This window comes from Streptomyces sp. NPDC048612 (genome assembly GCF_043199295.1).
Classification (GTDB): domain Bacteria; phylum Actinomycetota; class Actinomycetes; order Streptomycetales; family Streptomycetaceae; genus Streptomyces.
This window is the reverse complement of sequence record NZ_JBICVV010000009.1, coordinates 112,657-158,913: the sequence shown is the minus strand read 5'-3', so window position 1 is coordinate 158,913 and position 46,257 is coordinate 112,657. Positions and strand designations below refer to the sequence as shown.

At 70.6% G+C, this 46,257-nt stretch carries 41 protein-coding genes and 1 pseudogene (1 of these 42 only partly in view); 30 read left to right on the top strand and 12 right to left on the bottom strand.

Going from position 1 to position 46,257, the window contains the following annotated elements; translation table 11 throughout:
* Nucleotides 1-61: 61 nt before the first annotated feature.
* A complete protein-coding gene (locus tag ACGFN2_RS16485) occupies nt 62-1,174 on the bottom strand; it encodes a PAC2 family protein (protein WP_393360759.1) in 1,113 nt (370 codons plus the stop codon).
* Nucleotides 1,175-1,435: 261 nt separating this feature from the next.
* Here ACGFN2_RS16485 and ACGFN2_RS16480 point away from each other — a divergent pair.
* The 4 genes and pseudogenes from ACGFN2_RS16480 to ACGFN2_RS16465 all read left to right on the top strand — a co-directional run.
* A pseudogene (locus ACGFN2_RS16480) lies at nt 1,436-1,644 on the top strand (fuconate dehydratase); the annotation flags it as partial.
* Entirely contained in the window at nt 1,599-2,099 is a 501-nt protein-coding gene (locus tag ACGFN2_RS16475) for an aldo/keto reductase (RefSeq protein WP_393360913.1), read from the top strand. The pseudogene ACGFN2_RS16480 and the gene ACGFN2_RS16475, both read left to right, overlap by 46 nt.
* 28 nt (nt 2,100-2,127) lie before the next feature.
* Nucleotides 2,128-2,985: an amidohydrolase family protein gene (locus ACGFN2_RS16470; RefSeq protein ID WP_393360757.1), complete on the top strand. Its 858-nt coding sequence runs from the start codon at nt 2,128-2,130 to the stop codon at nt 2,983-2,985.
* 166 nt (nt 2,986-3,151) lie between these two features.
* Complete coding sequence (locus ACGFN2_RS16465) at nt 3,152-3,970, top strand: SDR family oxidoreductase (RefSeq protein WP_393360910.1); 819 nt, start codon at nt 3,152-3,154, stop codon at nt 3,968-3,970.
* Between the two features lie 30 nt (nt 3,971-4,000).
* Here ACGFN2_RS16465 and ACGFN2_RS16460 read toward each other — a convergent pair whose 3' ends face one another.
* The 5 genes from ACGFN2_RS16460 to ACGFN2_RS16440 all read right to left on the bottom strand — a co-directional run bounded on the left by ACGFN2_RS16460 (nt 4,001) and on the right by ACGFN2_RS16440 (nt 9,903).
* On the bottom strand, nt 4,001-4,672 hold the full coding sequence (locus tag ACGFN2_RS16460; protein ID WP_393360755.1) for a FadR/GntR family transcriptional regulator: 672 nt from the start codon (nt 4,670-4,672) through the stop codon (nt 4,001-4,003).
* A 250-nt stretch (nt 4,673-4,922) separates the two neighbouring features.
* Entirely contained in the window at nt 4,923-6,527 is a 1,605-nt protein-coding gene (locus tag ACGFN2_RS16455) for an FAD-dependent oxidoreductase (RefSeq protein WP_393360753.1), read from the bottom strand.
* 2 nt (nt 6,528-6,529) lie between these two features.
* Entirely contained in the window at nt 6,530-8,071 is a 1,542-nt protein-coding gene (gene glpK / locus ACGFN2_RS16450; RefSeq protein ID WP_362607962.1) for a glycerol kinase GlpK, read from the bottom strand.
* 49 nt (nt 8,072-8,120) lie between these two features.
* The gene (locus ACGFN2_RS16445) at nt 8,121-8,909 is read right to left on the bottom strand and encodes an MIP/aquaporin family protein (protein WP_362607964.1); all 789 of its coding nucleotides are present in this window, start codon (nt 8,907-8,909) and stop codon (nt 8,121-8,123) included.
* A 229-nt stretch (nt 8,910-9,138) separates the two neighbouring features.
* Nucleotides 9,139-9,903 carry an IclR family transcriptional regulator gene (locus tag ACGFN2_RS16440; RefSeq protein WP_393360751.1) on the bottom strand — a complete coding sequence of 255 codons (765 nt, stop codon included), beginning with the start codon at nt 9,901-9,903 and terminating at the stop codon, nt 9,139-9,141.
* 261 nt (nt 9,904-10,164) lie between these two features.
* Here ACGFN2_RS16440 and metH point away from each other — a divergent pair, with 261 nt between their 5' ends.
* From metH to ACGFN2_RS16420, 4 genes are all read left to right on the top strand, one after another.
* Nucleotides 10,165-13,674: a methionine synthase gene (metH, locus tag ACGFN2_RS16435; RefSeq protein ID WP_393360749.1), complete on the top strand. Its 3,510-nt coding sequence runs from the start codon at nt 10,165-10,167 to the stop codon at nt 13,672-13,674.
* Between the two features lie 255 nt (nt 13,675-13,929).
* Nucleotides 13,930-14,643 carry an HAD family hydrolase gene (locus ACGFN2_RS16430; RefSeq protein ID WP_393360747.1) on the top strand — a complete coding sequence of 238 codons (714 nt, stop codon included), beginning with the start codon at nt 13,930-13,932 and terminating at the stop codon, nt 14,641-14,643.
* A 362-nt stretch (nt 14,644-15,005) separates the two neighbouring features.
* On the top strand, nt 15,006-16,613 hold the full coding sequence (locus ACGFN2_RS16425) for an ABC transporter substrate-binding protein (RefSeq protein WP_362607972.1): 1,608 nt from the start codon (nt 15,006-15,008) through the stop codon (nt 16,611-16,613).
* A 92-nt stretch (nt 16,614-16,705) separates the two neighbouring features.
* Complete coding sequence (locus ACGFN2_RS16420; protein WP_393360745.1) at nt 16,706-18,304, top strand: ABC transporter substrate-binding protein; 1,599 nt, start codon at nt 16,706-16,708, stop codon at nt 18,302-18,304.
* 86 nt (nt 18,305-18,390) lie between these two features.
* Here ACGFN2_RS16420 and ACGFN2_RS16415 read toward each other — a convergent pair whose 3' ends face one another.
* Nucleotides 18,391-19,062, bottom strand: coding sequence for a response regulator transcription factor (locus ACGFN2_RS16415; RefSeq protein ID WP_018087782.1), 672 nt, complete (start codon nt 19,060-19,062; stop codon nt 18,391-18,393).
* A 13-nt stretch (nt 19,063-19,075) separates the two neighbouring features.
* Complete coding sequence (locus tag ACGFN2_RS16410) at nt 19,076-20,032, bottom strand: RecB family exonuclease (RefSeq protein ID WP_362607976.1); 957 nt, start codon at nt 20,030-20,032, stop codon at nt 19,076-19,078.
* 175 nt (nt 20,033-20,207) lie between these two features.
* Here ACGFN2_RS16410 and ACGFN2_RS16405 point away from each other — a divergent pair, with 175 nt between their 5' ends.
* The 3 genes from ACGFN2_RS16405 to ACGFN2_RS16395 all read left to right on the top strand — a co-directional run bounded on the left by ACGFN2_RS16405 (nt 20,208) and on the right by ACGFN2_RS16395 (nt 23,228).
* Nucleotides 20,208-21,461, top strand: coding sequence for a site-2 protease family protein (locus ACGFN2_RS16405; protein WP_393360742.1), 1,254 nt, complete (start codon nt 20,208-20,210; stop codon nt 21,459-21,461).
* 62 nt (nt 21,462-21,523) lie between these two features.
* The gene (locus tag ACGFN2_RS16400; protein WP_362607980.1) at nt 21,524-22,450 is read left to right on the top strand and encodes a tRNA (adenine-N1)-methyltransferase; all 927 of its coding nucleotides are present in this window, start codon (nt 21,524-21,526) and stop codon (nt 22,448-22,450) included.
* A 202-nt stretch (nt 22,451-22,652) separates the two neighbouring features.
* A complete protein-coding gene (locus tag ACGFN2_RS16395) occupies nt 22,653-23,228 on the top strand; it encodes a hypothetical protein (RefSeq protein WP_362608063.1) in 576 nt (191 codons plus the stop codon).
* A gap of 45 nt (nt 23,229-23,273) precedes the next feature.
* On the opposite strand, the gene ACGFN2_RS16390 is transcribed toward ACGFN2_RS16395, so the two are convergent.
* Nucleotides 23,274-23,567: a ferredoxin gene (locus tag ACGFN2_RS16390; protein WP_088796882.1), complete on the bottom strand. Its 294-nt coding sequence runs from the start codon at nt 23,565-23,567 to the stop codon at nt 23,274-23,276.
* A gap of 249 nt (nt 23,568-23,816) precedes the next feature.
* Here ACGFN2_RS16390 and arc point away from each other — a divergent pair, with 249 nt between their 5' ends.
* The 6 genes from arc (at nt 23,817) to prcA (ending at nt 29,964) form a co-directional block, all read left to right on the top strand.
* Nucleotides 23,817-25,583, top strand: coding sequence for a proteasome ATPase (gene arc, locus ACGFN2_RS16385; protein ID WP_362607982.1), 1,767 nt, complete (start codon nt 23,817-23,819; stop codon nt 25,581-25,583).
* Nucleotides 25,584-25,859: 276 nt separating this feature from the next.
* Nucleotides 25,860-27,371: a depupylase/deamidase Dop gene (gene dop / locus ACGFN2_RS16380; RefSeq protein ID WP_362607984.1), complete on the top strand. Its 1,512-nt coding sequence runs from the start codon at nt 25,860-25,862 to the stop codon at nt 27,369-27,371.
* Nucleotides 27,372-27,560: 189 nt separating this feature from the next.
* Nucleotides 27,561-27,779, top strand: coding sequence for a ubiquitin-like protein Pup (locus tag ACGFN2_RS16375; protein WP_362607986.1), 219 nt, complete (start codon nt 27,561-27,563; stop codon nt 27,777-27,779).
* A complete protein-coding gene (locus ACGFN2_RS16370; RefSeq protein WP_393360739.1) occupies nt 27,718-28,245 on the top strand; it encodes an endonuclease domain-containing protein in 528 nt (175 codons plus the stop codon). The genes ACGFN2_RS16375 and ACGFN2_RS16370 overlap by 62 nt, the downstream gene beginning before the upstream one ends.
* Nucleotides 28,197-29,042: a proteasome subunit beta gene (gene prcB, locus ACGFN2_RS16365; RefSeq protein WP_362607988.1), complete on the top strand. Its 846-nt coding sequence runs from the start codon at nt 28,197-28,199 to the stop codon at nt 29,040-29,042. The genes ACGFN2_RS16370 and prcB overlap by 49 nt, the downstream gene beginning before the upstream one ends.
* A 91-nt stretch (nt 29,043-29,133) precedes the next feature.
* Nucleotides 29,134-29,964 carry a proteasome subunit alpha gene (gene prcA, locus ACGFN2_RS16360; protein WP_393360737.1) on the top strand — a complete coding sequence of 277 codons (831 nt, stop codon included), beginning with the start codon at nt 29,134-29,136 and terminating at the stop codon, nt 29,962-29,964.
* A gap of 48 nt (nt 29,965-30,012) precedes the next feature.
* Here prcA and ACGFN2_RS16355 read toward each other — a convergent pair whose 3' ends face one another.
* Nucleotides 30,013-31,131 carry a LacI family DNA-binding transcriptional regulator gene (locus ACGFN2_RS16355; RefSeq protein ID WP_393360735.1) on the bottom strand — a complete coding sequence of 373 codons (1,119 nt, stop codon included), beginning with the start codon at nt 31,129-31,131 and terminating at the stop codon, nt 30,013-30,015.
* A 120-nt stretch (nt 31,132-31,251) separates the two neighbouring features.
* Here ACGFN2_RS16355 and ACGFN2_RS16350 point away from each other — a divergent pair, with 120 nt between their 5' ends.
* The 13 genes from ACGFN2_RS16350 (at nt 31,252) to ACGFN2_RS16290 (ending at nt 44,677) form a co-directional block, all read left to right on the top strand.
* Nucleotides 31,252-32,511 carry an MFS transporter gene (locus ACGFN2_RS16350; RefSeq protein ID WP_393360733.1) on the top strand — a complete coding sequence of 420 codons (1,260 nt, stop codon included), beginning with the start codon at nt 31,252-31,254 and terminating at the stop codon, nt 32,509-32,511.
* A gap of 9 nt (nt 32,512-32,520) precedes the next feature.
* Nucleotides 32,521-33,882, top strand: coding sequence for a Pup--protein ligase (gene pafA / locus ACGFN2_RS16345; protein ID WP_362607996.1), 1,362 nt, complete (start codon nt 32,521-32,523; stop codon nt 33,880-33,882).
* 136 nt (nt 33,883-34,018) lie between these two features.
* Nucleotides 34,019-35,005: an FKBP-type peptidyl-prolyl cis-trans isomerase gene (locus ACGFN2_RS16340; RefSeq protein WP_362607998.1), complete on the top strand. Its 987-nt coding sequence runs from the start codon at nt 34,019-34,021 to the stop codon at nt 35,003-35,005.
* Nucleotides 35,006-35,073: 68 nt separating this feature from the next.
* A complete protein-coding gene (locus ACGFN2_RS16335; protein WP_018087767.1) occupies nt 35,074-35,448 on the top strand; it encodes an FKBP-type peptidyl-prolyl cis-trans isomerase in 375 nt (124 codons plus the stop codon).
* A gap of 207 nt (nt 35,449-35,655) precedes the next feature.
* On the top strand, nt 35,656-36,624 hold the full coding sequence (locus tag ACGFN2_RS16330; RefSeq protein WP_362608000.1) for a WYL domain-containing protein: 969 nt from the start codon (nt 35,656-35,658) through the stop codon (nt 36,622-36,624).
* A gap of 16 nt (nt 36,625-36,640) precedes the next feature.
* Nucleotides 36,641-37,591, top strand: a complete 951-nt coding sequence (locus ACGFN2_RS16325) for a helix-turn-helix transcriptional regulator (RefSeq protein ID WP_386432036.1) — start codon at nt 36,641-36,643, stop codon at nt 37,589-37,591.
* 55 nt (nt 37,592-37,646) lie between these two features.
* Nucleotides 37,647-37,901 (top strand): hypothetical protein, encoded by a 255-nt coding sequence (locus ACGFN2_RS16320; RefSeq protein ID WP_362608004.1) that lies wholly within the window; start codon nt 37,647-37,649, stop codon nt 37,899-37,901.
* A gap of 17 nt (nt 37,902-37,918) precedes the next feature.
* Nucleotides 37,919-38,122: a hypothetical protein gene (locus ACGFN2_RS16315; RefSeq protein ID WP_362608006.1), complete on the top strand. Its 204-nt coding sequence runs from the start codon at nt 37,919-37,921 to the stop codon at nt 38,120-38,122.
* Between the two features lie 221 nt (nt 38,123-38,343).
* Nucleotides 38,344-38,637 (top strand): Sec-independent protein translocase subunit TatA, encoded by a 294-nt coding sequence (gene tatA / locus ACGFN2_RS16310; protein ID WP_362608008.1) that lies wholly within the window; start codon nt 38,344-38,346, stop codon nt 38,635-38,637.
* Nucleotides 38,638-38,700: 63 nt separating this feature from the next.
* Entirely contained in the window at nt 38,701-39,660 is a 960-nt protein-coding gene (gene tatC / locus ACGFN2_RS16305) for a twin-arginine translocase subunit TatC (protein ID WP_393360730.1), read from the top strand.
* A gap of 648 nt (nt 39,661-40,308) precedes the next feature.
* Complete coding sequence (locus ACGFN2_RS16300; protein WP_393360728.1) at nt 40,309-43,125, top strand: DEAD/DEAH box helicase; 2,817 nt, start codon at nt 40,309-40,311, stop codon at nt 43,123-43,125.
* A gap of 351 nt (nt 43,126-43,476) precedes the next feature.
* Nucleotides 43,477-43,842, top strand: a complete 366-nt coding sequence (locus ACGFN2_RS16295; RefSeq protein ID WP_362608014.1) for a VOC family protein — start codon at nt 43,477-43,479, stop codon at nt 43,840-43,842.
* Between the two features lie 199 nt (nt 43,843-44,041).
* Nucleotides 44,042-44,677: a MerR family transcriptional regulator gene (locus tag ACGFN2_RS16290; protein WP_362608016.1), complete on the top strand. Its 636-nt coding sequence runs from the start codon at nt 44,042-44,044 to the stop codon at nt 44,675-44,677.
* Nucleotides 44,678-44,827: 150 nt separating this feature from the next.
* Here ACGFN2_RS16290 and ACGFN2_RS16285 read toward each other — a convergent pair whose 3' ends face one another.
* Together ACGFN2_RS16285 and ACGFN2_RS16280 are read right to left on the bottom strand one after the other, a co-directional pair.
* Nucleotides 44,828-45,685 carry a siderophore-interacting protein gene (locus tag ACGFN2_RS16285; protein ID WP_393360725.1) on the bottom strand — a complete coding sequence of 286 codons (858 nt, stop codon included), beginning with the start codon at nt 45,683-45,685 and terminating at the stop codon, nt 44,828-44,830.
* Between the two features lie 49 nt (nt 45,686-45,734).
* Nucleotides 45,735-46,257: the 3' portion of a 5'-3' exonuclease gene (locus ACGFN2_RS16280; protein WP_362608067.1), read on the bottom strand. Its footprint extends 392 nt past the window's final position; only the last 523 of its 915 coding nucleotides appear in the window; the start codon falls outside the window, past its right edge; the stop codon is at nt 45,735-45,737.

The following is a 46,257-nucleotide window of genomic DNA, read 5'->3' as shown; positions in this document are numbered from 1 at the left end:
CCGCACCGGCTCGACGGCCGGTGCGGCGCCCCTGGCGTACCGGGGAGAGCGGTCCCCGGTCTCAGCTCTCGCCGCTCTCCGGGCCGTCCTCCGGTCCCGGGGAGCCGGCGGAGTCCGGGCCGTCCGGCGCGTCCTCCGCGGGGCCGTGGTCCTGGGCCGTGTCCTTCGGCCCGGCCGCCGTGTCGTCGCCGGTCCGCGGCTCGCGGGACTCCTGGGACACCGGGCGGGGCGGACGGGTGCGGCCACTGGCGGTGTCGCGGAGGTAGGAGCTGTCGCGGCCCTCGGTGAGCCCGCCCTCGGTCGCCACGCCGGGACCGGACTGCGGGTCGCGGCGGCGCAGATAGCGCTCGAACTCGCGGGCGATGGCCTCGCCGGAGGCCTCCGGCAGGTCCGCGGTGTCCCGCGCCTCCTCCAGCGACTGCACGTACTCGGCGACCTCGCTGTCCTCGGCCGCGAGTTGGTCCACGCCCAGCTGCCAGGCGCGGGCGTCCTCGCTCAGCTCGCCCAGCGGGATGCTGATGCCGAGGAGGTCCTCCAGGCGGTTCAGCAGTGCCAGGCTGGCCTTCGGGTTGGGCGGCTGGGAGACGTAGTGCGGCACCGCGGCCCACAGGCTCACCGCGGGGACACCGGCATGGGTGCACGCCTCCTGGAGGATGCCGACGATGCCCGTGGGGCCTTCGTAGCGGGACTCCTCCAGGTCGAGCCGGGTGGCGAGATCCGCGTCCGAGGTGACCCCGCTGACCGGCACCGGGCGGGTGTGCGGGGTATCGCCGAGCAGCGAGCCCAGGACCACCAGCATCTCCACGCCCAACTCATGGGCGAAGCCGAGGATTTCGTTGCAGAACGAGCGCCAGCGCATGCTGGGCTCGATACCGCGGACCAGGACGAGGTCGCGCTTGCGGCCCTTGCCGTCCGCGTCGCCGACACGGACGACGGAGAGCCGGGTCGTCGGCCAGGTGATCTTGCGTACCCCGTTGTCCAGGAAGACGGTGGGGCGGTTCACCTGGAAGTCGTAGTAGTCCTCCGCGTCCAGCGCGGCGAAGACCTCTCCCTTCCATTCCCGGTCGAGATGGGCGACCGCGGCGGAGGCTGCGTCGCCGGCGTCGTTCCAGCCTTCGAACGCGGCCACCATGACCGGGTCGATCAGCTCGGGTACCCCCTCGAGCTCGATCACCCAGCGCCTCCTTCCGACCGGTCCGGCCGCCTGGGGCGGCCGCCGGCAGCAGTTCCATTGCGTGCGTCCCCAAGACTACGGCTTCCGCCGTGCCGGTCCGTAGCCCCTTTGCGGGAAGGGGTAGCGATTCATCCGACCTGTCCCGGGCCGGCCTGGCTCAACTTCCGTACACGGTCTGGACGGGTTCTTGCACGCGGGTCTATACATCGGATGTCCGGGAAAGGTCCGATGTTCTTCCGCAACATCCCTGGGGGCGTGCGCATGGCCGCGACCGACACCGACACCGTCACCGAGCGCGAGGTCCACGACGTCCGCTTCCCCACCTCGGAGCGGCGGCACGGCTCGGACGCGATGAACCCGGACCCCGACTCCTCCGCCGCCTACGTGGTGCTGCACACCGGCGGCGGACCCCAGGGCACGGCTTCTGCTTCACCATCGGGCGCGGCAACGAGGCCATGGCCGCCGCGATTCCCGGGACGGCATCCGTGCCAGGCTCGAAGGCTCCCTGACCCGGCTCGGGGTGGACGCCGTCGACATCGTCCTGCTGCATGATGTCGAGGGCCGGCTGCGCGAGGTGTACGAGACCGGCTTCCCTGCCCTGGCCGAGCTGCGTGCGCAGGGCGTCGTACGGGCCATCGGCTTCGGGATGAACCACAGCGGTCCGCCGGCCCGCCCGGTCGCCGGCCTCGACGTCGACGTGGTGCTCGACCGGTCGCCTCATCTCGCCGCGGTCTGCGCCGAGTTCGCGGTGCCGCTCAAAGCGGCGGCGCTCCGCTTCCCGTTCGGGCACCGGGCCGTCGCCGGCGCCGCCGCGCCGGAGGAAATGGCCGAGAACGCCCGGCTGTTCACCCACGACATCCCGGACTCGCTCTGGCATACGCTCGTCGCCGCGGCCTGCTCGACCCCGATCTGCCGCTGCCCCTGAACGAGCCCGATCCCGGAGCGCGCCCCTGATGCGAATCGACGCCCATCACCACCTGTGGGACCTCAGCCGGCGCGAGCAGCCCTGGATGGACGGGCCCTGGGCCGATCCGATCCGCCGCAGCTATGCGCTGGCCGACCTCGCCCCGCATCTGACCGCGCACGGCGTCGACGGCACGCTCCTCGTCCAGTCGTCGTCCTCGTACGAGGAGACCGCCGAACTCCTCACCCTCGCGGCGGGCGAGGGACCGGTCACCGGCGTCGTCGGCTGGGCCGACCTGTGCGACCCGGCGCTCGCCGAGGTCCTCGCGGCGCTGCCCGCCGGGCTGGTCGGCATCCGCCACCAGGTGCCGGACGAGCCGGACCCCGGCTGGCTCACCCGCCCGGACGTACTGTGCGGCCTGGCCGTCCTGGCCGACGCCGGACTGGTCTACGACCTGCTGGTCACCCCGCGCGAACTGCCCGCCGCGCACGCCGCGGCACGCGCCCTGCCCCAGCTGCCGTTCGTGCTGGACCACGCCGGCAGACCGCCGGTGGTCACGGGGGAGTGGCAGCCGTGGGCGGACGCCGTCACCGCCCTCGCCGCGCTGCCCCACGTCAGCTGCAAGCTGTCCGGGCTGGTCACCGAGGCCGACCGGGACGCCTGGCGGCCGCAGCAGATCCTGCCCTACGCCCGGCACGTCCTGGACGCCTTCGGCACCGGCCGGGTGATGTTCGGCTCCGACTGGCCGGTGTGCACCCTGGCCGCCGGCTACGAGGACGTGGTGGCGCTCGCCGAGGCGGCCACGGGTCAACTCACCGAAGCGGAACGGGCGGACGTCTTCGGGGGAACGGCCGGGCGGGTCTACGGCGTCGCCGCGCCCGCGGAACCGGAGCCCACCGGCCGCTGACACGGCGTCCGGATTCCGCCAGACCTCGGCCCCGCCACGCCGGAGGATCGAGTCGTGCCGCGGAACACACTCCGCGGCGCGGCGCCGCCGGCCCCGGAATCCGTGGATGTGGCACGGCTGCGCCGACCACGGACGACCGAGGACGAGGGTGACGGCGATGACGGCGATGACGGCGACGGTGCCGACGGCGGCCGGGACGAGGGCGGTTGGGACGGCGGTCGGGACGATGGCCGCGGGGGACGGGCCCCGGCCGCTCGCCGGGAAGGCGGCGCTGGTGACCGGCGGCAGCCGGGGCATCGGCCGGGCGATCGCATTGCGGCTGGCCGCCGACGGCGCGGCGGTGGCCCTGACCTACCGGGCCGGGCAGGACCGGGCCGGGCAGGTCGTCGGGGAGATCGAGCGGGCCGGCGGGCAGGCCTGGGCGGTACGGGCCGACAGCGGTGACGCGGAGGCGGTGCGGTCCTCGGTGGCCGGCGCCGCCGACCGGTTCGGGCGGCTGGACATCCTGGTGAACAACGCGGGCGTCGGGGTGCTCGGACCGTTCGAGAGCCTCTCCCTCGACGACATCGACCGCGTGCTGTGGACCAACGTCCGAGCGCCGTTCCTGGCGGCGCAGGCCGCCGCGGCGCATCTGGCCGAGGGCGGGCGGATCATCTCCATCGGCAGCTGCATGGCCGAGCGGGTCGCCTTCCCCGGCGGCACCCTCTACGCCACCAGCAAGGCCGCCCTCACCGGCCTGACCAAGACCCTGGCCAGGGAGCTGGGGCCGCGCGGCATCACCGCCAACCTCGTGCACCCGGGCCCCATCGACACCGACATGAACCCCGCCGACGGCGAGAGCGCGGCGATGCAGGCCGGGTTCACCGCGCTGGGGGCGTACGGCCGGGCCTCGGACGTGGCGGCGACCGTGGCCCACCTGGCGGGCGACGGCGGGCGGTACATCACGGGCGCCTCGATCGCGGTGGACGGCGGCTTCGCGGCCTGACCCGGCCGCGGCGGCGGGCGCCGGCCGGCCTCACCGCGAGGCGCGCAGCCACTGCTCCACGCTCGCGATGTGCACGGTCGCCCAGGCCCGCGCCGCCTCCGCGTCCCGGTCGCGCAGCGCGCCGAGGATCGCCCGGTGCTCGGTGAGGGTGCGGCTCACCGCGTCCTTCTGCGTCAGACCCCGCCAGACCCTGGCCCGGGTGGTCGGTCCGGACAGTCCGTCCAGCAGCGAGCAGAGCACGGAGTTGCCGGACGCCGCGACGATCCCGCGGTGGAAGTCCAGATCGCAGGCGACCAGCTCCTCGACCGAGGGGCTCGGTCCCAGCGCCGCCAACAGGTCCTCCAGGGCGTCCAGTTCCGCCGGTCCGATCCGTCCGGCCGCCATCGCCGTGGCGGCCGGCTCCAGTATCCGGCGGACGGCGAGGAACTCCAGCACCGTGTCGTCGCGGTGGAAGTCCACCACGAAACTCATGGCCTCCAGCAGGAGTTGCGGATCGAGGCTGGTGACGTAGGTGCCGTCGCCCTGGCGCACGTCCAGGATGCGGATGAGGGAGAGCGCGCGCACCGCCTCACGCAGGGAGTTGCGGGACAGCCCCAGCTCGGCCGCCAGCTCGCTCTCCTTCGGCAGCCGGTCTCCCGGGCGCAGCGCCCCGGAGACGATCATGCCTTTGATCTTCCCGATGGCCTCGTCGGTGACCGCCATGCCGACCTCCCCGCCGCACCCGCCCGGATTCCGCCACAGACGTCCGATGTCTGGGCTCATTATGACCGGTCACTCCGCCCCAGCCGCTCCCGTACGCGGACCGGTCCTCCTCCGTGGCGGCGGAGCCGGCCCACGGCGCGGTGCGCGCACGCCCCCGGAAACGGCGATGGGGCGGCCCCGTGGACCGCCCCATCGTCACTCACCGCACGCCGTGCGGTGCCGCGGCCGTGCGTCGCACGGCTCGCCGGCGTCAGCCCGCCAGCATGTCCTTGACCCTGGCCCGGACGTCCTCCGTGTCGAGGCCCCGGATCGTCAGGGTGGTCCGGCGGCGCAGCACGTCGTCGACCGTCTCGGCCCACTCGTGGTCACGGGCGTAGGCGACCTGCGCCCAGATCTCCGGCGCGTCCGGGTGGATGCGCTCGGCCAGCGCCGGGTTCTCGTTCGCCAGCCGGGCGATGTCGAAGGACAGCGAGCCGTAGTGGGTGGCGAGGTGGCGCGCGGTCTCCGGGGCCATCCGGGGACCGGGCGTACCGCCGTCGACGAGCAGCCGGTGCGCGACCGCGTTCGGGTTGGCGATACCGGGCAGCGGGAGCTTCTTCGGCAGGTGCGCGATCGGCTCCATGTCTTCGGCCAGCGGGTGGCCGGGCAGCGCCGCGAGCTTGCTCATGACCGTACGGCCGATGTGCCGGAAGGTCGTCCACTTGCCGCCGGCGACCGACAGCATGCCGCCGCTGCCCTCGGTGACGACCGTCTCGCGCTTGGCCTTGGAGGTGTCGCCGGGGCCGCCGGGCAGCACCCGCAGACCCGCGAAGGAGTAGGTGATCAGATCGCGCGACAGTTGCTGGTCGCGGACGGAGAAGGCCGCCTCGTCCAGGATCTGGGCGGTGTCCTTCTCGGTGACCGAGACGTCCGCCGGGTCGCCCTCGAACTCCTCGTCCGTGGTGCCCAGCAGCAGCATGTCCTCCCAGGGGAGGGCGAAGGTGATGCGGTACTTGTCGATCGGGGTGGCCAGCGCGGCCTTCCAGGGCGCGGTCCGCTTGAGGACCAGGTGGGCGCCCTTCGACAGCCGGATGGAGGGGGCCGCGTTCGCGTCCTCCATCTTGCGCAGGTGGTCCACCCACGGGCCGGTGGCGTTCAGCACCAGGCGGGCGTTGACGCCGAACTCCTCGCCCTCCACCCGGTCCTTGAGCTCCGCACCGGTGACCCGGCCCTGGGTGAAGCGCAGTCCGGTGACCTCGGCGTGGTTGAGGACCGTGGCGCCGGCCGCGGCCGCTGCACGGACGGTCATCAGGGCCATCCGGGAGTCGTTCATCTGGTCGTCGCCGTACACGGCCACGGCCTTGAGGTTGTCCGTCCGCAGCTCCGGCACGTCGCGCTGCGCCTTGGCCGGGGATATGACATGGCCGACGCCGTCGCCGAACGCGGACAGCGCCGAGTAGGCGAAGACACCCGCGCCCAGCTTGGCGGCGCCGTGCGGGCCGCCCTTGTAGACGGGCAGGTAGAAGGTCAGGGGGTTGGCGAGGTGCGGTGCGACCTGGCGGGACACCGCACGCCGCTCGAAGTGGTTCTCCGCCACCAGCTTGACCGCGCCGGTCTGCAGGTAGCGCAGACCGCCGTGCAGCAGCTTGGAGGAGGCGGAGGAGGTGGCGCCGGCGAAGTCACCGGCGTCCACCAGGGCCACCCGCAGCCCGGCCTGTGCGGCGTGCCAGGCGGTGGAGATGCCCAGGATGCCGCCGCCGATCACCAGGAGGTCGTACGTCGCCTTGGAAAGCTGCTCCCGAGTCTCGGCGCGGCTCGCGTGCGAACCACTGGCCGGGTGCGTCCCGAGTGCCGGGACGCTCTGCAGGGTGCTCATGTTTACTCCTCGTCCTCGATCCAGCCCATGGTCCGCTCGACGGCCTTGAGCCAGCTCTTGTACTCGCGGTCACGGGTGGCCGCATCCATCCGGGGGGTCCATTCGGCGGCCCGGCGCCAGTTGGCGCGCAGCTCGTCGGTGCTGGACCAGAAGCCGACGGCCAGTCCGGCCGCGTAGGCAGCGCCGAGGCAGGTGGTCTCGGCGACCATCGGGCGCACCACGGGGGCGTCCAGGAAGTCCGAGATGGTCTGCATCAGCAGGTTGTTGGAGGTCATACCGCCGTCGACCTTGAGTGCGGTCAGCTCGACGCCGGAGTCCTTGGTCATGGCGTCGGTGATCTCACGGGTCTGCCAGGCGGTGGCCTCAAGTACGGCGCGTGCGATGTGCGCCTTGGTGACGTAGCGGGTCAGGCCCGCGATGACACCGCGCGCGTCCGAGCGCCAGTACGGGGCGAACAGGCCGGAGAAGGCCGGCACGAAGTACGCGCCGCCGTTGTCCTCGACCGTGCTGGCCAGGGTCTCGATCTCGGCCGCGCTGTTGATGAGGCCCATCTGGTCGCGCATCCACTGGACGAGCGAGCCGGTGACGGCGATGGAGCCTTCCAGGGCGTAGACCGGCTGCTCGTCGCCGATGCGGTAGCCGACCGTGGTCAGCAGACCGTTGTAGGAGTTCACCGGCTCGTGGCCGGTGTTCATCAGCATGAAGGTGCCGGTGCCGTACGTGGACTTGGCCTCGCCCTGCTCGAAGCAGGTCTGGCCGAACAGCGCGGCCTGCTGGTCACCGAGCGCCGAGGCGACCGGCACACCGGCCAGCACACCGCCGGTGGCGTGGCCGTAGACCTCGGCGGACGACTTGATCTCCGGCAGCACGGCCGCCGGGATCTCCATCGACGTGAGGATCTTCGGGTCCCACTCCAGGCGGTGGAGGTTCATCAGCATGGTGCGCGAGGCGTTGGTGACGTCGGTGACGTGCACGCCGCCGTCGACACCGCCGGTCAGGTTCCAGATGACCCAGGAGTCCATGGTGCCGAAGAGGATGTCGCCGCGCTCGGCGCGCTCCCGCAGGCCCTCGACGTTGTCGAGCAGCCAGCGGATCTTCGGGCCCGCGAAGTACGAGGCCAGGGGCAGACCGGTCTCGCGGCGGAAGCGGTCCTGGCCGACGTTGCGGCCGAGCTCCTTGCAGAGCCCGTCGGTGCGGGTGTCCTGCCAGACGATGGCGTTGTGGACCGGCTCACCGGTGTTCTTGTCCCACAGGACGGTGGTCTCGCGCTGGTTGGTGATGCCGATCGCCTTGACGTCGGCGGCGGTGAGGCCGGCCTTCTCAACGGCGCTGTCGACGACCTGCTGGACGTTGTTCCAGATCTCGGTGGCGTCGTGCTCCACCCAGCCCGGCTTCGGGAAGATCTGCTCGTGCTCCTTCTGGTCGACCGAGACGATCCGGCCGTCCTTGTCGAAGACGATGCAGCGGCTCGACGTGGTGCCCTGGTCGATGGCCGCGATGAACGGGCCGTTGCCGTGCGAGGAGGTGCTGGGGGTGTCGCTCATGGGTTTGCTCCAAGAAGTCTGTGCGGGCGGAGTCGGGCGGACCGGCGGCTCAGGCGAACGCCACCTGGTAGATGCCTCCGGCGAGGGCTCCGCCGATGAGCGGGCCGACGACCGGAATCCAGGCGTAGCCCCAGTCTGAACCGCCCTTGTTCCGCAGCGGCAGCATCGCGTGCACGAGGCGCGGACCGAGGTCGCGGACCGGGTTGATGGCGTACCCGGTCGGACCGCCCAGCGACAGACCGATACCGGTGACGACCAGCGCGACCAGCAGGGTGCCGATGACGCCGACGCCCTTGCCGTTGTCGCTCAGTCCGAGCGTGAGGATCGACAGCACCAGCACGACGGTGGCGATGATCTCGGTGAGCAGGTTCTGCGCCACGTTCCGGATCTCCGGACCGGTGGAGAAGATGCCGAGGACCGGTCCCGCCTTCGGCGCGGCCGAGGGGTCGACCATGCCTTCCTCGCTCGTGTGGTCGGCCAGGACCTCGGGGTCGCTCAGATGGGCCTGGAACTGCCCGAGGTAGGTGACCCACACGAGCACCGCGCCGATCATGGCGCCGAGCATCTCGCCGGCGAAGTAGACCGGCACCTGGTTCCACTCGATGCCGCCCTTGATGGCGACGCCGATGGTGACCGCGGGGTTGAGGTGTGCGCCGGACTTCGCGGCGATGTAGGCACCCGTGAGGACGGCGAAGCCCCACCCGAAGGCGATGGCGACCCATCCGGCGTTGAACGCCTTGGAGCGCTTGAATGTGACGGCGGCGCAGACGCCACCGCCGAGCAAGATCAGAACAGCGGTACCGATGGTCTCGCTGATGAAGATGTCGGAGCTGGACACCCGCGACTCCTTTGTCCTTCGTCCAGGGGAAGGCGGACCCCGGGTCCCGTCCGGTGGTCCGCGCCCTCCTAGAGGGCGGTGGTCGGCCCGCGGCAATGCCCCACCATAGCGAATATTGCCGTTAGGTGTTCGACAATGCCGACCGACGAACGGCAGTTTTGTTCACCGGTAGAACCCCGTCAAGGGTTCCGTGGCGAAAAACTTAGGTGAACTTATGGGGTGAATCCGGTCAGAATCGCCCTGCGCCAAGATCACGGGACACCGCCCGTGCGCAATCCCTCACAGCGGCGATGATTTCCGGCCGCAGCTCGCCCTCCTGGCAGACCCGCTCCACCGCTCCCGTGACCCCCACCGCACCCACCGGCATCCGCCGCCGGTCGTGGATCGGCGCGGCCACCGAGGCCACCCCCTCCCAGGTCTCCTCCACGTCCGCCGACCAGCCGTGCGCCCGGGTCAGGTCCAGCAGCCCCTCGATCTCCCCCAGCCCGGTCACCGTGCGCGGGGTGAACGCCTCCCGCTCCGCCTCGACGACCTCGCTGTGCGCCACCGGGTCGTACGCCGAGAGCACCTTGCCCAGCGCCGTGCTGTGCAGCGGCTGCATCGCGCCCACCTCCAGCACCTGCCGGCTGTCGTCCGGCCGGAAGACATGGTGGACGATCAGCACGCCCTGCTGGTGCAGCACGCCCAGATAGACCGCCTCCCCGCTGGAGCGGGCCAGGTCGTCGGTCCATACGAGGGCGCGGGCGCGCAGCTCGTGCACGTCCAGGTAGCTGTTGCCCAGCCGCAGCAGCTCCGCGCCCAGCTGGTAGCGGCCGGAGGCGCTGTCCTGCTCGACGAAGCCCTCCTGCTGCAGCGTGCGCAGGATGCCGTGGGCGGTGCCCTTGGCCAGTCCCAGTGAGGAGGAGATGTCGGAGAGCCCCAGCCGCCGTTCCCCTCCTGCGAGCAGCCGCAGCATCGCTGCGGCGCGCTCCAGCGACTGGATGGTGCGTGCCATCGGGCAACCTCCGGAAGTATGCGGTTCGACAATGCTGAACGATATCGGCCCATGCCGACTCTCGTCAGCGATCTGGCGACACTTGATAAACGCACCGGAGTCTGTCAACGATCATGGGCCGTGCAGGCAGGGGGGTGGTGCGGTGCTGTCCACGGCGTGAAACGGGGAACACGTGTACCGGACCGGCAGCTACGCTGGCCGGGTGCGCCCTCTGAAGGAGGGTGCAAAGCCGACAGCCGTCGCAACCACGGGAGCATCTCCATGGCCTCGAACACGCCCACGTCCCCCAGCACGTCCCGCGCCACCTCACTCCGGGAGGCCTTGGCCTCGCGGGTGGTGGTCGCCGACGGAGCGATGGGCACCATGCTGCAGGCGCAAGATCCGTCCATGGAGGACTTCCAGCAGCTGGAGGGCTGCAACGAGATCCTCAATGTGACGCGGCCCGACATCGTGCGGTCGGTGCACGCGGAGTACTTCGAGGTAGGCGTCGACTGTGTGGAGACGAACACCTTCGGTGCGAACTTCGCGGCGCTGGCGGAGTACGACATCCCCGAGCGGGTCTTCGAGCTGTCGGAGTCCGGCGCCCGGATCGCCCGTGAGGTCGCCGACGAGTTCACCGCCTCCACGGGGCAGCAGCGCTATGTCCTGGGTTCCATGGGTCCCGGTACCAAGCTGCCGACCCTGGGCCACGCGCCGTACGTCACGCTGCGCGACGCCTATCAGCAGAACGCCGAGGGCATGATCGCCGGCGGTGCGGACGCGCTGCTGGTGGAGACCACCCAGGATCTGCTGCAGACCAAGGCCGCCATCCTCGGTGCCCGCCGTGCGCTGAAGGTGACGGGGGCGGATCTGCCGGTGATCTGCTCGGTCACCGTCGAGACGACCGGCACGATGCTGCTGGGCTCGGAGATCGGCGCGGCGCTGACGGCGCTGGAGCCGCTGGGGATCGACATGATCGGTCTGAACTGCGCGACCGGCCCGGCGGAGATGAGCGAGCATCTGCGTTACCTGGCCCGCCATTCCCGCGTGCCGATCGCCTGTATGCCCAATGCGGGCCTGCCGGTGCTGGGCAAGGACGGCGCGCACTATCCGCTGACGGCGGCCGAGCTGGCCGATGCTCAGGAGACTTTCGTCGGTGAGTACGGCCTGTCGCTGGTCGGTGGCTGCTGCGGGACGACGCCGGAGCATCTGCGGCAGGTCGTCGAGCGGGTGCGCGGGCTCGCCCCGACGCCGCGTCGGCCGCGTCCCGAGCCGGGTGCCGCTTCGCTCTATCAGACGGTGCCGTTCCGTCAGGACACCTCCTACCTCGCGATCGGTGAGCGGACCAACGCCAACGGTTCGAAGAAGTTCCGTGAGGCGATGCTGGAGGGGCGCTGGGACGACTGTGTGGAGATGGCCCGCGACCAGATCCGTGAGGGCGCGCACATGCTGGACCTGTGCGTCGACTACGTCGGCCGGGACGGCGTGGCGGACATGGACGAGCTGGCGGGCCGGTTCGCCACCGCCTCCACCCTGCCGGTGGTGCTGGACTCCACGGAGCTGGATGTGATCCAGGCGGGGCTGGAGAAGCTCGGTGGCCGTGCGGTGATCAACTCCGTCAACTACGAGGACGGGGATGGGCCCGAGTCGCGGTTCGCGAAGGTCACGGCGCTGGCGGCGGAGCACGGTGCGGCGCTGATCGCGCTGACCATCGATGAGGCGGGCCAGGCCCGTACCGCCGAGCACAAGGTGGCCATCGCCGAGCGGCTGATCGAGGACCTGACCGGCAACTGGGGGATCCATGAGTGCGACATCCTCATCGACTGTCTGACGTTCACCATCTGCACCGGTCAGGAGGAGTCCCGCAAGGACGGCATCGCCACGATCGAGGCGATCCGGGAGCTGAAGAAGCGTCACCCGGACGTCCAGACGACGCTGGGTCTGTCGAACATCTCCTTCGGTCTGAACCCGGCCGCGCGGCTCGTGCTGAACTCCGTGTTCCTGGACGAGTGCGTCAAGGCCGGCCTGGACTCCGCGATCGTGCACGCGAGCAAGATCCTGCCGATCGCGCGCCTGGAGGAGGAGCAGGTCACCACCGCTCTCGACCTGGTCTACGACCGTCGCAGCGAGGGCTATGACCCGCTGCAGAAGCTGATGGAGCTGTTCGAGGGCGCCACCGCCAAGTCGCTGAAGGCCGGCAAGGCCGAGGAGCTGGCCGCGCTGCCGCTGGACGAGCGGCTCCAGCGCCGCATCATCGACGGGGAGAAGAACGGTCTGGAGGCCGACCTCGACGAGGCGCTGGCGGAGCGCCCCGCGCTGGCCATCGTCAACGAGACGCTGCTGGAGGGCATGAAGGTCGTCGGTGAGCTGTTCGGCTCCGGCCAGATGCAGCTGCCGTTCGTGCTGCAGTCCGCCGAGGTGATGAAGAGCGCGGTGGCCTATCTGGAGCCGCACATGGAGAAGTCCGACGACGAGGGCAAGGGCACCATCGTGCTGGCCACCGTCCGCGGCGACGTCCATGACATCGGCAAGAACCTCGTCGACATCATCCTGTCCAACAACGGCTACAACGTCGTCAACCTCGGCATCAAGCAGCCGGTTTCGGCGATCCTGGAGGCCGCCGAGGAGCACAAGGCCGATGTCATCGGGATGTCCGGACTCCTGGTCAAGTCCACAGTGATCATGAAGGAGAACCTGGAGGAGCTCAACCAGCGCAAGATGGCGGCCGACTTCCCCGTCATCCTGGGCGGCGCCGCCCTCACCCGCGCCTACGTCGAGCAGGACCTGCACGAGATCTACGAGGGCGAGGTCCGCTACGCCCGCGACGCCTTCGAGGGCCTGCGCCTGATGGACGCCCTGATCGCCGTCAAGCGCGGGGTGCCCGGCGCGGCCCTTCCCGAACTCAAGCAGCGCCGGGTGCCCAAGCGGGACACCGCCGCACTGGAGGTCGAGGAGCCCGAGGGCGCGGTGCGCTCCGACGTGGCCGTCGACAACCCCGTCCCGGCGCCGCCGTTCTGGGGCACCCGGGTCGTCAAGGGCATCCAGCTCGCCGACTACGCCTCCTGGCTGGACGAGGGCGCACTGTTCAAGGGCCAGTGGGGCCTCAAGCAGGCCCGCACCGGCGAGGGGCCGACGTACGAGGAGCTGGTGGAGACCGAGGGCCGCCCCCGGCTGCGCGGCTGGCTCGACAAGCTCCAGACCGAGAACCTGCTCGAAGCCGCCGTCGTGCACGGCTACTTCCCCTGTGTCTCCAAGGGCGACGACCTGATCCTGCTGCACGAGGACGGCACCGAGCGCACCCGCTTCACCTTCCCCCGCCAGCGCCGCGGCCGCCGGCTGTGCCTGGCCGACTACTTCCGCCCGGAGGAGTCCGGCGAGACCGACGTCGTCGGCCTCCAGGTCGTCACCGTCGGATCGAAGATCGGCGGCGCCACCGCCGAACTCTTCGAGGCCAACTCCTACCGCGACTACCTCGAACTGCACGGCCTGTCCGTCCAGCTGGCCGAGGCACTCGCCGAGTACTGGCACGCCCGCGTCCGCGCCGAGCTGGGCTTCGCCGGGGAGGACCCCGCCGACGTCGAGGACATGTTCGCGCTCAAGTACCGCGGCGCGCGCTTCTCGCTGGGCTACGGCGCCTGCCCCGACCTGGAGGACCGCGCCAAGATCGCCGACCTGCTCCAGCCGGAGCGGATCGGGGTCGAGCTCTCCGAGGAGTTCCAGCTCCACCCCGAGCAGTCCACCGACGCCATCGTCATCCACCACCCGGAAGCCAAGTACTTCAACGCCCGGTAGTGGGCGGACGCCCGCCGGAGCCCACGGGGTGCCTCCCCTCACGGACGCACCCCGTGGTCACCCGCGGTCACTCCGTGTGAGTACGCGCCAGGGCCGTCCCGGGGCAGCCCCCGGACGGCCCTGACCTGTGGCGCCGCGCATTCCGGCGCATACCGTCGTACACTTGTCGGTCCGGTGGCGGCCGGTCGTATCCCCAGCCGGGGATGGCGACCGGCCCTTTCGTCCCTTCGGGGGCGTCGTAACGGAGGTGGATGGATGACCAGCAGCATCCCCGCAGTCGGCACCCGCACGGCCGAAGCCGCGACCCTCCAGGCCGTGTTCCTCGATCTGGACGGCACCCTCGTCGACACCGAGGGCTTCTGGTGGGAGGCGGAGGCGGAGGTCTTCGCCGAACTCGGGCACATCCTCGACGACGCGCACCGCGAGGTCGTGGTGGGCGGCCCGATGTCCCGCAGCGCCGGCTATCTGATTCAGGCCACCGGCGTCGACATCAGCCTGACCGAGCTGAGCGTGCTGCTCAACGCCGCCTTCCTGGCCCGCGTCGGACGTGGTGTCCCGCTGATGCCCGGCGCCCGCCGGCTGCTGGCCGAACTGGCCGCCCACGGCGTGCCCGCCGCGCTGGTCTCCGCCTCGCACCGCGCCGTCGTCGACCAGATGCTGCACTCACTCGGCCCGGAGAACTTCCGGCTGACCCTGGCGGGCGACGACCTGGAGCGCACCAAGCCGCACCCCGACCCGTATCTGACGGCCGCCGCACGGCTCGGGGTGGACCCGGCGTGCTGTGCGGTCATCGAGGACACCCTGACCGGAGTGACGGCCGGCGAGGCGGCGGGCTGCCCGGTCGTCGCGGTGCCCTCGGTGACGCCGATCCCGCCGGCGCTGGGGCGCACGGTCGTCCGTTCGCTGGAAGAAGTCGATCTGCCATTTCTCCGGACGCTCATCACGGAAAGCCGTGGCACCGTGCACTGAGCGTGCTATGGGAAAGGCACCGGGAACCGAGGGGAGCGGCCCGCTCATTTTCCGTGACGAATACAGTGACTGAATTGTTGCTTCGCCATGGACCCTTGAACGCGTGACGTTTCTCACGCGCCGGGCCGTCGACAGCGGGCCCCGCAGGTGTTCCAGGGGGTCTTGGGAGCGCTTTCCACGGGGGTAAGTGTCCGGATTGGTGGAGCAACAGGTGAATCGTTCCACCGTCCGGATATCGATCACCTTGCCATCGTTATCCAGGTGCCATATCGAGACAACTCCTTTGTGTCTCAGCGCGGCTGGCCGTTCCTACTAATGTCGACGCGAGCAACACCTCTGCGCTGATAAGGAACCTGCCCACGATGAATCGCAAGACCCTGGTGCTGCCGGCGCTGGCCGGTCTCCTCGCCCCCGTCCTCGCCGCCTGTGGCGGCACGGACGGCGCCGGCGAGGGTGTCGATCCGATCGTGGTGGGCGTCGCCACCCCCATCGAGGCGACGAAGGCGGCGCCCGCGCCGCTCGACCCGTCGCAGGCCTACGACGTCGACGCGTGGAACATCATGCGGAGCACGCTGCAGACGCTGATGCGGCTGCCCCGCTCCGGTACCGCTCCGGTGCCCGAGGCCGCCGAGTCCTGCGGGTTCCGCGACACCCAGAACGAGCAGTACCGCTGCACCCTGCGCGACGGCCTGAAGTTTTCGAACGGTCATGCCCTGACCGCGCAGGACGTCAAGTTCTCCATCGAGCGCATGCTGACCATCAACAACACCAATGGTCCGGTCTCGTTGCTCGACGGCGTGGACAAGGTCGAGACGCCCAGCGACAGCGAGGTGGTCTTCCACCTCAAGAAGCCGGACGCCACCTTCCCGCAGAAGCTCACCACGCCCGCGGCGGCCATCGTCGACCCCGAGGAGTACCCCAAGGGCCGCCTCCGCAGCGGGTTCGACGTGGTCGGCTCCGGCCCGTACACCCTCAAGACCGAGCGTAAGAACAACCGCATCACCAAGGCCTTCTTCACCAAGAACCCCACCTACAAGGGCGGGGTGAAGGCGAAGAACGAAAAGGTCGAGATGCGCTTCTTCAACGACTCCGTCTCGACGGAACGGGCGCTGCGCAAGGGCAGCATCGACGTGATGAACCGCGGCCTGGCGCCCGACCAGATCAAGGGCCTGCAGGGCGCCCGCGACAAGGGCATCACGCTCCAGGAGATGCCGGGCCAGGAGATCCGCTACCTCGCCTTCAACACGAAGGACCCGGCGGTCTCCGACAAGGCCGTGCGGCGCGCGATGGCGCAGCTCGTCAACCGCTCGGACCTGGTGCGGAACGTCTACGACTACACCGGCGTCCCGCTCTTCTCGATGGTGCCCACGGGCCTCACCGGCCACATCAACTCGTTCTTCAACAAGTACGGGAACCCCGACGCCGCGGCCGCCCGCAAGACCCTGCAGCAGGCGAACATCACCACTCCGGTGAAGTTCACGCTCACGTACACCACGAACCACTACGGCTCCAGCACCGGCAAGGAAGTCCGTGCGCTGCAGGGCCAGCTCAACCGCACCAAGCTCTTCGACGTGAGCATCAAGGGTGTCGACAGCTGGCAGCAGTTCCGCACCGACGCCCTGGACGGCAAGTACTCCGTCTACAACATGGGCTGGTTCCCGGACATCCCGGACGCCGACAACTACATCGCGCCGTTCATCGGCAAGCAGAACTTCCTCGGCTCCCCTTACCGCAACGGCAAGATCGAGTCGCAGCTCATCCCGTCCAGCCGCCAGCAGTCCGACCGCAACGCCGCGGGCGCCGACTTCAAGCAGGCGCAGGACATCATCGCCGACGACGTACCGCTCATCCCGCTGTGGCAGGGCAAGCAGTACGTCGCCGCCCGCGATGACATCACCGGCCTCGAATGGGCCCTCAACTCCGCCTCGGGTCTGCAGATCTGGGAGCTCAGCCGCGGCGTCGCGGACTGAGCCGGCGGATGCGACCCCCGCAGCACACCACCACCGCCGCGGCCTCCCCGCCGCGGCCCGACAGGCATGACCCAGAACGTGAGGACCGTTTAGTGAGGAAGCGTGACCAGTGGCTGGCTGCCCCGATCGGGGCGGGGCTGACCACAGCTCTGCTCGCGGTCGCCGGGTGCGGCACGGACGACTCCGGAGCGGCCGGCAACGGCGAACCCGTGGTCATGGGAATGACGGACAAGGTCGTCTCCACCGACCCCGCTGCCGGTTATGAGCCCGGCTCCTGGCTGTTGTTCAACAACGTCTTCCAGTCCCTGCTGAGCTTCCCCAAGGGAGGCACCACCCCCGAGCCGGAGGCCGCCGAGCGCTGCGGCTTCACCGACCGGGACAGCAAGGTCTACCGCTGCACCCTGAAGGACGGCCTCACCTTCAGCAACGGCGACAAGCTGACGTCCAAGGACGTCAAGTACTCCTTCGACCGCACCCGGCGCATCAAGGACAAGAACGGCCCCGCCGTGATGTTCACCGCGCTCGACAAGGTCGAGACCCCGGACTCCAAGACCGTGGTCTTCCGGCTCAAGTCGCCCGACGCGACCTTCCCCATGAAGATCGCCTCCGGCGCCGGCTCCATCGTCGACCACGCCCAGTACCCCGCCGACCGGCTGCGCACCGACGGCAAGGCCGTCGGCTCCGGCGTCTACACCCTCAAGGACTACGGCTCCCAGAAGGCCGTCTTCGCCGTCAACGGCTCCTACAAGGGCCCGGCCAAGGTCAAGAACTCCGGCATGACCGTGAAGTTCTTCAACCACCCCGACAAGCTCAAGACGGCCGTCGAGAAGGGCGACGTCGATGTCGCCTACCGCGGTCTGTCCATGAAGGACATCGCGGCACTCGACAACGCCTCGCTGGAGCAGCAGAACGGCACCCAGGTCGTCGAGGGCGCCAGCGCCGAGGTCATGCACCTGGTCTTCAACCTCAAGGACCCGGTCGCCGGCAAGCAGGGCGTCCGCAAGGCGATCGCCTACCTCCTGGACCGCTCCACCCTCGTCCGGGACGTCTACCAGCGCACCGCGGTGCCGCTGTACTCCATCGTCCCGGCCGGCATCACCGGCCACAGCACCTCCTTCTTCAACACCTACGGCGACCGCCCGAAGCCCGACAAGGCGAAGGACGCGCTGCGCTCCGCCGGCTTCAACGGCAAGGTGCCGCTCACGCTGTGGGCCACCCCCGACCGCTACGGCCCCGGCACCGTCCCGGCCTTCGAGGAGATCGCCCAACAGCTCAACGCCAGCGGGCTGTTCAACGCCAAGGTGCGCACCCTGCCCACCAAGGAGTACGAACAGGGCATGGCCGACGGCAAGTTCGGCGTCTACGTCAAGGGCTGGATACCCGACTATCCGGACCCCGACAACTTCACCGCGCCGTTCTTCGGCAAGGACAGCGTGGTGGCCAACAACTACAGCTCGCCCACCATCACCGGCCGGCTGCTGCCCAAGACGGCCGACCAGCCGAACCGCGGCGCCACCAAGGACCAGTTCCGGGAGCTGCAGGACATCGTCGCCGAGGACGTGCCGATGATCCCGATCTGGCAGGGCAAGCAGTACGCGGTGGCCCGCGACGGGGTCTCCGGCCTGGAATGGACGCTGGACCCCTCGACCGTCTTCCGCTTCTGGGAGATCAGCAAGGCGACCGAGGCCTGATCCCGGCAGCACGGCGGGGCCGGTCCGGGAATCTCCCGGGCCGGCCCCGCCGTCGTCCGTCCGCCGGGCCGTCCGACCCGCACCGCCTACTGGGCGCCGGGACGCACCAGCCCGCTCTCGTACGCGTACACCGCCGCCTGCACCCGGTCGCGCAGCCCCAGCTTCGTCAGCACATGGCCCACATGCGTCTTGACGGTGGTCTCGCTCACGAACAGATCCGCGGCGATCTCCGCGTTCGACAGCCCGCGGGCCACCAGCTTCAGCACCTCCACCTCGCGCTCGGTGAGGGTGTGCAGCGTGTCCGGCACCGGCTCCTCGCCCGACGGCAGATGCCCGGCGTACTTGTCGAGCAGCCGGCGGGTGATGCTCGGCGCGAGCATCGCCTCGCCCGCCGCGACCACCCGGATCGCCTGCACCAGCTCGTTGGCGGGCGCGTCCTTGAGCAGAAAGCCGCTCGCCCCCGCCCGCAGCGCCTCGACGACGTACTCGTCCAGATCGAAGGTGGTCAGCACCAGCACCTTCGCCGGGCCGTCCTTCGCCGGGCCGGTGATCTGCCGGGTCGCCTCGACACCGTCCATCCGGGGCATCCGGATGTCCATCAGCACCACATCGGGCTGCAGCGCCCGCACCTGCTCCAGTGCCTGGAGGCCGTCCCCGGCCTCCCCGACGACCGCCAGATCCTGCTCCGCCTCCAGAATCATCCGGAATCCCGTACGCAGCAGGGGCTGGTCGTCGACCAGCAGGACGCGGATGGCCACGAGCTCTCCTTCGTTAGATGTCCCCCATTCTGCCCTGCGGCGGCACACCGCCCTCGGGCGGGCGCACCTGCAGCGGATACACCGGGGGAGTGCCGCCGAATTCCGGACAGTGCGCCTGGTGGTCGCACCAGCCGCACAGCTTCGTCGGCCGCGGCCGCCAGTCGCCGGTCGCCGTCGCCCGCTGGATCGCCTCCCACAGCGCCAGCAACTTCCGCTCCACACCCCGCAGATCGGCCTCGCCCGGGTCGTACGTCACGACATCGCCGCTGCCCAGATAGACCAGCTGGAGCCGCCGCGGCACCACACCCCGCAGCCGCCACACCACCAGCGCGTAGAACTTCATCTGGAACAGCGCACCCTCGGCGAACTGCGGCCGCGGCGCCTTGCCGGTCTTGTAGTCGACGATCCGCACCTCGCCCGTCGGCGCGACATCCACCCGGTCGATGAACCCCCGCAGCTGGAGCCCCGACTCCAGCACCGTCTCCACATACAGCTCACGGTCGGCCGGCTCCAGCCGCGTCGGGTCCTCCAGCGAGAACCACCGCTCCACCAGCGTCTCGGCCTCCGCCAGCCACCCCGCCAGCCGCTCGCCCTCCGGGTCGTCCGCGAACAGCTCCGCCAGCTCCGGCCGCTTGCCGAGCAGCTTCGCCCACTCGTCCGGCACCATCGCCCGCGCCCCGTCCGACGTACGCTCCGCCGCCGGCGCGTCGAAGAGCCGCTCCAGCACCGCGTGCACGACCGTGCCGCGGGTCGCCGCCGCGCTCGGCTTCTCCGGCAGCCGGTCGATCACCCGGAAGCGGTACAGCAGCGGACACTGCATGAAATCACTCGCCCGCGACGGCGACAGCGCCACCGGCGGCCGCGGCTGCTCCCCGCCCCGCGCCCCCGCCCCGGCGCTCTCCGCGCCCGGCTCACCGCCGCTCCGCCCGCTCTGCGTGCCCGCCCCGGCCTGCTCCGTGCTCCATCCCATGCCACAAAACCCTACGGCCCGCCACTGACAGGCGCGGACGGGTCACCGGCGCGGGGGCCCCGCAGCGTAACGGGCCGAAGCGCTCCGCATACCATCGACGGCGGACCCCTTCTCCCTGCATGATCGAGATATCAGGCCGAGCAGGGGCGAATGCCGTATTCGATGAGGGGACGCCGTGGACGAGAGCGGGAAGTCGCAGGACCCCGAGGAGTCCGTGCGGTCCCGGCCGCCCGAGCACGACAAGACACCCAAGGGACCGGCGCCGGGCAAGAAGAGGAGCGGCGGCGGCATCCTGATGGGCCGTCCCTTCGGCGTGCCCGTGTACGTGGCACCCAGCTGGTTCGTGGTCGCCGCCCTGATCACCTGGGTCTTCGGCGGCCAGCTGGAGCGCGTGCTGCCCGAGCTGGGCGTCGCCCGCTATCTGGTCTCGCTGTTCTTCGCCGTCGCCTTCTACGCCTCGGTGCTCGTCCACGAGCTGGCCCACACCGTCGCCGCGCTCCGCTTCAAGCTCCCCGTACGCCGCATCCAGCTCCAGTTCTTCGGCGGCGTCTCGGAGATCGAGAAGGAGACCGAGACCCCCGGCAGGGAGTTCGTCCTCGCCTTCGTCGGCCCGCTGCTCTCCCTCGTCCTCGCCGGCGTCTTCTACGGCGGCGTCCAGCTGGTCGAGGCCGGCACGGTCCCCGGTGTCCTGCTGGCGGGCCTGATGATCTCCAACCTCATCGTCGCGGTCTTCAACCTGCTGCCCGGCCTCCCGCTGGACGGCGGCCGGATGCTGCGCGCCCTGGTCTGGAAGCTCACCGGCAGGCCCATGAGCGGCACCATCGCCGCCGCCTGGGTCGGCCGCGCGCTCGCCGTCACCGTCCTCATCGGGCTGCCGCTGCTCACCCACACCGGCGCCCTCGGCACCGCCCGTCCGGAGATCGGCGGCGCCGACTCGCTCACCGACGCGTTGCTCGCCGCGATCCTCGCCGCCATCATCTGGACCGGCGCCGGCAACAGCCTGCGCATGGCCCGGCTGCGCGAACGCCTCCCCGACCTCACCGCCCGCACCCTGACCCGCCGCGCCGTCCCCGTGGAGACCGGCACCCCGCTCTCCGAGGCGCTGCGCCGCGCCAACGACGCCGGGGCCCGCGCCCTGGTCGTCGTCGACCCCCACGGCGTGCCCACCGCCCTCGTCCGCGAGGCCGCCATCGTCGGCGTCCCCGACCACCGCCGCCCCTGGGTCGCCGTGGGCACCCTCGCCCAGGACCTCAAGGACGGCATGCGGGTCTCCGCCGAACTCGCCGGGGAGGACCTCCTGGAATACCTCCGGGCCACCCCCGCCACCGAATACCTCGTCGTCGAGGAGACCGGTGAGATCTACGGCGTGCTGTCCACCGCCGACGTCGAGCGCGCCTTCGTCTCCGCCATGGCCCGCAAGGCCGCCTGACCGGGGCCCGTTCGCCCGGCCCACTGGTCGGCGGCGCCCCGGCGGGCCGGTAGGCTGGTCACATGTCCGAACCGACCGGTGCCGCCCGCCGTCGCGGGCCCTTCAAGGTCGGGGACCAGGTCCAGCTCACCGACCCCAAGGGACGCCACTACACCTTCACGCTCGAAGAGGGCAAGAGCTTCCACACCCATAAGGGAGCCTTCCCCCACGACGAGCTGATCGGTGCTCCCGAGGGCAGCGTTGTCCGTACCACCGGGAACGTCGCCTACCTCGCGCTGCGCCCGCTGCTCCCCGACTACGTCCTGTCCATGCCCCGCGGCGCCGCCGTGGTCTACCCCAAGGACGCGGGGCAGATCCTGGCGATGGCCGACATCTTCCCCGGCGCCCGCGTCGTCGAGGCCGGTGTGGGCTCCGGCTCGCTCAGCAGCTTCCTGCTGCGCGCCATCGGCGACGACGGCATGCTGCACTCCTACGAGCGCCGCGCCGACTTCGCCGAGATCGCCACGCAGAACGTGGAGCGCTACTTCGGCGGCCCGCACCCCGCATGGACGCTCACCGTCGGTGACCTCCAGGACAACCTCTCCGACACCGAGGTCGACCGCGTCATCCTCGACATGCTCGCCCCCTGGGAGTGCCTGGAGGCCGTCTCCAAGGCCCTGGTCCCCGGCGGCATCCTCTGCGCCTACGTCGCGACGACGACGCAGATGGCCCGCACCGTCGAGGCGATCCGCGAACACGGGACCTTCAACGAGCCGTCGGCCTGGGAGACCATGGTCCGCACCTGGCACGTGGAGGGCCTCGCCGTCCGCCCCGACCACCGCATGATCGGCCACACCGGCTTCCTGCTGACCGCCCGCCGCCTCGCCGACGGCGTCGAGCCCCCGCTGCGCCGCCGCCGCCCCGCCAAGGGTGCGTACGGCGAGGACTACAGCGGCCCCGGCAAGAGCGCCGCGGCGGCCTCCGGAGGCGCCTCGGCCGACCGCGGCTGACCGTCCGGAACCGGCCACCGAACCACCAGGCGCCGCCGACGAGTTCCCGTACGGGAATCCGCCGGCGGCGCCGCTGCGTCTCCACCCCCGATCCGCACGGAAAACTCCGGCCCAGCTGGTTCCTTGCCGCCCCCTCCTGTGGAACGATGCTGGGCACTCCCACCGCTTCAGCACTTCACAGGAGTTACCCCGCGTGCAGCCCATGGCAGGCCAGGACCTCTTGCACACCCAGCCGCGCCCCGTGCACTGGCTCGCCACCGCCACCGCCATCTCGGCGGTCGTCGCAGCCGCCTCCTTCGTCCAGCCCCCCGATGCCACGGCCACCACCGCCCGCGACGCCACCGCCGGCCGGCCCTCCGCAGCGGCCCCCGACCCGGCCGGGGCGACGTTCCCGGTCGACTGCGGCCCCAACCGCCTCGACGTGGTGAAAAAGGCCTCCGGCGACCTGGACGGCGACGGTACGACCGAGACCGTCGCGGTGGTCCGGTGCCACAGCGGGACGGGCTCCCCGCCCAGCGGCGTCTACGTCCTCACACAGCCGGCCGGGCGCAAGGCCGCCCCCCGGGTCGTGGCGACACTCCTCGCGCCCACCCAGCAGCGCAGCGTCCAAACCCTCGCCGTCGAGGATGGCGCGATCTCGGCGGCGGTCCTGGGCTACTCCACCCGCGACGTCCCGCGCTGCTGCCCGGACGTGCGCCAGGGGCTCAAGTGGCAGTGGAAGGGCGGGAAGTTCGTCCAGAGCGAACTCCCCGCCGCCATGGGCACCGCCCGCGTCTGACCCGTCACAGGGCGTGCCCGCCGGAAGCTTTCCGTCTCGGCCGGGCTACTCCGCGTCCGGGCCGTAGACCTCGACGAGGTCCTTGACGCGGCGGACGTGGATGCAGTCCCCGGGGCACTCCTTCGCGGAGTCCCGCACGTCATCGAGCAGCTTCAGCGGGACGGGCGTTGTCGCCCCCTTGTCCTGCAGCAGCTCGTCCTCGGTGCTCTTCACATAGGCCAGACCGTCGATGTCGAGCTCGAAGACCTCCGGCGCGTACTGCGCACAGATGCCGTCCCCGGTGCACAGATCCTGGTCGATCCATACTTCCAGCTCTGGGGCTTCGTCCTGTGCGGTCATCTCGCCTGCCGTTCCTGCGTACGTGAACCGTTTTTGTCTAAGTGGCGCCAGCCCTGACGGGTGTTGACCAAGTCGACGATACAACCGCTCGCTTTCCGATGTTGTTGGGTGGGTATTCCCTTGGCGTGAGGACGTGCGCAAGGGTGAAGATCGGACACGCCCCGACAGTCTTTTCGATCTAGGGGTTTCAACCTGCACCGGCCCAGGTAGGGTCAGGAAGCGTCCAGCTCCTTGGAGGAGGTGAGGACCGTGGCAGCCCACGACGACGACATCAACCGCGGCATCCGGCCGGGGCGGGGGTCTGAAGATCCCGCCGGCCAGGTTGCCTATCTCGAGCAGGAGATCGCCGTCCTGCGACGCAAGCTCGCCGACTCTCCGCGGCACACGAGGATTCTCGAAGAGCGGATCGTCGAGCTGCAGACCAACCTGGCCGGCGTCTCGGCGCAGAACGAGCGTCTCGCCAATACTCTCCGCGAGGCTCGCGACCAGATCGTCGCCCTGAAGGAGGAAGTCGACCGGCTCGCGCAGCCGCCGGCCGGCTTCGGTGTCTTCCTGCAGGCGAACGAGGACGACACGGTCGACATTTTCACCGGAGGCAGAAAGCTCCGGGTGAATGTCAGCCCCAGCGTGGAGACCGACGGCCTCAGGCGCGGCCAAGAGGTCATGCTCAATGAAGCGCTCAACGTGGTCGAGGCCATGGAGTTCGAGAGCGCCGGCGACATCGTCACCCTCAAGGAGATCCTTGAGGACGGCGAGCGTGCCCTGGTGATCGGGCACACCGACGAGGAACGGGTGGTGAGGCTCGCCGAGCCGCTGCTGGACATCACCATCCGCCCCGGCGACGCCCTGCTCCTCGAACCCCGCTCCGGCTACGTCTACGAAGTCATCCCGAAGAGCGAGGTCGAGGAACTCGTCCTCGAAGAGGTCCCGGACATCGACTACACCAAGATCGGTGGTCTGGGCGGCCAGATCGAACTGATCCGGGACGCGGTCGAGCTTCCGTACCTCTACCCCGACCTCTTCAAGGAGCACGAACTCCGCCCGCCCAAGGGCGTCTTGCTCTACGGCCCGCCGGGCTGCGGCAAGACACTCATCGCCAAGGCGGTCGCCAACTCCCTTGCCAAGAAGGTCGCCGAGGTGACCGGGCAGCCCGCGGGGAAGAGCTTCTTCCTCAACATCAAGGGCCCGGAGCTGCTCAACAAGTACGTCGGCGAGACGGAACGGCACATCCGCCTGGTCTTCCAGCGCGCCAGGGAGAAGGCGAGCGAGGGCACCCCCGTCATCGTCTTCTTCGACGAGATGGACTCCCTGTTCCGCACCCGGGGGTCCGGCGTCAGCTCGGACGTGGAGAACACCATCGTCCCGCAGCTGCTCTCCGAGATCGACGGCGTCGAGGGCCTCGAGAACGTCATCGTGATCGGTGCCTCGAACCGCGAGGACATGATCGACCCGGCGATCCTGCGCCCCGGCCGCCTCGATGTGAAGATCAAGATCGAGCGTCCGGACGCCGAGGCCGCCAAGGACATCTTCTCGAAGTACCTCACGGAGCGGCTCCCGCTGCACTCCGACGATCTCGCCGAACACGGCGACTCGCGGAAGGCCGCGGTCAGCGGAATGATCCAGTCGGTCGTCGAGCAGATGTATGCGGAATCCGAGGAAAACCGCTTCCTGGAGGTCACCTATGCCAATGGTGACAAGGAAGTCCTCTACTTCAAGGACTTCAACTCCGGCGCGATGATCGAAAACATCGTGGGACGCGCAAAGAAGATGGCCATCAAGGCCTTCCTCGAACACAATCAGAAGGGGCTTCGGGTTTCCCACCTCCTCCAGGCTTGCGTGGATGAGTTCAAGGAGAACGAGGACCTTCCCAACACCACCAATCCGGACGACTGGGCCCGGATCTCCGGAAAGAAGGGCGAGCGGATCGTATACATCCGTACGCTGGTCACCGGAAAGCAGGGCGCGGACACCGGTCGCTCCATCGATACGGTGGCGAATACCGGCCAATACCTGTAACACCGCTCTCCGGCTGCGGATGTCCTGCACGGGGCGTCCGCAGCCGGACGCTTTTTCGGGGGCACCGGAACCGCTCCCCATAAGGGCGCGGTGCATCAGGGAAAACCGGACTGGAGCAATGACTGTAATGATCTCCCCAGCGCCGCAGAGGCGTTCTAGGCTCTTCGGTATCGCTGCGTCACGCTGTGCGGGCGTGGGGCACGCACACGGACCGGAAGCACAGCGGTACTTGAGCGCCGACCCCATCCGGGGGCGCCGCCGGGCTAGGAGGGCCGCATGACCGTACGGCGAGTAATGGGAATCGAGACGGAGTACGGGATCTCCGTCCCCGGCCACCCGAACGCCAATGCCATGCTCACCTCATCCCAGGTCGTCAACGCCTACGCGGCCGCGATGCACCGGGCACGCCGTGCCCGCTGGGACTTCGAGGAGGAGAACCCGCTGCGGGACGCCCGCGGCTTCGACCTCGCACGGGAGAACGCCGACTCCAGCCAGCTCACCGACGAGGACATCGGCCTGGCCAACGTGATCCTCACGAACGGCGCCCGGCTCTACGTCGACCACGCGCACCCCGAGTACAGCGCCCCCGAGGTCACCAATCCGCGCGACGCCGTCCTCTGGGACAAGGCCGGCGAGCGGATCATGGCCGAGGCCGCCGAGCGGGCCGCCCAGGTCCCCGGCGCCCAGCCCATCCACCTCTACAAGAACAACACCGACAACAAGGGCGCCTCCTACGGGACGCACGAGAACTACCTGATGAAGCGGGAGACCCCGTTCTCGGACATCGTGCGGCACCTGACGCCGTTCTTCGTCTCCCGCCAGGTGGTCACCGGCGCCGGCCGGGTCGGAATCGGCCAGGACGGCCACGAGCACGGCTTCCAGCTCAGCCAGCGCGCCGACTACTTCGAGGTGGAGGTCGGCCTGGAGACGACGCTCAAGCGGCCGATCATCAACACCCGCGACGAGCCGCACGCGGACGCGGAGAAGTACCGCCGGCTCCACGTGATCATCGGGGACGCCAACCTCTCCGAGATCTCGACGTATCTGAAGCTGGGCACCACCTCTCTGGTGCTCTCCATGATCGAGGACGGGTTCATCGCCGTCGATCTGGCCATCGACCAGCCCGTCCGCACCCTCCACCAGGTCTCCCACGACCCCGGTCTGCAGCACCTGATCACGCTCCGCAGCGGCCGCACACTCACCGCGGTACAGCTCCAGATGGAGTACTTCGAGCTGGCCCGCAAATATGTCGAGGACCGTTACGGAGCGGATGCGGACGACCAGACCAAGGACGTCCTGACCAGGTGGGAGGACGTGCTCGGCCGGCTGGAGAACGATCCGATGAGCCTGTCCGGCGAGCTGGACTGGGTCGCCAAGCGGGAGCTCATGGAGGGCTACCGGCGCCGTGACGGCCTGGACTGGGACGCGGCGCGGCTGCACCTCATCGACCTGCAGTACGCCGACGTGCGCCCCGACAAGGGCCTGTACAACCGTCTGGCGGCCCGCGGCAAGATGAAGCGGCTCCTGGACGAGGCGGACGTCACCCGGGCGGAGCAGAAGCCCCCGGAGGACACCAGGGCGTACTTCCGCGGCCGCTGCCTGGAGCAGTACGCGGACGATGTCGCCGCGGCCTCATGGGATTCGGTCATTTTCGATCTGCCCGGCCGTGACTCCCTGCAACGGGTTCCGACACTGGAGCCGCTGCGGGGGACCCGGAAGCACGTCAAGGAGCTCCTTGACCGCTGCCAGACCGCGGAGGAGCTGGTCAGGACGCTCTCCGGGCGCTGAGCCGGGGCAGGTGCACGACAAATTTTCCGGCGATCCGAGGCCGATTCACGGCTGAAATCGATGCGGGGCGGGAATCATCGAGGTGACTCCCGGGCGTTGCAGCAACTGCAGGGCCGATGTCGGACCCTGCTTGTAGGGTCGGATCTTGAAGGTCACATCGAGCGGGGCGAACCGAGCGGGGTGAGGGACATGGCGACCAAGGACAGCGGCGGCGGACAGGCGAAGGCCACGCGTTCCACCGAAGAGGTCGAGGAGCAGACGCAGGACGCGCAGGCTTCGGAAGACCTCAAGGAACGCCAGGAAAAGTTGTCGGACGACGTGGATTCCGTCCTGGACGAGATCGACGATGTGCTCGAAGAGAACGCAGAGGATTTCGTGCGGAGCTTCGTGCAAAAGGGCGGAGAGTAGAGCAGACCGGACAGGTTCGGCGCGGGGGGACCGAAGCGTTGCGCGCGGTGCGGAAAGGGATGCCCGCGCGCGGCCTTCGGGCACATCCGGTGAGATCAGCCGGCCGCCGGGAAACCGGCGCTTCGCACGCCCCGGGAATTCACCACGGAACCCCTCGCCGCAGGAGCGCGGAATGCGGGGCGCCGTATTCCGGATGGCCGGCCCGGAGGGCGTTGCCGCTTCCGGGCGGGCCCGTGGAGCACGGTGGGGCCGCTCTCCGCACGATCCGTCCGGGCAGGGCCCCGGGCATGTGGATCACGCCCCCGAAAGGGGTAAGGTCCGAGGCGTACGCTGCATCAACTGCAACTCGGCACTCGGCAAGTTGAGGGATGACCCCGACGCGATGCGCAGGGCCATCGCATATCCGGAAGGATTCGTGTGGAAGCCAATACTCGAAGCACCGGGCGTCTGCCAGCTGCCTTCCTGACGCCTGGGTCCTCGTCTTTCATGGATTTCCTGGGCGCGCACTCACCCGATCTGCTGCCGGGCAACCGCCCGCTGCCGCCGGTGCAGGGCGCCATCGAGGCCCCGCACGGCACGACGATCGTGGCCGCGGCGTTCCCCGGGGGCGTGGTCCTCGCCGGTGACCGGCGGGCGACCATGGGCAACGTCATCGCGCAGCGCGACATCGAGAAGGTTTTCCCGGCCGACGAGTATTCGGCGGTCGGCATCGCGGGCACGGCGGGCCTCGCGGTGGAGATGGTCAAGCTCTTCCAGCTGGAGCTGGAGCACTTCGAGAAGGTCGAGGGCGCCCAACTCTCCCTGGAGGGCAAGGCGAACCGTCTGTCGACGATGATCCGCAGCAACCTCGGGATGGCCATGCAGGGCCTGGCCGTGGTGCCGCTCTTCGCCGGCTACGACCTGGACCGCGAGAAGGGCCGCATCTTCTCGTACGACGTGACCGGCGGGCGCTCGGAGGAGCAGGGTTTCGCGGCGACGGGTTCCGGCTCGGTCTTCGCGCGCAGCTCGCTCAAGAAGCTCTTCCAGGAGGACTTCACGGAGAATCAGGCCGCCACGGCCGTCGTCCAGGCGCTCTATGACGCCGCGGACGACGACTCGGCGACCGGCGGACCGGACATGGCGCGGCGGATCTACCCGATCGTCACGGTGATCACCGAGGACGGCTTCAAGCGGCTGACCGAGGCCGAGGTCTCGGAGATCGCCCGTGCCATTCACGAGCGCCGCCAGGAGCAGCCCGACGGTCCGCGTGCCGCGCTGCTCTGACGGGACGGATGTTCCGCAATGCTCCCCCAGCTACCGCTGGGTGTGCCTCCAGCCACTGAGAGAGCTCTTGACAGGAAGGGACGGATAGCCGGTGTCGACGCCGTTCTATGTCTCACCCCAGCAGGCCATGGCCGATCGCGCCGAATACGCCCGCAAGGGCATCGCGCGCGGCCGCAGTGTCGTGGTGCTGCAATACACCGACGGCGTGGTTTTCGTCGCCGAGAATCCCTCCCGCGCCCTGCACAAGGTCAGCGAGATCTATGACCGGATCGCCTTCGCGGCCGTCGGCAAGTACAACGAGTTCGAGAATCTGCGGATCGGCGGTGTGCGCTATGCCGATCTGCGGGGTTACACCTACGACCGCGAGGACGTGACCGCGCGCGGCCTGGCGAACGTCTACGCCCAGACCCTCGGCACGATCTTCTCCAGCGCCGCCGAGAAGCCGTACGAGGTCGAGCTGATCGTGGCCGAGGTCGGCAGCGCGCCCGAGGACGACCAGATCTACCGGCTGCCGCACGACGGCTCGATCGTCGACGAGCACGGCTCGGTGGCCGTCGGCGGCAATGCCGACCAGATCAGCAGCTACCTCGACCAGCGGCACCGCGACGGCATGACGCTGGCCGAGGCGCTGAAGCTGGCGGTGGAGTCGCTGTCGCGGGACACCAACGGCGGTGAGCGCACGCTGACCGCCGAACAGCTGGAGGTCGCCACCCTGGACCGCACGCGCCCGCAGCAGCGCAAGTTCAAGCGCATCCTGGGGCGGCAGCTGTCGCGGCTGCTCGACGAGAACACCGCCACGGGCGCCGGCGAGCCGGCGGCGGACGCCGACTCCGGTGCGGCCGGGGCGTCCGACGAGGGCACCGGCGGCAAGGGCGGCAAGGGCAAGGACGACTCCGAGGGGGAGTCCGGCCCCAAGCTCTGACGAGGTATCGCTTCCGGGCCCGCGGCCCGGTGCACGCGCCCCGGTGGGTCACCGCCCGCCGGGGCGCTCGGCGTTGCCGGGGGCCCCGGCGGGCGGGGCGGTGGAGCCGCGGGTGACCAGCTCCACGGGCAGGGTGGCGGCGGGCGCCGGGCGGCCGTCGAGGACCGCCATCAGGGCCCGCATCCCGGCCGCGCCGAAGTCCTCGGCGGGCAGCCGTACGGTCGTCAGCTCCGGTTCGACGGCGACGGCCAGGGCCAGGTCGTCGAAGCCGGTGACGGAGACGTCCTCGGGGACGCGCAGGCCCAGGCGGCGGACGGCCTTGCAGGCGCCCGCGGCGATGATGTCGTCGTCGCAGAGCAGCGCCGTGGGGCGGGGGCCGGGCCCGGTGAGGGCGGCGTGTGCGGCGTGCAGCCCGGCGTCGCCCCCGAGGGCGGACGGCTGACGGCGCAGCAGTGCGCCCGGCACGCCGTGCAGGCTGTCGGCGACGGCGCGGGCGCGCACCTCGAAGGTCCAGGACCGGACATCGGCCGCGAGGTGGGTGATGCGGCGGTGGCCGAGCGCGCTCAGATGCTCCGTCAACTGCCGTGCGCCGTCGGCGATGTCGAGGTTCACGGTGGCATCCGCCCGGTCGTCGCCGGGGTCGCTGTCCAGCATGACCAGGGGCAGGTCCGCGTCCCGGAGCGCGGTGAGCGTTTCGGCGGCCATGGACGAGGCGATCACTCCGTCGAGGGTGGCCGCTGCGGAGTCGAACGGGTTGCGGGCGGGCCCGGTGCCTTCGGGGGAGGGGTAGAGGACCACGCCGAAGCCGTGGTCGGCGGCGACCCGGGCCGCGCCGGTGTAGACGCGGGCGAAGAACTCGGTGGTCAGGACGGGGACGACCAGCAGCACCGTGCGGGTGCGGCCCATGCGCAGGCTGCGGGCGGCGAGGTTGGGCCGGTAGCCGAGTTCACGGGCGGCGGCGCGGACGGCGTCCGCCTTGCCGGGGGAGACCCGGCCGCGCCACTTGTCGCCCAGGACGAGGGAGACGGCGGCCTGGGAGACCCCGGCGGCGCGGGCCACGTCCCGGCTGGTGACGCGGGGGGCCGGGCCCCCGGGACGCGCGGCCCCGCCCGCCCCGGGGGAGCCGGTGCGGGCGCCGGGGGAGGGTGCGGCCTCGTTGCTGCTCACCGGGTGTCTCGCTCCTCACGTTCTGCCGCCGCGAGTGGACGGCGGGTGGTGGTCATGGTACGTATAGCGCTCAGGGTTATACGTAACACGTCCGGCTCGGCCGGACAGAGAGGGGCGGGGATGGCCGCGGGATACGCGGAGCTGCTCAGGACCCGGCATGCGGCCCGGCTTCTGGCGGGCACGCTGGTCGGCAGGCTGCCGAACGCCACCGCGGCGCTGGCCGTGGTCCTCTTCGTACGCGCCGAGGGCGGCAGCTACGCCCTGGCCGGCGCGCTCTCCGCGGTCTACGGGCTCTTCACCGCCATCGGCCAGCCGCTGCTCGGCCGGGCCGTGGACCTCTTCGGCCAGCCGCGGGTGATGCTGCCGGCCTCGGTGCTCTCGGCACTCGGCATGGCGCTGCTGGTGGCCGTCGGCCTGGACGTGCTGTGGCTCGCCTACGCCGCCATGGTGATCGCCGGATTCTTCACCCCGCCCCTGGAGGGCGGTCTGCGGGCGCTGTGGCCCGGGGTCCTCAAACGCCCGGACCGGGTGCACGCCGCCTACGCGCTGGACGCGGTGGCGCAGGAAGTCATGTTCGCGGTGGGCCCGTTGCTGGTGACGCTGTGCGTGGCGGCCTGGTCCGAGGGCGCGGCGCTGTTGGTGATCAACCTGCTCGGGGTGCTCGGCGCGCTCTCCGTGGTCGTCTCCGAGCCGTCCCGGCGGTGGCGCAGCGGGCCCCGGGAGGCGCACTGGCTGGGGGCGCTGCGCTCGGCCGGGCTGCTGGTGCTGATCGGGGCGTTCTTCTTCGTCGGGCTGGCGATGGGGGCGATCGCGGTCGCGGCGGTCGCGTACGCCGACGAGCACGGCGGCGGCATGGTCTCCAGCGCGCTGCTGTCCGCGCTCGGCGTCGGCGCGCTGGCCGGCGGTCTCGTCTACGGCGCCCGGGAGTGGCCGGGACGGCCGGAGAGCCGGCTGCGGCTGCTGGTCGGTCTGCTGGCGCTGGGGTATCTGCCGCTGGTGCTGGTGCCGGGTGTCGTGGGGATGACGGCGCTGACCGGCGTCGCCGGGGTGTTCCTGGCGCCGGCGCTGGCCTGTGCGTTCGTGGTGGTGGACCGGCATGCGCCCAAGGGCACGGTGACCGAGGCGTTTTCCTGGCTGGTGACGACGTTCGGCGTCGGATCGGCGGTGGGCGCCTCCGTGGTGGGTCCGGCGGTGGAGCGCGGTGGCGCGGTCGCCGGCTTCGCGGTGGCCGGTGCCGGTGGAATCGCCGCACTGCTCGTCCTTTTGTCGACGAAGCGATTTCTGGGGGAGCCCGTGCGGCGGACGACTGTGGCCGCCACGACGGAAAATGATCGAAACGGGGCGGCCGAACCCGGTTTCAGAGCAGGCCGTCAGGCGTAATGTTCAGTCATGGACCGCCGCATTTTCGGGCTGGAGAACGAGTACGGCGTCACGTGCACGTTCAGGGGACAGCGCCGACTGTCGCCTGACGAAGTGGCGCGCTACCTCTTCCGCCGTGTCGTGTCATGGGGCCGCAGCAGCAATGTCTTCCTGCGGAACGGCGCCCGCCTGTACCTGGACGTGGGTTCGCACCCGGAATACGCAACTCCCGAGTGCGACAACGTGACCGAGCTGGTCACCCACGACAAGGCCGGTGAGCGCATTCTCGAGGGCCTGCTCGTCGACGCCGAACGCCGTCTGCACGAGGAGGGAATCGCGGGCGACGTCTACCTCTTCAAGAACAACACCGATTCGGCGGGAAACTCCTACGGCTGCCACGAGAATTACCTCGTCGCCCGCCACGGTGAGTTCTCCCGGCTCGCGGACATCCTCATTCCGTTTCTGGTCACCCGTCAGCTGCTGTGCGGCGCGGGCAAGGTGCTGCAGACCCCGCGCGGCGCGGTCTACTGCGTCAGCCAGCGCGCGGAGCACATCTGGGAGGGCGTCTCCTCGGCGACGACCCGCTCCCGGCCGATCATCAACACCCGCGACGAGCCGCACGCGGACGCCGAGCGCTATCGCCGGCTCCATGTCATCGTGGGCGACTCCAACATGTCCGAGACGACCATGATGCTGAAGGTCGGCGCCACCGATCTCGTGCTGCGCATGATCGAGGCGGGCACGGTCATGCGCGATCTGACGCTGGAGAACCCCATCCGGGCGATCCGCGAGGTCAGCCATGACATCACCGGCCAGCGCAAGGTGCGGCTGGCCAGTGGGCGCGAGGCCTCGGCGCTGGAGGTCCAGCAGGAGTACTACGAGAAGGCCGTGGACTTCTGCGAGCGCCGCGGAATCCGTACGGGCACCGTCGAGCGGGTCCTGGAGCTGTGGGGCCGTACGCTCGAGGCGATCCGGGACGAGGATCTCGGCCGGGTCGCGACCGAGATCGACTGGGTGATGAAGCATCAGCTCATCGAGCGGTATCGCACCAAGAACAACATCACGATGTCCCACCCGCGAGTGGCGCAGATAGACCTCGCGTACCACGACATCCACCGCCGCCGGGGCCTCTACTACCTCCTGGAGCGGAAGGGGCAGGCGGCGCGGATCTGCAACGACCTGAAGATCTTCGAGGGCAAGTCGGTGCCGCCGCAGACCACCCGTGCCAGGCTGCGCGGCGACTTCATCCGCCGGGCGCAGGAGCAGCGCCGCGATTTCACGGTCGACTGGGTGCATCTCAAGCTCAATGACCAGGCGCAGCGCACGGTGCTGTGCAAGGACCCGTTCCGCTCCGTGGACGACCGGGTGGAGAAGCTGATCGCAGGCATGTGACCCGCGGGGAATGCGGTGGTGTGCCGGGAGCTCCGAGCTCCCGGCACATTGCCGTGTTGTGGCGGGAAACGTCCGGCGGCACAGGTCGTAGAGTGGCGGGCATTGCCCACCCACCCCACGAGCCCGAGTTGGACGAATGAACCTCACGAAGAACACCCGTCGCGCCGCTGCCGCGCTGACCGTGCCGATCCTGCTGTTCACCGCCGCCTGCGGCTCCGACGACGGCAAGGGCTCGTCCGGCGCAGCCGTCGCCAAGGTCGAGGGCAAGGCCGGGGAGAAGCCCAAGATCACGGTGCCGAAGGGCGCCAAACCGGCCGAGAAGCCCGTCACCAAGACCCTCGTCGAGGGCAAGGGCGCGACGGTCAAGAAGGGCGACCTGGTCCGGCTGGACTTCGCGGCGCAGACCATGAAGGGCCGCAACCTCGGTGGCAGCTGGACGCCGCAGCCCGGCAGCAAGCCCGGCGGTCCGCGTACCCAGGTCGTGACCGAGGTCACCGACCAGATGACGCAGCAGATGCTGCCGCCGAAGGTGCTGTCCGCGATGGCCGGGCAGAAGGTCGGCAGCCGTGTCGAGGTCGAGGGCACTGCCAAGGCGCTGATCGGCGCGGGCCTGAACCCGCAGGCCGGGATCAAGCCGGGCGACGGCCTGGTGTGGGTCGTCGATGTCGTCGGGGCGAAGAAGGTCGACAAGAAGGCCAAGGCCGAGGGTGAGCAGGCGGAGCCGGAGGACGGGCTGCCCAAGGTGACCGCGCCCGACGGGAAGGCCGCGAAGATCGAGGTGCCCAAGGGCGAGAAGGCCCCCAAGGACCTCAAGGAGCAGGTCCTGGTCAAGGGCAAGGGCCCCGAGGTCAAGGCCGGTGACGGGCTGATCGCGCAGTACACCGGTGTGAAGTGGGAGGACGGCAAGAAGTTCGACTCGTCCTGGGACCACGGTGGCGCGACGGCCTTCCAGATCGGCACCGGGCAGGTCGTCCAGGGCTGGGACAAGGCGCTGGTCGGCAAGCACGTCGGTGACCGGGTGGAGATCGTGATCCCGCCGAAGCTGGGCTACGGCGCGAGCCCGCAGCACGAGCTGGCCAAGAACACCCTGGTCTTCTCGGTCGACATCGTCGGCACGGTCTGACGGCGGGCCTCGCAAGATCTGCAAGACTGGCCCGGTAATCGTAAAGATTCGTAAGTAGGAGCACATCCGTGAGCATCGACAAGCCCGAGATCGACTTTCCTGAGGGCCCGGCTCCCACCGAGCTCGAGATCGTGGACCTGACGGAGGGCGACGGGCCGGTCGCCAAGGCCGGGGACACCGTCTCCGTCCACTACGTCGGCGTGTCCTTCAGCACCGGCGAGGAGTTCGACGCCAGCTGGAACCGCGGCAAGCCGCTCCAGTTCCAGCTGGGCGCCGGCCAGGTCATCGCCGGCTGGGACCAGGGCGTGCAGGGCATGAAGGTCGGCGGCCGCCGCCGGCTGACCATCCCCGCGCACCTCGCGTACGGCGACCGCGGCGCCGGCGGCGGCCGCATCGCCCCGGGCGAGACGCTGATCTTCGTCTGCGACCTGGTCTCCGTCTGAGACCGGCGCCGGTCGCCGTGCGCGACCGCAGCTGACGTGACCGAGGGCCCGTGCCGTCACGGCACGGGCCCTCGCACGTCTCCGGCCCGCACTCCTGCCGGGCCGGCGGGCGGGCGCGGGGACCGAGGGCCGCCCCGTCCCGCTTTTGCCCGGGCCACCCCGAGCGGTACGGTCAACGATCGGGAGTTCAAACGAGAAAGGGCGTCGATGGCCATTGCCAAGGCCGAGCGGCTGATGAATCTGGCGCTGTGCCTGCTGGGGACGCGACGCCCGCTGACCAAGCGTGAACTGCGGTCGTCCATCGAGGCCTACATCGAGGCGAACAGCGACGACTCGTTCAACCGGATGTTCGAGCGGGACAAGGACGACCTGCGCGAGCTGGGCCTGGTCATCGAGACCGTCGAGGGCATCGACGGCGACATCGGCTACCTCGCCCGCCGCGACAGCAACCGCCTGCCCCCGATCACCCTGGACGCCGAGGAGGCCGCCGCCCTGGGGCTCGCCGCGAAGATCTGGCAGCAGGCCCGGCTGGCGGGCGCCGCCAGCGGCGCGCTCCAGAAGCTGCGCGCGGCCGGTATGCCGCTGGCCGGGGACGGCGCCGACTACGACGCCGGAGCGCCGCACAGCGCGCTGGAACCCCGTATCCCGGCCCATGAGGCCGCCTTCGAACCGCTGATGCTGGCCTGCCGGGACCGCCGGCCGGTCGTCTTCGACTACCGCAAGTCGAACGCCGCCCACCCCGAGCAGCGGCAGGTCGAACCCTGGATTCTCGAATGCTGGCGCGGCCACTGGTACGTCGCCGGCTGGGACCGCGAGCGCCAGGCCGAGCGGGTCTTCCGGCTCTCCCGGATCACCGGCAAGGTCCGTTCCCGCCAAGGGGCGTTCACCGCGCCGGTGCCCGATCACGTCACCGTCCGCGAGACCGTCGAGAGCTGGGCCGGCGAGACCGCCACCGGCACCGCCAGGATCAGGCTGCGGGCCGAGCACGGCTACCCGCTGCGCGCCCGCGCGCTCACCGTCCGCGCACTGGGCGACGGCTGGGAGGAGCTGGAGATCCCCAACGGGCACGGACTCGACGCCTGGCTGGTGGAGTTCGGCCCCGACGTGATCGTCCTGGAACCCGCGGAACTGCGCGCCGATGTCATCGACCGGCTGCGTGCCGTGGCCAAGGGCTGAGAGGGAAACGAGACCCATGGCGACGAACGCGATCGACCAGACCCGCCGGATGCTGTCCCTGGTGACCTACCTCCGTGAGCGCCCCGGCGCCCGCGTCGGGGACGTCGCCCGCGCCTTCGGCATCACCGAGGACGAGCTGATCGCCGACCTCGACGTCCTGCCGATGTGCGGAACGAGCTTCCGCGGCGGCGACCTCCTGGACATCGACACCGACGGCGACCGCATCTGGTGGCACAACCCCGACGACGTCGCCGAGCCGCTGCGGCTGGCCGCCGACGAGGCGACCGCCCTGCTGGTCGCGGCCCGCGCGGTGGCCACCCTGCCCGGACTGCGCGAGGGCGACCGGCAGGCGCTGCTGCGGGCCACCGCCAAGCTGGAGGCGGCGGCCGGCGAGGCGGCCGGGGCCAGCTCCCGGCTCTCGGTGACCTTCGAATCCGAGGGCGGGGTGTTCGCCGACGTGGACCGCGCCATCGCCGAGCGGCGCCGGCTGTGGCTGCGCTACTACTCCCCGGCCCGCGACGAGCTGACCGAGCGCGAGGTGGACCCGATCCGGCTCTTCGCCGTCGGCCACACCTACGTGGAAGCCTGGTGCCGGCTCTCGGAGGCCCGCCGGACCTTCCGGCTCGACCGGGTCGCCGAGATCAAGCTGCTGGACGCGCCTGCCGACCCGCCCCCGGTCGAGCTGCGCGACCTCTCGGAGGGCCTGGTGCAGCCCGCGGCCGAGGACCCCGAGGTCTCCATCGAGGTCGGGCCCGGCGGCCGCTGGGTCGCCGAGTACTACCCGCACGACAGCGCCGAGGAGCTCCCCGACGGCGGGCTGCGCATCACCCTGCGCACCCCCGACCCGGCCTCGCTGCGGCGGCTGGCCCTGCGGCTGGGACGGGACGGCCGGATCGTGGCGCCGCAGGCGCTCGCGGACAGCGCCCGGCAGGCCGCCGAGCTGGCCCTCGCGGCGTACGGCGAGTGAGCGCGGTGAGCCGGGCACGCCGTGCGGCGCGGCGCGCAGGACGAGGCGGCGAAGGATGACGATGGCGACCCCCACCTTGACAGGCCGGACGGCTCCGGTGCTTTTCAAGGCAGCCTGCCCCGACTGCCGGGGCCGCTTCGAACTGGCCTCGGACGCCTTCCGGCTGGCCATCGGCGGCAGCAGCCGCACCACCTTCTACTCCTTCACCTGCCCCGACTGCCGCCGCGCGGTGCGCAAGCCGGCCGGCGAGCGGATCATCGAGCTGCTCACCGGCGGCGGGGTCCGCACGCTGCGGCTGCACACGGGCTGACCGTTAGGCTCGTTCCCATGCTCTGGCCCATGATCGCAATCGCCCTCGGCTTCGCCGGGATCGCCGTGCTCGGCGTCCTCGCCGTCCGCGTCTTCGTCGAAGTGCGACGGCTGGCCCGCCAGGTGGGAGCGACCTCGGAGCGGATTCAGCGGGCCAGCGAGGACCTGGAGCGGGCGGCACTGCCGCTCGCCTCCCGGGCACACGAGGCCGGCCGGGAGTGAGATGTCGCCGCCCGACTGTGCGCTCTGCTCCGCCGGAGGGCAGAGGGGTACGCTTCCTCTGCGGTTCATACAGCGCGGCGGTCCAGGCAATTCGGAAGATGCACGGGCATTGCCCGGCGTTCACCACCGAACGTTACGATCGAGCTAGCACCAGGACGCCAGTCCGACCCCATTCGGCAGGCACCACAGCAGACGCCGCCCCGGCGAGAAGGTAGTCGCAGATGTTCAGCAACTTGAGGGCCCCCGAGATTATTCTGATCCTCGTCGTCATTGTGCTGCTGTTCGGCGCGAAGAAGCTTCCGGACATGGCGCGTTCGCTCGGGAAGTCCGCTCGCATTCTCAAGAGCGAGGCCAAGGCGATGAAGAAGGAGGGCGACGCGGACGGTGGCGCCGCCTCCTCCTCCGAGGCTCCCTCCGATGCTGCTCAGCAGGCCCCTCGTACGATTCAGGCGGCTCCCGGTGACGTGAGCAGCTCGCGCCCCGTGGCCGAGCCGAACCGCACCAACCAGAGCTGACCGAACCGATCCAGTCACACCGACCCGGTCGGCGGCGGCTGCTGTACGAGACGAGGAAGTGGGTTGCCCAAGTCTGCCCGCAAGCAGGAGAAGGACCCCGAGGGGCGGATGCCGCTCGCGGCGCACCTGCGTGAGCTGCGCAACAGGCTGCTGAAATCGGTGCTGGCGATCATGGTCATCACCGCCGTCGCGATGTGGCAGTACGAAGCGATCGCGCACTTCGTCACCGGCCCGGTCATCGACTCGGTCGGCTGCCCCAAGGCGCCTACCGGCCCGCGCACCCACCCCTGCGCCCAGGTCGTGGCGAACGGTCTGCTCGCACCGTTCACGATCATGCTCAAGGTGTCCCTCACCACCGGCGTCGTCTTCTCCACCCCGGTGTGGCTCTACCAGCTCTGGGCCTTCCTCGCGCCGGGTCTCCACCGGCATGAGAAGAAGTACGCCCTCGGCTTCGTCGGTGCCGGTGTCCCGCTCTTCCTGGGCGGCGCGTACCTCGCCTACGCGGTCCTGCCGACCACCGCGGGCGCGCTGCTCGGCCTGACCCCCAGCGACTGGGCCAACCTCTTCCCCGCTGACGAGTTCTTCGACATCGTCACGCGCATGGTGCTGGTCTTCGGCCTGGCCTTCGAGCTTCCGCTGCTTCTGGTGCTGCTCAACTTCGGCGGCGTGCTCACCGGCAGCCGCATTCTGAGCTGGTGGCGGTTCATGGTGCTGGGCATCACGGTGTTCGCGGCCCTCGCCACGCCGACCGGTGATCCGCTGACCATGGGGCTGCTGGCCGCGCCGATCGTGGTGCTGTACTTCGGTGCCGTCGGCATCTGCCTCTTCAACGACCGTCGCCGTAAGTTCAGCAACCCGGACGCGGGGCTGAGTGACGACGAGGCCTCGGAACTCGACCTGACGCCCGGCGAGGTCGGGGAGATCGAGCCGGTGGCCTCCGGCCGGATGCTTCCGGGGCAGGCGAGTGGTGAGGCGGGCGACGGGGATGCGGGGCGTCGTGGGGGGTACGACGACTTCACGTGACCGGTGGGTGACGTTTCGTTTGTCTGCGGGGTGCGGTTGTGGCTGGGCGCGCAGTTCCCCGCGCCCCTTTGGGGGCGCGATCTGGTCGCCGTGTCGGGGTTGGTGCGGGCCCTGCGGGGCTGGCGCCGTACGGGGTTCGTGGTTGCCGCGGGGGTCGGAGGGGACGCACCGGGGCCCGTCCTCGGCGCGGGCGACGCGGGTCCATGGGATTGAGTGCCCCGGTGTTCGCTCCGGTCCTGCGGGCGGTCCCCGGTACATCCCCTCCGACCGTCCCCCGTTGCCGACTCCGGACCGGTGACACCGCGCGTCACAGCCATGACTCAGCCGCGCCCAAGCTGCGGGTGGGCTGAACCAGCTGCCTGCCAAGGGGATGCCGTACGGGTCTGCCGTAACGGTGATCGGTACGGCGGGTCAGTCGCGTACGGACGGCGGTCGGAGGGGATGTCCGGTGAGCCGCCCGCAGGACCCGGAGCGAACAACGGGGTGAAGAACCTCTGAGACCAGCATCGCCCGCGCCGAGGACGGCTTACCGGGCGTCCCCTCCGACCCACCACCCACCCGCCGTAGGCGAACGGCGCCCAGCCCACGGCAACCGGCGTCATAAAGATCGGGTCGTTGTCAGACCTGGCCGGTAGGCTCGTAAGCACGATGACCGAGGACATGTCCCCTGCTGAGCGCTATGCCGCCGCCAAGTTCCGGGCGGCCGAGCAGGCCACCGCACTCGCCCCTTTCCGTGAAATGTATGACTTCGGGCTGGATTCGTTCCAGGTCGAGGCGTGTCGGGCCCTGGAGGCCGGCAAGGGTGTGCTGGTCGCGGCCCCCACCGGATCTGGCAAGACGATCGTCGGCGAATTCGCCGTCCACCTGGCCCTGGAGCAGGGCAGAAAATGCTTCTACACCACGCCCATCAAGGCGCTGTCCAACCAGAAGTACCAGGATCTGGTGAAGCGGTACGGCGCCGAGAAGGTCGGTCTGCTGACCGGTGACAACAGCGTCAACTCCGAGGCTCCGGTGGTCGTGATGACCACCGAGGTGCTGCGGAACATGCTCTACGCCGGATCGCAGTCGCTGGTCGGCCTCGGCTATGTGGTCATGGACGAGGTGCACTATCTCTCCGACCGCTTCCGCGGCGCCGTATGGGAAGAGGTGATCATCCATCTTCCGGAGTCGGTGACGCTGGTGTCACTGTCGGCGACGGTGTCCAACGCCGAGGAGTTCGGCGACTGGCTGGACACCGTCCGGGGCGACACCGAAGTGATCGTGTCCGAGCACCGGCCGGTGCCGCTGTGGCAGCACGTCCTCGCGGGGCGCCGGATATACGACCTGTTCGAGGAGCGGGACGGGCGCAGCGGCGGGCGTCGTGAGGTCAACCCCGACCTGGAGCGGCTCGCGCGGATGGAGAACAGCCGGCCGACGTTCGGCCGGGACAAGCGCCGGGGCCGCAGCATGCGCGAGGCGGACCGGGAGCGGGAGCGGCGGCAGCGCGCCCGTATCTGGACGCCGAGCCGGCCGGAGGTCATCGACCGTCTCGACAACGAGGGCCTGCTGCCCGCGATCACCTTCATCTTCAGCCGGGCTGGCTGTGAGGCGGCCGTGCAGCAGTGCCTGGTGTCGGGCCTGCGGCTCAACGACCAGGAGGGCCGCGAGCAGGTCCGTCGCATAGTGGAGGCGCGGACGGCCGGGATTCCGGACGACGACCTGCATGTGCTGGGCTACTTCGAGTGGTTGGAGGGCCTGGAGCGGGGCATCGCCGCGCACCACGCCGGCATGCTGCCGACCTTCAAGGAGGTCGTCGAGGAACTGTTCGTGAAGGGCCTGGTGAAGGCCGTCTTCGCCACCGAGACCCTGGCGCTGGGCATCAACATGCCCGCGCGGTCGGTGGTGTTGGAGAAGCTGGTGAAGTGGAACGGCGAGCAGCACGCCGACATCACCCCCGGCGAGTACACCCAGCTGACCGGGCGGGCCGGACGCCGCGGTATCGACATCGAGGGCCACGCGGTGGTGCTGTGGCAGCGGGGGATGGACCCGGGCGCGCTGGCGGGGCTGGCCGGGACGCGGACCTATCCGCTGCGGTCCTCGTTCAAGCCGTCGTACAACATGGCGGTCAACCTCGTCTCGCAGTTCGGCAGGCACCGTTCGCGGGAGCTGCTGGAGATGTCCTTCGCGCAGTTCCAGGCCGACAAGTCGGTGGTCGGGATCTCGCGGCAGGTGCAGAAGAACGAGGAGGGGCTGGAGGGTTACCGCGGCTCGATGACCTGCCACCTCGGGGACTTCGAGGAATACTCCGCGCTGCGGCGGCAGTTGAAGGACCGTGAGACGGAGCTGGCCAAGCAGGGCGCGGCACAGCGGCGGGTGGCGGCCGCGGCGGCGCTGGAGAAGCTGAAGCCCGGCGATGTCATCCATGTGCCGACCGGCAAGTACGCGGGGCTCGCGCTGGTCCTCGACCCCGGGATGCCGTCGGGGCGGACGAACGGCCACCGCGGCTTCGAGGCGCAGGACGGCCCGCGGCCGCTGGTGCTGACCGCCGAGCGGCAGGTCAAGCGGCTGGCCTCGATCGACTTCCCGGTGCCGGTCAAGGCGCTGGACCGGATGCGGATTCCCAAGTCGTTCAACGCCCGCAGCCCGCAGTCGCGCCGTGATCTGGCCTCCGCGCTGCGGACCAAGGCCGGTCATATGGTGCCGTCGCGGCATCGTAAGCCCCGCGCTGAGGCCGCCGACGACCGCGAGATCGGCCGGCTGCGGACGGAGATCCGGGCGCACCCCTGCCACGGCTGTGCCGAGCGGGAGGATCACGCCCGCTGGGCGGAGCGCTATCACCGGCTGCTGCGCGACACCCACCAGCTGGAGCGCCGGATCGAGGGCCGGACGAACACCATCGCCCGTACCTTCGACCGGATCTGTGCGCTGCTGACCGGGTTGGATTACCTCGAAGGCGACACCGTCACCGACGAGGGCCGGCGGCTGGCCCGGCTCTACGGCGAGCTGGATCTGCTGGCGAGCGAGTGTCTGCGCGAGGGCGTCTGGGAGGGGCTGGGCCCGGCGGAGCTGGCGGCCTGTGCCTCGGCGCTGGTGTACGAGGCGCGGCAGGCGGATGACGCGGTGGCGCCCAAGCTGCCGGCCGGCAAGGCCAAGGACGCGCTGGGCGAGATGGTCCGCATCTGGGGCCGGCTGGATGCCCTGGAGGAGGATCACAAGATCAACCAGGCGGAGGGCGTCGGCCAGCGGGAGCCGGACCTCGGCTTCGCCTGGGCCGCCTACCGCTGGGCCTCCGGCTTCGGCCTGGACGAGGTGCTGCGCGAGGCGGAGATGCCGGCCGGTGACTTCGTCCGCTGGTGCAAGCAGCTGATCGACGTCCTCGGCCAGATCGCGGCCGCGGCCCCGCCCGGCGGCACGGTCGCCCACACGGCCCGCAAGGCCATGGACGGGGTGCTGCGCGGCGTGGTGGCGTACTCGTCGGTGGGCTGAGGGGCGATCAGGGCCGCCGGGACGGCCCGAGCGGTGCGGCGCCGCACCCCGTACGGACGGGGTGCGGCGCCGCGTGCCGTAGTAGTGGCTGCCCTCGTGGTCGAAGGCCGGGGAGGGGCAGGGGGAGCCGGAACCGTAGGCGAACAGCACACAGGCATGGGTGGGGCCTCGTCTTCTCGTGGATCAGGCGCCAATTCCCGGCGCGGGAGGTGGAGTTCAGGGGCCGACGGGATACGGACAGGCCGTCTGCCGGGCCGGGCCGGGCCGGGGCGGTGCCGGGCGGAGGGAACCGGCTGGGGCTCTGCCGGAAAAACCGGTGCCGTGTTGCCGGTCCGGTGGAACGCTGGCGGCATGATTGATCACATCGCGATCCAGGTGGCGGACGTTCCGGCGAGTGCGGCCTTCTACGACCGCGCCCTTGCCCCGCTGGGGGCCCGACGGACCAAGGAATTCGGCGAGTTCGTCAGCTTCGGCACCACCGGGCACAGCCTCTGGCTGGTCCCCGCGGGCGACGGCGGTCCCGTCCGGGAGGTGCACCTCGCCTTCGCCGCGCCCGACCGTGCGGCGGTCGACGCCTTCCACGCGGCCGCCGTCGCGGCCGGCGCCGAGTCCCTGCACGCCCCACGGCTGTGGCCGGAGTACCACGCGGCGTACTACGGGGCGTTCGTCCGTGACCCCGACGGCAACAACGTCGAAGCGGTCTGCCATACGCCGTAGACGGGCTGCCCGGGGCGGCGGATACGGCCCCCGTCCGGGGGAAGGGGCTGTGAGGGAGCAGGGGAGGGCCCGTAGGGGGAGAGGGGGCCCCGGCACTGTCGGATAGCTGGACTATCTAGCATGGGGCAATGGTCAGGCCGGGTGCGGGACCCGGGCGGTGCGAACGCCGGGGACGGACCCGGCGAGGGGGAGGTGGCGGATGCGCATCGGGGAGCTGAGTCGCGAGACGGGGGTCGCGATCCCGACGATCAAGTACTACGTCCGCGAGGGGCTGTTGCCCGCGGGGCGGCTCACCAGCCCGAATCAGGCCCGCTACGACGTCGGCCATGTCCGCCGGCTGCGGCTGATCCGCGGGATGATCGACGTCGGGGGGCTCTCGGTGTCGGCCGTGCGGGAGGTGCTGGCCGCCGTCGACTCACCGGCGGAGTCGGTCCACAAGGTCCTCGGCGCGGCGCAGGAGGCCATCACCCCGCGGCCGGCGGTCGCGCCGACGGGGATGGAGCAGGCGCGGCGGACGGTCGCCGAGCTGGTCCGCCGCCGGGGCTGGCGGATCGAACCGGACGACCCGTCCGCCGAGAAGCTGGCCCTCGCGCTGGCCACCTTCCGGGGCGTCGGGCACGGCGAGTTCGAGGAGGTCGTCGACGACTACGCGGTGGCCTGCGAGCGGGTGGCCGCCGCCGATCTGGCCTGGGCGGGACGCCATGCCGAGGTCGAGGTGCTGGTGGAGAGCGTCGTGGTGGGGACGGTCCTGGGGGATGCGGTGCTCACGGCGATGCGGCGGCTCGCGCATGTGGACGCGTCGGCCCGTAGGTTCGAGGACGCCACGGAGGGGTGAGGGGGCCGGGGAGGGCGGTCGGTGGCGTGCGTCAGGCGCCGGAGTCCGGACTGTACGTCCGGTGCGCGGCCTTCTCAGGCCTGCGGTGAGGTGGTGGGCCCGCCCCCGGCGAGGAGTTCGCCGGTGGCGGGCCCGTGCTGTGCCTCCGGGTCAGGAGGCCGCCGCCGCGGTGGTCTCCTGCTCGGCCTCGACCTGCTGGTTCCACTCGCTCTTGGAGGCCTGCCAGCCGTCCTCGTTGTGACCGGTGCGCCAGTAGCCGGAGATGGACAGCGCCTCGCGGGGGACCCCGTGCTCGACGCGGAGCAGCCGCCGCAGTTCCTTCACGAAGCCGGCCTCGCCGTGCACGAAGGCCTGGACCCGGCCGGACGGGAACTCCAGCGCCCGGACGGCGGCGACCAGTTCACGGCCCACGGGGGCGCCGCCGCGGTACAGCCAGCGGGTCTCGGCGCCGGCCGGGACGTCCAGCTCCTGGCGCTCCTCGGGGCCGGCCACCTCGATGAAGGCGTGCACCGGCACCCCGGCCGGCATCCGGGCGAGCGAGGCCGCGATGGCCGGCAGGGCGCTCTCGTCGCCCGCCAGCAGATGCCAGTCGGCACCGGCCTCCGGGACGTACGCGCCGCCGGGGCCGAGCAGGAGGATCTCCTCGCCCGGCCGGGCCGCGGCCGCCCAGGGCCCGGCCAGGCCCTCGTCGCCGTGCACCACGAAGTCCACCGTCATCTCGCGGGTCGCGGCGTCCCAGGCGCGCACGGTGTACGTACGGGTGCTGGGCCACTGGGCGCGCGGGAAGTCGGCGCGGATCTGGGCGATGTCGAACGGCTCGGGATAGACGACGCCGGGCTGCGGGAACACGAGCTTGACGTAATGGTCGGAGTACGCGCCCGCCGCGAACTCCGCCAGCCCTTCGCCGCCCAGCACGACCCGGACCATGTGCGGGGTGAGCTGTTCGGTGCGCTGCACCCGGGCGCGGTGCACGGTGGGCTTCTTGCGGGACGGACGCTCTGCTGCCACGGCAATCTCCCCTGACGCCAAAGTTATTAGGTATACCTAACCTAACAGTTCATCGGCGGAGTGTGAGGAGCAGGCGGTGCAGGGAGCCGCCCAGCCCCCACTGTGCGGCGAGTGCCTCCAGGCGCTCGGGGTCGGCCGGTTCGGCGGGCAGGGCGTGGTCGACGGCGGGGACGGGCACGTCGGAGGCCACCTTCACGACCTTCGGGGCGACCGCCAGATAGGGGCGCGCCTCCAGCAGCCGCTTGCGCTGGGCGGGGGTCACCTTCGAGGCCGGGTCCTCGGCGGCGGCCAGGATGCCCGCCAGGTCGCCGTAGGTGGCCAGCAGCTTGGCGGCGGTCTTCTCGCCGATCCCCGGGACGCCGGGCAGGCCGTCGCTGGGGTCGCCGCGCAGCAGCGCCAGATCGGCGTAGCCGGGACCGTCCACGCCGTACTTCTCGCGCAGCAGCGCCTCGTCGGTGACCTGGAGGGTGCCGACGCCCTTGAGCGGATACAGGATGCGGATGCCGCGCCGGTCGTCGACGAGCTGGAAGAGGTCGCGGTCGCCGGTGACGATGTCCACCGGGCCGGCGGCC

Coding starts and splice junctions, on each gene's coding strand:
- dop (WP_362607984.1), top strand. CDS start 25,860: ATGACCGTACGGCGAGTAATGGGAATCGAGACGGAGTACGGGATCTCC.
- glpK (WP_362607962.1), bottom strand. CDS start 8,071: ATGAGCGACACCCCCAGCACCTCCTCGCACGGCAACGGCCCGTTCATC.
- ACGFN2_RS16370 (WP_393360739.1), top strand. CDS start 27,718: ATGTGCTCGAAGAGAACGCAGAGGATTTCGTGCGGAGCTTCGTGCAAA.
- ACGFN2_RS16390 (WP_088796882.1), bottom strand. CDS start 23,567: ATGACCGCACAGGACGAAGCCCCAGAGCTGGAAGTATGGATCGACCAG.
- ACGFN2_RS16300 (WP_393360728.1), top strand. CDS start 40,309: ATGACCGAGGACATGTCCCCTGCTGAGCGCTATGCCGCCGCCAAGTTC.
- ACGFN2_RS16340 (WP_362607998.1), top strand. CDS start 34,019: ATGAACCTCACGAAGAACACCCGTCGCGCCGCTGCCGCGCTGACCGTG.
- ACGFN2_RS16325 (WP_386432036.1), top strand. CDS start 36,641: ATGGCGACGAACGCGATCGACCAGACCCGCCGGATGCTGTCCCTGGTG.
- ACGFN2_RS16395 (WP_362608063.1), top strand. CDS start 22,653: ATGGCAGGCCAGGACCTCTTGCACACCCAGCCGCGCCCCGTGCACTGG.
- ACGFN2_RS16425 (WP_362607972.1), top strand. CDS start 15,006: ATGAATCGCAAGACCCTGGTGCTGCCGGCGCTGGCCGGTCTCCTCGCC.
- ACGFN2_RS16320 (WP_362608004.1), top strand. CDS start 37,647: ATGACGATGGCGACCCCCACCTTGACAGGCCGGACGGCTCCGGTGCTT.
- ACGFN2_RS16290 (WP_362608016.1), top strand. CDS start 44,042: ATGCGCATCGGGGAGCTGAGTCGCGAGACGGGGGTCGCGATCCCGACG.
- ACGFN2_RS16315 (WP_362608006.1), top strand. CDS start 37,919: ATGCTCTGGCCCATGATCGCAATCGCCCTCGGCTTCGCCGGGATCGCC.
- pafA (WP_362607996.1), top strand. CDS start 32,521: ATGGACCGCCGCATTTTCGGGCTGGAGAACGAGTACGGCGTCACGTGC.
- ACGFN2_RS16455 (WP_393360753.1), bottom strand. CDS start 6,527: ATGAGCACCCTGCAGAGCGTCCCGGCACTCGGGACGCACCCGGCCAGT.
- metH (WP_393360749.1), top strand. CDS start 10,165: ATGGCCTCGAACACGCCCACGTCCCCCAGCACGTCCCGCGCCACCTCA.
- tatA (WP_362608008.1), top strand. CDS start 38,344: ATGTTCAGCAACTTGAGGGCCCCCGAGATTATTCTGATCCTCGTCGTC.
- ACGFN2_RS16470 (WP_393360757.1), top strand. CDS start 2,128: ATGCGAATCGACGCCCATCACCACCTGTGGGACCTCAGCCGGCGCGAG.
- ACGFN2_RS16375 (WP_362607986.1), top strand. CDS start 27,561: ATGGCGACCAAGGACAGCGGCGGCGGACAGGCGAAGGCCACGCGTTCC.
- ACGFN2_RS16465 (WP_393360910.1), top strand. CDS start 3,152: ATGACGGCGACGGTGCCGACGGCGGCCGGGACGAGGGCGGTTGGGACG.
- ACGFN2_RS16410 (WP_362607976.1), bottom strand. CDS start 20,032: ATGGGATGGAGCACGGAGCAGGCCGGGGCGGGCACGCAGAGCGGGCGG.
- ACGFN2_RS16440 (WP_393360751.1), bottom strand. CDS start 9,903: ATGGCACGCACCATCCAGTCGCTGGAGCGCGCCGCAGCGATGCTGCGG.
- ACGFN2_RS16295 (WP_362608014.1), top strand. CDS start 43,477: ATGATTGATCACATCGCGATCCAGGTGGCGGACGTTCCGGCGAGTGCG.
- ACGFN2_RS16460 (WP_393360755.1), bottom strand. CDS start 4,672: ATGGCGGTCACCGACGAGGCCATCGGGAAGATCAAAGGCATGATCGTC.
- ACGFN2_RS16330 (WP_362608000.1), top strand. CDS start 35,656: ATGGCCATTGCCAAGGCCGAGCGGCTGATGAATCTGGCGCTGTGCCTG.
- ACGFN2_RS16350 (WP_393360733.1), top strand. CDS start 31,252: ATGGCCGCGGGATACGCGGAGCTGCTCAGGACCCGGCATGCGGCCCGG.
- ACGFN2_RS16400 (WP_362607980.1), top strand. CDS start 21,524: ATGTCCGAACCGACCGGTGCCGCCCGCCGTCGCGGGCCCTTCAAGGTC.
- ACGFN2_RS16430 (WP_393360747.1), top strand. CDS start 13,930: ATGACCAGCAGCATCCCCGCAGTCGGCACCCGCACGGCCGAAGCCGCG.